The 57671-nt window shown below is 46.8% G+C and carries 60 protein-coding genes and 1 riboswitch (2 of these 61 cut by a window edge); of the genes, 17 read left to right on the top strand and 43 right to left on the bottom strand.

Features of this window, described 5'->3' with window-relative positions:
* The 11 genes from POF51_RS20690 to POF51_RS20740 form a co-directional block, all read right to left on the bottom strand.
* A protein-coding gene (locus tag POF51_RS20690; protein WP_069846405.1) for a tripartite tricarboxylate transporter permease crosses the window boundary here: on the bottom strand, nucleotides 1-201 show its start. 1323 nt of this gene lie to the left of the window's left edge; 201 of the gene's 1524 nt are visible here — the first part of the coding sequence; it begins with the start codon at nucleotides 199-201; the stop codon falls past the left edge of the window.
* Between the two features lie 12 nt (nucleotides 202-213).
* The gene (locus POF51_RS20695) at nucleotides 214-675 is read right to left on the bottom strand and encodes a tripartite tricarboxylate transporter TctB family protein (protein ID WP_017247312.1); all 462 of its coding nucleotides are present in this window, start codon (nucleotides 673-675) and stop codon (nucleotides 214-216) included.
* 81 nt (nucleotides 676-756) lie between these two features.
* Entirely contained in the window at nucleotides 757-1791 is a 1035-nt protein-coding gene (locus tag POF51_RS20700; protein WP_017247311.1) for a Bug family tripartite tricarboxylate transporter substrate binding protein, read from the bottom strand.
* Between the two features lie 202 nt (nucleotides 1792-1993).
* Nucleotides 1994-3061, bottom strand: a complete 1068-nt coding sequence (locus POF51_RS20705) for an AbrB family transcriptional regulator (protein ID WP_069846411.1) — start codon at nucleotides 3059-3061, stop codon at nucleotides 1994-1996.
* 259 nt (nucleotides 3062-3320) lie between these two features.
* On the bottom strand, nucleotides 3321-4193 hold the full coding sequence (locus POF51_RS20710) for a LysR family transcriptional regulator (protein ID WP_069846414.1): 873 nt from the start codon (nucleotides 4191-4193) through the stop codon (nucleotides 3321-3323).
* A 2-nt stretch (nucleotides 4194-4195) separates the two neighbouring features.
* Nucleotides 4196-4897, bottom strand: coding sequence for a TerC family protein (locus POF51_RS20715; RefSeq protein WP_069846416.1), 702 nt, complete (start codon nucleotides 4895-4897; stop codon nucleotides 4196-4198).
* Nucleotides 4898-5000: 103 nt separating this feature from the next.
* Nucleotides 5001-5321, bottom strand: coding sequence for a hypothetical protein (locus tag POF51_RS20720; protein WP_069846419.1), 321 nt, complete (start codon nucleotides 5319-5321; stop codon nucleotides 5001-5003).
* An 11-nt stretch (nucleotides 5322-5332) separates the two neighbouring features.
* The gene (locus POF51_RS20725) at nucleotides 5333-5788 is read right to left on the bottom strand and encodes a hypothetical protein (RefSeq protein WP_139135920.1); all 456 of its coding nucleotides are present in this window, start codon (nucleotides 5786-5788) and stop codon (nucleotides 5333-5335) included.
* Between the two features lie 84 nt (nucleotides 5789-5872).
* Entirely contained in the window at nucleotides 5873-6700 is an 828-nt protein-coding gene (locus tag POF51_RS20730) for a hypothetical protein (RefSeq protein ID WP_069846424.1), read from the bottom strand.
* Nucleotides 6701-6723: 23 nt separating this feature from the next.
* Nucleotides 6724-7254, bottom strand: coding sequence for a hypothetical protein (locus POF51_RS20735; RefSeq protein WP_069846426.1), 531 nt, complete (start codon nucleotides 7252-7254; stop codon nucleotides 6724-6726).
* Between the two features lie 765 nt (nucleotides 7255-8019).
* Nucleotides 8020-8253 (bottom strand): hypothetical protein, encoded by a 234-nt coding sequence (locus POF51_RS20740; protein WP_069846429.1) that lies wholly within the window; start codon nucleotides 8251-8253, stop codon nucleotides 8020-8022.
* A 168-nt stretch (nucleotides 8254-8421) separates the two neighbouring features.
* Between POF51_RS20740 and POF51_RS20745 the strand changes: the two genes are divergently transcribed.
* The gene (locus POF51_RS20745; RefSeq protein WP_069846432.1) at nucleotides 8422-8691 is read left to right on the top strand and encodes a hypothetical protein; all 270 of its coding nucleotides are present in this window, start codon (nucleotides 8422-8424) and stop codon (nucleotides 8689-8691) included.
* A 62-nt stretch (nucleotides 8692-8753) separates the two neighbouring features.
* On the opposite strand, the gene POF51_RS20750 is transcribed toward POF51_RS20745, so the two are convergent.
* The 5 genes from POF51_RS20750 to POF51_RS20770 form a co-directional block, all read right to left on the bottom strand.
* Nucleotides 8754-9095, bottom strand: a complete 342-nt coding sequence (locus POF51_RS20750) for a GRAM domain-containing protein (RefSeq protein ID WP_069846435.1) — start codon at nucleotides 9093-9095, stop codon at nucleotides 8754-8756.
* Nucleotides 9096-9230: 135 nt separating this feature from the next.
* The gene (locus tag POF51_RS20755; RefSeq protein WP_271756006.1) at nucleotides 9231-9770 is read right to left on the bottom strand and encodes a GNAT family N-acetyltransferase; all 540 of its coding nucleotides are present in this window, start codon (nucleotides 9768-9770) and stop codon (nucleotides 9231-9233) included.
* Nucleotides 9771-9888: 118 nt separating this feature from the next.
* Entirely contained in the window at nucleotides 9889-11868 is a 1980-nt protein-coding gene (locus POF51_RS20760) for a methyl-accepting chemotaxis protein (RefSeq protein WP_069846439.1), read from the bottom strand.
* A gap of 216 nt (nucleotides 11869-12084) precedes the next feature.
* Nucleotides 12085-14067, bottom strand: a complete 1983-nt coding sequence (locus POF51_RS20765) for a methyl-accepting chemotaxis protein (RefSeq protein ID WP_334312672.1) — start codon at nucleotides 14065-14067, stop codon at nucleotides 12085-12087.
* 131 nt (nucleotides 14068-14198) lie between these two features.
* Complete coding sequence (locus POF51_RS20770; RefSeq protein ID WP_271756008.1) at nucleotides 14199-15131, bottom strand: 3-hydroxyacyl-CoA dehydrogenase family protein; 933 nt, start codon at nucleotides 15129-15131, stop codon at nucleotides 14199-14201.
* Nucleotides 15132-15331: 200 nt separating this feature from the next.
* Here POF51_RS20770 and POF51_RS20775 point away from each other — a divergent pair, with 200 nt between their 5' ends.
* Together POF51_RS20775 and POF51_RS20780 are read left to right on the top strand one after the other, a co-directional pair.
* The gene (locus POF51_RS20775; RefSeq protein WP_017247299.1) at nucleotides 15332-16033 is read left to right on the top strand and encodes an SDR family oxidoreductase; all 702 of its coding nucleotides are present in this window, start codon (nucleotides 15332-15334) and stop codon (nucleotides 16031-16033) included.
* 28 nt (nucleotides 16034-16061) lie between these two features.
* Nucleotides 16062-16829 (top strand): SDR family NAD(P)-dependent oxidoreductase, encoded by a 768-nt coding sequence (locus POF51_RS20780; RefSeq protein WP_069846446.1) that lies wholly within the window; start codon nucleotides 16062-16064, stop codon nucleotides 16827-16829.
* 64 nt (nucleotides 16830-16893) lie between these two features.
* On the opposite strand, the gene POF51_RS20785 is transcribed toward POF51_RS20780, so the two are convergent.
* Both POF51_RS20785 and POF51_RS20790 read right to left on the bottom strand, forming a co-directional pair.
* Nucleotides 16894-18315: a SpoVR family protein gene (locus POF51_RS20785; protein WP_069846449.1), complete on the bottom strand. Its 1422-nt coding sequence runs from the start codon at nucleotides 18313-18315 to the stop codon at nucleotides 16894-16896.
* A gap of 561 nt (nucleotides 18316-18876) precedes the next feature.
* Entirely contained in the window at nucleotides 18877-19059 is a 183-nt protein-coding gene (locus POF51_RS20790) for a hypothetical protein (RefSeq protein ID WP_069846451.1), read from the bottom strand.
* Nucleotides 19060-19256: 197 nt separating this feature from the next.
* Between POF51_RS20790 and POF51_RS20795 the strand changes: the two genes are divergently transcribed.
* The 3 genes from POF51_RS20795 (at nucleotide 19257) to helD (ending at nucleotide 23040) form a co-directional block, all read left to right on the top strand.
* A complete protein-coding gene (locus POF51_RS20795) occupies nucleotides 19257-19631 on the top strand; it encodes a DUF423 domain-containing protein (RefSeq protein WP_012684886.1) in 375 nt (124 codons plus the stop codon).
* 171 nt (nucleotides 19632-19802) lie between these two features.
* Nucleotides 19803-20426 carry a DUF6143 family protein gene (locus tag POF51_RS20800; protein WP_017252009.1) on the top strand — a complete coding sequence of 208 codons (624 nt, stop codon included), beginning with the start codon at nucleotides 19803-19805 and terminating at the stop codon, nucleotides 20424-20426.
* 253 nt (nucleotides 20427-20679) lie between these two features.
* Nucleotides 20680-23040 carry an RNA polymerase recycling motor HelD gene (helD, locus tag POF51_RS20805; RefSeq protein WP_069846454.1) on the top strand — a complete coding sequence of 787 codons (2361 nt, stop codon included), beginning with the start codon at nucleotides 20680-20682 and terminating at the stop codon, nucleotides 23038-23040.
* A 46-nt stretch (nucleotides 23041-23086) separates the two neighbouring features.
* Here the strand turns inward: helD and POF51_RS20810 are convergent, their stop codons facing one another.
* The 7 genes from POF51_RS20810 to POF51_RS20840 form a co-directional block, all read right to left on the bottom strand.
* Nucleotides 23087-23425: a DoxX family protein gene (locus POF51_RS20810; protein WP_069846457.1), complete on the bottom strand. Its 339-nt coding sequence runs from the start codon at nucleotides 23423-23425 to the stop codon at nucleotides 23087-23089.
* Between the two features lie 53 nt (nucleotides 23426-23478).
* Nucleotides 23479-24651: a bis-aminopropyl spermidine synthase family protein gene (locus POF51_RS20815; RefSeq protein ID WP_069846460.1), complete on the bottom strand. Its 1173-nt coding sequence runs from the start codon at nucleotides 24649-24651 to the stop codon at nucleotides 23479-23481.
* A gap of 370 nt (nucleotides 24652-25021) precedes the next feature.
* On the bottom strand, nucleotides 25022-26260 hold the full coding sequence (locus POF51_RS20820) for an MDR family MFS transporter (RefSeq protein ID WP_069846463.1): 1239 nt from the start codon (nucleotides 26258-26260) through the stop codon (nucleotides 25022-25024).
* A 51-nt stretch (nucleotides 26261-26311) separates the two neighbouring features.
* The gene (locus POF51_RS20825; protein ID WP_271756009.1) at nucleotides 26312-27232 is read right to left on the bottom strand and encodes an ArsR/SmtB family transcription factor; all 921 of its coding nucleotides are present in this window, start codon (nucleotides 27230-27232) and stop codon (nucleotides 26312-26314) included.
* Between the two features lie 124 nt (nucleotides 27233-27356).
* On the bottom strand, nucleotides 27357-28319 hold the full coding sequence (locus POF51_RS20830) for a metal-dependent hydrolase (protein WP_017252003.1): 963 nt from the start codon (nucleotides 28317-28319) through the stop codon (nucleotides 27357-27359).
* Nucleotides 28320-28498: 179 nt separating this feature from the next.
* Nucleotides 28499-30289, bottom strand: a complete 1791-nt coding sequence (locus POF51_RS20835; protein ID WP_271756010.1) for a M3 family oligoendopeptidase — start codon at nucleotides 30287-30289, stop codon at nucleotides 28499-28501.
* A 126-nt stretch (nucleotides 30290-30415) separates the two neighbouring features.
* Nucleotides 30416-31357 (bottom strand): MBL fold metallo-hydrolase, encoded by a 942-nt coding sequence (locus POF51_RS20840; RefSeq protein WP_069846472.1) that lies wholly within the window; start codon nucleotides 31355-31357, stop codon nucleotides 30416-30418.
* A gap of 165 nt (nucleotides 31358-31522) precedes the next feature.
* On the opposite strand from POF51_RS20840, the gene POF51_RS20845 reads away from it, so the two are divergent.
* The gene (locus tag POF51_RS20845) at nucleotides 31523-32032 is read left to right on the top strand and encodes a Crp/Fnr family transcriptional regulator (RefSeq protein WP_271756011.1); all 510 of its coding nucleotides are present in this window, start codon (nucleotides 31523-31525) and stop codon (nucleotides 32030-32032) included.
* A gap of 26 nt (nucleotides 32033-32058) precedes the next feature.
* On the opposite strand, the gene hmpA is transcribed toward POF51_RS20845, so the two are convergent.
* Entirely contained in the window at nucleotides 32059-33276 is a 1218-nt protein-coding gene (hmpA, locus tag POF51_RS20850) for an NO-inducible flavohemoprotein (protein ID WP_069846477.1), read from the bottom strand.
* Nucleotides 33277-33501: 225 nt separating this feature from the next.
* On the opposite strand from hmpA, the gene pdxR reads away from it, so the two are divergent.
* Nucleotides 33502-34938 (top strand): MocR-like pyridoxine biosynthesis transcription factor PdxR, encoded by a 1437-nt coding sequence (pdxR, locus tag POF51_RS20855; RefSeq protein ID WP_271756012.1) that lies wholly within the window; start codon nucleotides 33502-33504, stop codon nucleotides 34936-34938.
* A 53-nt stretch (nucleotides 34939-34991) separates the two neighbouring features.
* Here pdxR and POF51_RS20860 read toward each other — a convergent pair whose 3' ends face one another.
* From POF51_RS20860 to POF51_RS20890, 7 genes are all read right to left on the bottom strand, one after another.
* Nucleotides 34992-35528, bottom strand: a complete 537-nt coding sequence (locus POF51_RS20860) for a pyridoxamine 5'-phosphate oxidase family protein (RefSeq protein ID WP_271756013.1) — start codon at nucleotides 35526-35528, stop codon at nucleotides 34992-34994.
* A gap of 94 nt (nucleotides 35529-35622) precedes the next feature.
* Complete coding sequence (locus tag POF51_RS20865) at nucleotides 35623-36111, bottom strand: DUF2199 domain-containing protein (protein WP_106834534.1); 489 nt, start codon at nucleotides 36109-36111, stop codon at nucleotides 35623-35625.
* Between the two features lie 134 nt (nucleotides 36112-36245).
* A complete protein-coding gene (mobB, locus tag POF51_RS20870; RefSeq protein WP_069846488.1) occupies nucleotides 36246-36761 on the bottom strand; it encodes a molybdopterin-guanine dinucleotide biosynthesis protein B in 516 nt (171 codons plus the stop codon).
* A 3-nt stretch (nucleotides 36762-36764) separates the two neighbouring features.
* A complete protein-coding gene (locus tag POF51_RS20875; RefSeq protein ID WP_069846490.1) occupies nucleotides 36765-38024 on the bottom strand; it encodes a molybdopterin molybdotransferase MoeA in 1260 nt (419 codons plus the stop codon).
* 42 nt (nucleotides 38025-38066) lie between these two features.
* Complete coding sequence (locus POF51_RS20880; protein WP_069846493.1) at nucleotides 38067-40415, bottom strand: FdhF/YdeP family oxidoreductase; 2349 nt, start codon at nucleotides 40413-40415, stop codon at nucleotides 38067-38069.
* 194 nt (nucleotides 40416-40609) lie between these two features.
* Nucleotides 40610-40975 carry a DUF2294 domain-containing protein gene (locus POF51_RS20885; RefSeq protein ID WP_007722503.1) on the bottom strand — a complete coding sequence of 122 codons (366 nt, stop codon included), beginning with the start codon at nucleotides 40973-40975 and terminating at the stop codon, nucleotides 40610-40612.
* A 53-nt stretch (nucleotides 40976-41028) separates the two neighbouring features.
* Nucleotides 41029-42303 (bottom strand): L-lactate MFS transporter, encoded by a 1275-nt coding sequence (locus tag POF51_RS20890; RefSeq protein ID WP_318533226.1) that lies wholly within the window; start codon nucleotides 42301-42303, stop codon nucleotides 41029-41031.
* 401 nt (nucleotides 42304-42704) lie between these two features.
* Here POF51_RS20890 and fdhD point away from each other — a divergent pair, with 401 nt between their 5' ends.
* Nucleotides 42705-43502 carry a formate dehydrogenase accessory sulfurtransferase FdhD gene (gene fdhD / locus POF51_RS20895; RefSeq protein WP_017251989.1) on the top strand — a complete coding sequence of 266 codons (798 nt, stop codon included), beginning with the start codon at nucleotides 42705-42707 and terminating at the stop codon, nucleotides 43500-43502.
* 31 nt (nucleotides 43503-43533) lie between these two features.
* A complete protein-coding gene (locus tag POF51_RS20900; RefSeq protein ID WP_069846499.1) occupies nucleotides 43534-44151 on the top strand; it encodes a hypothetical protein in 618 nt (205 codons plus the stop codon).
* 37 nt (nucleotides 44152-44188) lie between these two features.
* Here POF51_RS20900 and POF51_RS20905 read toward each other — a convergent pair whose 3' ends face one another.
* Complete coding sequence (locus tag POF51_RS20905) at nucleotides 44189-44821, bottom strand: molybdenum cofactor guanylyltransferase (RefSeq protein WP_069846501.1); 633 nt, start codon at nucleotides 44819-44821, stop codon at nucleotides 44189-44191.
* An 87-nt stretch (nucleotides 44822-44908) separates the two neighbouring features.
* Here POF51_RS20905 and POF51_RS20910 point away from each other — a divergent pair, with 87 nt between their 5' ends.
* Nucleotides 44909-45346 carry a Dps family protein gene (locus tag POF51_RS20910; protein WP_069846504.1) on the top strand — a complete coding sequence of 146 codons (438 nt, stop codon included), beginning with the start codon at nucleotides 44909-44911 and terminating at the stop codon, nucleotides 45344-45346.
* A 97-nt stretch (nucleotides 45347-45443) separates the two neighbouring features.
* Here the strand turns inward: POF51_RS20910 and POF51_RS20915 are convergent, their stop codons facing one another.
* The 7 genes from POF51_RS20915 to POF51_RS20945 all read right to left on the bottom strand — a co-directional run bounded on the left by POF51_RS20915 (nucleotide 45444) and on the right by POF51_RS20945 (nucleotide 51062).
* The gene (locus POF51_RS20915; RefSeq protein ID WP_017251985.1) at nucleotides 45444-45905 is read right to left on the bottom strand and encodes a hypothetical protein; all 462 of its coding nucleotides are present in this window, start codon (nucleotides 45903-45905) and stop codon (nucleotides 45444-45446) included.
* A gap of 398 nt (nucleotides 45906-46303) precedes the next feature.
* Nucleotides 46304-46477 carry an acid shock protein gene (locus POF51_RS20920; protein WP_271756014.1) on the bottom strand — a complete coding sequence of 58 codons (174 nt, stop codon included), beginning with the start codon at nucleotides 46475-46477 and terminating at the stop codon, nucleotides 46304-46306.
* Between the two features lie 248 nt (nucleotides 46478-46725).
* Entirely contained in the window at nucleotides 46726-47106 is a 381-nt protein-coding gene (locus tag POF51_RS20925) for a hypothetical protein (RefSeq protein WP_069846510.1), read from the bottom strand.
* 210 nt (nucleotides 47107-47316) lie between these two features.
* Nucleotides 47317-48483 (bottom strand): dicarboxylate/amino acid:cation symporter, encoded by a 1167-nt coding sequence (locus tag POF51_RS20930; RefSeq protein ID WP_069846512.1) that lies wholly within the window; start codon nucleotides 48481-48483, stop codon nucleotides 47317-47319.
* Nucleotides 48484-48672: 189 nt separating this feature from the next.
* Entirely contained in the window at nucleotides 48673-49605 is a 933-nt protein-coding gene (locus POF51_RS20935; protein ID WP_069846515.1) for a hypothetical protein, read from the bottom strand.
* Between the two features lie 94 nt (nucleotides 49606-49699).
* Complete coding sequence (locus POF51_RS20940) at nucleotides 49700-50683, bottom strand: homoserine kinase (protein ID WP_244521720.1); 984 nt, start codon at nucleotides 50681-50683, stop codon at nucleotides 49700-49702.
* A 184-nt stretch (nucleotides 50684-50867) separates the two neighbouring features.
* Complete coding sequence (locus POF51_RS20945) at nucleotides 50868-51062, bottom strand: BhlA/UviB family holin-like peptide (protein WP_017251979.1); 195 nt, start codon at nucleotides 51060-51062, stop codon at nucleotides 50868-50870.
* A gap of 180 nt (nucleotides 51063-51242) precedes the next feature.
* Here POF51_RS20945 and POF51_RS20950 point away from each other — a divergent pair, with 180 nt between their 5' ends.
* The 3 genes from POF51_RS20950 (at nucleotide 51243) to POF51_RS20960 (ending at nucleotide 52718) form a co-directional block, all read left to right on the top strand.
* Nucleotides 51243-51689, top strand: a complete 447-nt coding sequence (locus POF51_RS20950) for a helix-turn-helix domain-containing protein (protein WP_069846519.1) — start codon at nucleotides 51243-51245, stop codon at nucleotides 51687-51689.
* 72 nt (nucleotides 51690-51761) lie between these two features.
* Nucleotides 51762-52286 carry an ImmA/IrrE family metallo-endopeptidase gene (locus tag POF51_RS20955; protein WP_017251978.1) on the top strand — a complete coding sequence of 175 codons (525 nt, stop codon included), beginning with the start codon at nucleotides 51762-51764 and terminating at the stop codon, nucleotides 52284-52286.
* Nucleotides 52287-52319: 33 nt separating this feature from the next.
* Entirely contained in the window at nucleotides 52320-52718 is a 399-nt protein-coding gene (locus POF51_RS20960; RefSeq protein ID WP_017251977.1) for a hypothetical protein, read from the top strand.
* Here the strand turns inward: POF51_RS20960 and POF51_RS20965 are convergent.
* Entirely contained in the window at nucleotides 52696-53448 is a 753-nt protein-coding gene (locus tag POF51_RS20965) for an alpha/beta fold hydrolase (protein WP_017251976.1), read from the bottom strand. The genes POF51_RS20960 and POF51_RS20965 overlap by 23 nt on opposite strands.
* Nucleotides 53449-53554: 106 nt before the next feature.
* A complete protein-coding gene (locus tag POF51_RS20970; protein ID WP_271756015.1) occupies nucleotides 53555-54112 on the bottom strand; it encodes a CGNR zinc finger domain-containing protein in 558 nt (185 codons plus the stop codon).
* 168 nt (nucleotides 54113-54280) lie between these two features.
* On the opposite strand from POF51_RS20970, the gene POF51_RS20975 reads away from it, so the two are divergent.
* The 3 genes from POF51_RS20975 to POF51_RS20985 form a co-directional block, all read left to right on the top strand.
* Nucleotides 54281-54775, top strand: coding sequence for a DinB family protein (locus tag POF51_RS20975; protein ID WP_069846524.1), 495 nt, complete (start codon nucleotides 54281-54283; stop codon nucleotides 54773-54775).
* Nucleotides 54776-54859: 84 nt separating this feature from the next.
* Nucleotides 54860-55045: riboswitch (Lysine riboswitch) on the top strand.
* A 113-nt stretch (nucleotides 55046-55158) separates the two neighbouring features.
* Complete coding sequence (locus tag POF51_RS20980; protein ID WP_069846527.1) at nucleotides 55159-56607, top strand: amino acid permease; 1449 nt, start codon at nucleotides 55159-55161, stop codon at nucleotides 56605-56607.
* A gap of 218 nt (nucleotides 56608-56825) precedes the next feature.
* On the top strand, nucleotides 56826-57671 hold the 5' portion of the coding sequence (locus POF51_RS20985) for a hypothetical protein (protein ID WP_069846530.1). 12 nt of this gene lie beyond the right edge of the window; the window shows 846 of its 858 coding nt (coding positions 1-846); its start codon is at nucleotides 56826-56828; its stop codon lies beyond the right edge, outside the window.

The following is a 57671-nucleotide window of genomic DNA, read 5'->3' on the forward strand; positions in this document are numbered from 1 at the left end:
GCTGGTCGCCGCTGCTTCTGGCGGCAGTCCACTCGTCAACGAAGCTGTTACTGGAATCAACAAGGCCACGCCACTTATTGGCCCAATCCCTGGTAATACCCCGACTACTGTCCCGATCAAGACACCGACAAACGCAAAGATGATATTTTGCCATTGCAGGGCAGTGGCAAATCCGTCCAGCAAATAATCAATCGCACCCATTTCATCCACCTCCTACAAGCCTAACCATGTTGGTAAACCGGGCAACGTGCCATCGAGAACTTCCACGTACAACAAGTAGACACCGAATGAAAACGCACCGGAAATGATCACGCTATTGAGCCATTTTCCTTTTTGCATCGTCTGGAATCCAACCAAAAGAAAAAGGAAGGTACTGATCACGTAGCCGATTTCCTCTAAAAGCAATACGTAGAATAATGCCGCGACAAGAATGATGAGGAACCGTTTGTAATCGAGCTTTTGCTTCTCTTTCTCGCCCTCTTGCTTGTATTTGAACGTTTCATAAAATAATCGCAGGCTGAGCAGGATCAGAAGACTTCCGAGTCCCATCGGAAAAATGTTTGGTCCGACATTGCTGCCGTAAGCGCTCGCCGAGATGTTTTGACTCCCGACCACAAATGCTACGCCTAACACGAGAAAAGCCAGACTGGCGAAGCGGTCAAATGTTTTGCTCACGCATGTTCCCTCCTGTTCGTACAAGAATCCAGAATGAAGGAGGAGAAGAATCGCTCCTTCTCCATCCCCCATCAAACCTTTTTATTTCGCCATTCCGAGCAAGCCCAAGATTTCCTTGAACATTTTTTCTTGCTCACCCAGATAGCTCTTGAAGTCTGCGCCGTTTTTGTAGCCATCGTCCCAGCCGTTTGCTTCCAGCTCTGCTTTCCACTCAGGAGTCTCTGTCATCGCTTTCAATTTTTGCTCCCAGTAAGCAACAGCATCTGGCGTCATGTCTTTTGGTCCAAATACACCGCGCCAGTTGATCAGCTCCGTGTCATAACCGGATTCTTTGTACGTCGGGATGTCCTTGAACATACCTTTCAAACGCTCAGGGGATGAAACACCCAAGATTCTTACTTTGCCGGATTTCAAGTATTCACCGGAACCGGATACATCTGTAGCCAGTACGTCAGCATTGCCACCCAAGAGAGATGCGATCGCTTCTCCGCCGCCATCGTAAGAAATGTATTTCACAGATTTCGGATCAATTCCCGCTTTTACAGCTGGCATCAAAAAGGTCAAGTGATCAAGCGAGCCAGGAGCAGAACCGCCTGCAACCGTTACTTTGGTTGGATCCGCTTTGATTGCATCCATTAACGATTTCAGATCCTTGTATGGAGAATCGGCTGCTACTACGATCGCGCCGTAATCTTTCGTCAATTGTGCCAACGGAGTCATATCATTGTAGGAATGCGGGCTGTTTCCTTCTTTTTTCACATTATTGATGACGATTGGTGTAGAGGGAAGCAGGAGCTTATAGTTGTTCTTCTTGTCCTGCGTCACGAAATCAGCCAAGCCAACTGCCTGTCCGCCACCTGGCTTGTTTTCGACGGAGATCGTCTTGTCTACCAGCTTCGTTGCTGACATCACCTTTGCAAGGGAACGCGCTGTTTTATCCAAGCCGCCGCCTGCCCCCGACGGAGCGATAACCGAGATTGGTTTTTCTGGATAGGTAGAAGCTCCTCCAGTGGATGCCGTCTGCCCACCGCCGCCTCCACAGGCTGCGAGGCTAAGTGCCATTGCCGTAGTGAGGAGTACTCCGGTCCATTTTGTCCATTTGTTTGATTTTTTCATCTTTATAACCCCCTCGATTGATAGCGTTTTCAAATAAGTTAAGGAGATCATAGCATTCGATGAAAACGCTTCCTAGTTTGTTCAGATAATTTGGATAAACACCATATTTATGATTATTTTCATTTTTTTCACGCCAAAAAGACCTGCCGTTTCCGATTAGGGAACGTACAGGCCTTGCCATTGATTCGACTGTAAAACTGCGTCAGGCGCTGGTCTCCTTTGGTTGTTTTATCCTGCTGTGGCGGTTCGTCCATGCACGAGCACCAAAGGAAAACAACGTGAGTACAAGAACCACACGAAACAGATGAAACGCCGTTACTAAGAGCGGATCGGCTCCTGTCGCCAAGGCAGTCAAGCTCATTTCGGCGAGTCCACCTGGCACCGTAGCCAAAATGGCCGTCACGATATCGGTAGCAGTCACGTAAGAAATGCCGATAGCAAGCAGGATCACCATAACGAACAAGAACAGGGAATGCATGAGACCGAACAGAAAGAATCGGCGGTTTTTGGCGATGTCCTCTCGTTTGAAGCCAAGACCGATGCTGACCCCGATGAATATTTGCGCCCCTTGGACCAGGATGTTTGGCAACGCAGGACTCTCTCCCACAAGCGATGTATTCATCGAAATCAAAGCGGTCACGAGCAAGGCACCTAGCAAGAAGGGAGCGGGTATATAACAGCGTGACGCAATCAATGCTCCAATGACACCAACCACAAGAAGCATGACTGTCTGCCCAATCCCCAGCGTGTGTTCTGTAGTAGCCGTCTGTATGGCAGCATGGGTAGGTAGAAATGTCACAAGATAAGGGGTACAAAGCACGACGCTGATCGCACGGATCGAGTGGAAAATCGTGATGACTTGTTGATTTCCTCCCGCCGTTTGCCCCACCGACACCATTTCCGATAATCCGCCGGGAATATTGCTGAAGATCGCCGTTATTCCGTCTACTCGGCAGACCTTATAAAATATCCAAGCGTTCACCAAACTGATCAAGATGGTCAAAATCGTGGTGATGAGCATCAAACCGATGTGCCCTGTCATCGTCTCGACGATTTCAGGTGTCATTCGCAGACCAAGGGTGATCCCAATCACTGTCAATCCTGCTTGACGAAACCAACGGGGAATCCAAAGATTTTTGACCCCAAGCATATTACAGATAACGGTGGTGACTAGCGCTCCGAGCAGCCAAGGAAGTGGGCTGTGGATGGTAGCAAACAGCCAGCCTCCCAGTGATCCGAGCAGCAATGTAAACAGAATACGTAGCAGCATAAGCGTTCCCTCTCCTACTCTCCGACGTTGTATGAAGCTTCTAGGGTGGGGGTACACCTAGTGTAAAACAATTGTGCTCGCAGCAAAAATACAAAATGGTTATCGTTGGCGATTCCTTGTATGAATAACAAAACGGTCATGACCGTTTTGTTTGACCGCAAGCGGTCTTATCTACTTTTATGAAAAACGTCGAGACGTTTTTCACAAAAAAACTGCTGGCTCCCATTCAGAGAGTTCCCAGCAGTTCCTTTTTCCCGGCTTAATCGATGAATGATATCTCACCCTGCTCCATGAAGCGTACAAATGCCTTGACCATTTGCAAGTCCATTGAGTCGGCATGATAAAACATCCAGGTACTTCGCTTGATCGGCTCCCCCTCTGCGCTGGTCAGCTCAATCATGTGCAGATCGTCTTTGCCATTCAGCACGCCTCGTGGAAGGATGGCATACCCCAAACCGTTTGCTACCATTTCACTGCATGTATCCGCCTTGTCGACCTCCATGCCGATCAGCGGTGGTTGGGAAAATCGTTCGGTCCACCAGTCGTCCACTAACGCCCGCAGCATCGGATCGGTCTCATAGTCGATTCGCGGCAGGCTGGGCAGGTCGTCGATATGAATGGGTTCCGTGGAAACGACATAGACCGATTCCTCGAACAGCAAGTACTTTTGGTCGGACCAATTGTAGCTTCCTCTGACGAAGCCTACGTGCACGTCCTGATTATACACGGACTTGTAGACGTCTTTGCTCCATCCTGTCATTACCTTGTACTCGACGTTTGGATAGATCTCCTTGAACTTTTTCAAGATCATCGGGAGCTTGTACCGTGCAAAATAGTTGGAAACCCCCAGCCGAAGCGTACCATTGACCTCGTCTCCCATGTTCAAGACATGCTCCTTGATATTGCGCAGTCTGAGCAGCATTTCATCCGCGCATTTGGCCAAGTATTCGCCTTGCGGAGTGAAATGGACGCCTCTACTCCCCCGTTGCACGATCTGTACGCCAAATTCTTTTTCAATCTGCCGCAGTCGTTTGGTCAGCGCAGGCTGGGACAAATACAAGCTTTCGGCTGTTTTTGTGATGTTTTGTTCCTGGTACAAGGTTTGGAGAATGTACCAATCGCGATATTCCATAGCTATAGTGTCTCCGCATGATTATTTGTCACTTCTTTATTTAACACATTTTTCTCCTTCCGTTTCAAATAGTTTCCAATCACGATCACCAGAAGTGCCAATGCTACCGGCAAAATCATATGCAACGAAGGCATTACCCCATCTAGGAAGCTGCCAACTGCTTTGTCTCCTACAATCATTTCTCCTGCTGTATATCCAAGCAAAGCCGCCCCTAATAATACGATGATCGGAAAACGGTTCATCAACTTCATCAACAACTGGCTTCCCCAAATGATGAGTGGAATGCTGATGGCAAGACCGATGATGACCAAAACCAGGTTCCCGTTCGCTGCTCCCGCTACGGCAATGACATTGTCCAGACTCATAATCAGATCAGCAAAAATAATGGTTTTAAGTGCCTCAACAAAACTCGCTCCGCCACCAATGTGACTGTCCTCATCCTCACCTTTTAACAGCTTGACCGCAATCCAGATGAGCAAAAGTCCTCCGACGACTTGGACAAACGGGATTTTCAACAGCCAGATGGCAATGAAGGTAAGAATGATCCGCAATCCGATTGCACCGAAGCTCCCCCAAAAGGTGGCTTTTTTCTGCAGCTTTGGATTCAGGTTCCGACAGGCAAGAGCAATAACGACTGCATTGTCTCCGCTCAGGACCAGGTTGATCATAATAATTTGTAGTAAGCTAAGTAAGTATTCTGTCATGATGTCTCCCTCCAATGTTGCTGATACTGACAATAATAGACCTATCTTTTCGTTAGCGCAGTATTATTTCTATTATTTGCATATATTTTTTAAAAAAGACAGGCTACTTCTTGTATCCATACACAGAATAATCCGCTCGCACTTTTCGAATCGCTAGCCAAACCGGCAATCCTCTCGCTACCCAGCGCAAGGCAGACATAATATTTTGTTCATTTTCAAACTGCTCGACAATGATGACGGTCTTTTCATTGATGTACGTCTGTAGCTCCTCCCACCCCATTGCCGAATAACGGTCAGTACCGTACGTTTTCAGCGCCAAAAAGTCTTCGCGTTTTGGGTCCTTCAGTTGGAGGAGATGTTGAATGGCTCTCGCGCATTCGGGATGAATGGATGAGTCTGGAAGATTTATGTAGCTGTGTTTCATGATGCGATGCCTCACTTTGGAACCGGATGACCTTTTTCCAGCACCTGATATTTTTTGGTTTCATTCTTCACGATTTCGATTGCGATTTTGTTCTTATCTGGTACGCTTTTTATTGTGTAGTATATACTACCCGGGAGGAAGTAGGGAGTATCCCCCTCTTTGAACTCCTCCCATTCGCCTATTCTACTCACCGTGCCAAGAACTTTATCTATGTTGGTTTCGGTAAGATCCTCTTCAACCGGAAAATAGAAGTATCCATCATGGACAAGATATTCATTTGAATTATCTTCCGATTTTTTGAGCCAATTCGGTTCTTCAGAATCAAATGCTGTATTTTCTATAATGGAACGAGAACTAGTTGAATATTGAGCTGTAATTGAGTCTTCTATTTGAGAGATACCCATATTGGCACTTAATATCCCAAGAGCGCTTAGCATTATGATAACAATAAGCCATTTTCTATTCATTAATCCCTCACCGCCCTGGAAAAAATAAAAAACCTTACTCCATGTTATATGAAAGAAGTAAGGTTTGCTATCCGACATTTTATTCTATTTCTTGTGTTTCTTGTCGGATGGTTTTTTGTCATCTAATTTTAATTCTTTATATCCTTTGGTGTCGTCTGTATCAAACATCCTGCTGGTGGTTTTCGCTAAATTAGTCTCAAAGTTTATATTTAAAACTTCAATACTGTTTTTTACATTCCCACCTTTATCTGTTGTTATTAATTTTAATAGAACCCCTGTTTTTTCATCTACCCACATTTCAAATGATGTGGATTTTAATTTCTTTGACAAATCGTCCGAGAGCTCACCCGATATAACTACTGCATTTCTTTCTAAAAACATTTCTTCACTAGTAATTTTGTAATTTTTGGCCTTGTCATCTAACCAAAAACCATACTCTTGTGGAAATGTTACTGTCTTGGCTATCAATGCCTTTGCGGGGTCTTGTCTGTAAATATATACATTTGCCTCTTTTCCATCAGTATCTTTTTCTTTTTTTACTCGTTCTCCCTTTGGTACTTCTACAGAACTAGAACTTTTCATTTTCAAATAAGTTTTGCTTGTATTATTTAACTGTAAAACAAATTCTTCATCAGCAACTAGTTCTTGGGTGGTTTTTCCAGAAGGATCTTTTAGGACTGTCCTACTTCCTGGATTTTTACCCTGTTGCACCACAAATTCAGCTGTATATTTCTTTCCAGCGACATCATACTTAAATTCACCTTCTACATACTCGTAATAATCAATGGCATTTAACATTTTTTCCCGAATTGAACCTTCGGGACTCTCCGCTTTCACAAATCCAGTCCCTAATTGAGTACTGATTAACACGACAGCAAGAAAAGGAATAACTGAAGTAAATAATCGTTTCAAAATAATCTACCTCCTTGATTAATCTATTCAAATGTTTCCTCTCTAACCTTAACGGCATCAGCACCTAGATTATCATTATCTACGCCCGCAAACGCGTATACATATATAGTAGTAATATTGGAACCAAATCCAAGTTGCTCTCCTTCACCTATATAATTCCACCCCCCTGGTGCAGTATTCTGATCAATAGAACCTACCATTACTGTTCCAAAACGACTGTCGTCATATTTAGCCATATACATAGCATCAGCTCTAAATTTTGTTTCATTAAGGTAGACCCAAACTTCAGGGGACATTAATTGTATTGGTTCGTCCCATGTAAATTCCCACCAGTATACTCCTGCACCATCATAATTAATTCGGTAATCATTCCCCCAAGAATCAGTATCCTTTTCAAGATCAAAGTCTCCAGTAAACCAATCAGCACATTCAGCTTTTGTTGATCCATTATCACAAGTTTCCGTCTTATATCCTGCACTCACAAGATTAGCGTTAGAAAATACAATACCTAGAAAAAGAACGAGATTCGTAAGATAAATCCAACTTTTTTTCATAATTCTCCTCCGCATATAGTAGTAATAACATCAATTAATTTAAGCAAAAAAAATGTTATTCCCACCTCCTAGTTTACTTGAAGTTCAGTCTTACAGATTTGCGAAGGTATCATTTTCCTTTTAATGGAATATATTAGAATAATAACCTTATCACCTACAAATTTCTACAAAATTCACTCGACACTTTTTGATACAACTCATATATCTAATTATCGATCTACTATTATTGACGTATCTTATTCTTTAATTAAGATTTCCTCACATGATTTCTCTCTTATCAAGAAGAGATTAAATGACTTTTCTTCCCCATTTTTCAATTCGTACTTTCTAACGCAGTTATATTTGCAGCACATCAGGTCGCTTCTCTGCTTCAATATACTGTTCCATAAGCTCCACAAATCGAAATTCCCAAGATATCAGCAATCACTTTAATCTTCTCATTCCAATACTCGAATCTGTCGGCTTACTAAGCCAGCCTTCCTTGCTAGCTCTGAAAGTGTTAATCCTACTCGTTCTCGGTGTAATTCTTCTTTATAAGTTCTCACAAAATTGGATGCGATAGTACCTCTTCTTTAACTTTCATACAAAGTTAACCACCATCTTATGTATCTTTTTAAAAATTTTCCATATAAAATAATTTATCACCAAGCTTTGTTTTCGGGAACATTTTCTAAGACAGAGCATTATTCCATTATTATGATTGATGGTTAAAATCATATTCTGCAGTTGAGCTCGGCGTACTAACCATCAGTTAAGATCGCTTACCTAGGATATATGCAGGAAGCTTCTACTAGAAGCTTTCATAAAATAAAAAAGGCCATCATCACTTTGGTAGGATAACGACCTTTTGTGCTTCTGTTGATTCAGTTTTTCTGCTCTGGTCTTCGTCGTCCGCTGTCTCATGTCAGCAAAAGCGAAAATGCTTCTGTTGAGATCCGGATTTCTTTTGCCTTCACGGGCCAGCTTTTCCCGTTGCTTGCGTGCTGCGCTTTTTGCCATTGTCTTTCACTCCTTTTTTACGGCTCTTACAATGGATACCGTCCTTGGTATTATCATAGAACGCTTCCTGTGTTGTTGCAACGAAAATAGTAAAATCGCCTACAACTCTTGTCCATTCCTTTTTCTCCCCCCTGAATAGGATAGATTGACGGGAGGTGTTAAGTCTCGATGAAAAAGAAAAGAATCACTGCGAGACGCGTGGAAAACCAAGTGTATTCCAATCGGGTTCTGCGCTCTGAATTCGATCGCAACTGGCGTACGGTAATCTCCAGAACTGGTTACGTTATTTATATTGCAACAGCGAATCGAGCAAAAATAACTGTACTGCTTTCAAATGGATCTAGGAAATTGCTCATCTTCAGACAAGGTGGAAGAGTATTGGTTGGCGGTGGGGGTACCAGTCATTATAGCAAACCGCACATTGCAAAGGACTTGTAAGATGTGGGAATCGCCTTGCGCAGCATTGCTTGTGGCAGGGCGATTTTCATTGAACGGATAGCTTACCTCGTCTTAATGATCACCGTCATTTTTTGCTTCATTTTTGTATCCTGGATCATTCCGATGATCTCCGCTCGTTTCCATACAACAAATTTATGCTCTTGTCCGTTATGCATCTTGATTTTCATTCCGTTTGGGATCACGAACAGCGTATTCCGCTTTTCAACTGCCGCCATATCCTTCAAGTTTAATTCGAGAGGTTGTGTTTGAATATTGAGACTGTGTGGTTGAAAATAAAGTCTTTCACTCGTAATCGTTAACCTCCCACCTACTCCTTCCATTCCTCTGAATAGGTATGCTGCTATATTCTCTAGCACGATCGATTCGTTTCGCCTGAGTTCCATTTCTTCCTTTTCCCCTCCGACATACGATTCCGTTTTTTCTCGAATTGGTAGGCACTTCATATTACCATAATTAGGAATAAAGAAACAAAATAGATGGCTTCAACAATCTACTGCGTTTCTTTTCATTAACTATCCCTACCTATTCAAAAAAGCACTGGAGTATACAACAACGCCCGAGACTTGAGCCAGTGCATTTTCTTGCAGTTCCAAAGCCATAAATACCTCATCCGGTACGTCGAAAGGTGCTTTTATTCCCCAGTGCGAAGCTTTTTGGAAGCCAAACTTTGGGTAATATTCGGAATGCCCGAGAACAACAACAGATTGGTATCCCCGTTCTTTTGCTTTTTGGAGGGCTTCGAGAATTAATTTCTTTCCGATTCCTTTGCTTTGATAACCAGGCAGGACTGACACTGGGGCAAGTGCAAGTGACTCTATGCTCTGATTGTCATTGCGAATGGATATTTTCGACAAAAGAATATGTCCAACGATTTGTTGATTTTCTTCATCAATCGCAACTAGAGATAACACGGGGATGAATGCATCAGATTTTCTGATGCGAGACACCAATTCATGTTCTTTGTGATCGCTGAACTCCGCATTCGCGAATGCACTTTTTACGACCTTTTCAGTAACGGAATAATCATCTACCTGTTCTATTCTGATCCTCATGTTCATCGTTCCCATCTCCTAAATCCATATCGCTTGTGTTGCCCATATGTTATCACATCTATACAGCGAAGCGCCCTGCTCGTATGACTAGAGACAGGGCGCTTCGTTTGTTTAGGGACACAGATTAATAGGTAAACTTATTGATCAATACTTTCAGCTCTTCCGCCAATGACGACAAGGATTGAGCGGAGGATGAAATCTCTTGCATGGAGGCGAGCTGCTCCTCGGTAGAGGCTGCTACTTCCTCGGCCGTTTCGGCATTGCTTTTCGCAATGGTGACGAGCACATTGGCTGTCGCGGTTACTTCCTGAACAGCAGCCAAGATTTGCTGTGCGATCACGGAGACCTCTGCGATATGTGGATTGGTCAGTCTGGTGCTTTCCATGATGCCTTCAAACTTGTGAATCGTCTCCTCCGAAACGTTCAAGCCTTCTGCAACATCCAGTCTGACTTTTTCCATGTTGTCGACGGATTGCTTAGTTTCCCGCTGAATCTCTGAGATCAATTCAGAAATTTGCTTGGCCGACAATTGTGATTGCTCAGCCAACAGGCGCACCTCTGTAGCAACAACCGCAAAGCCTTTGCCATGCTCACCAGCCCGCGCCGCTTCAATCGCAGCATTCAATGCCAGCAAATTCGTCTGCTGGGCAATTCCGCTGATGACATCCGAGATCGTGCCGATTTCTTTCGAACGATCATAGAGCGATTTGGTCATGCGATCCGACTGCTCTACCGATTCATGAATCGACTTCATCTGACTCATGACCTGAGCGACAAAGTTGCCACCTTCTTCTGCCTGAACCGTTGTTTGCTGAGCAGTATCCGACAACACATTGACACTCTCTACAATCCGTGTGACCCCTTCCGAAATGTCATGCAATGAGCGAACATTTTGGTCGATTCCGCTCGTTTGTTGTTCCGCACTGCCAGCTACCTCCTGAACAGCAGTCGTTACAAGCTCGGTTGCAATGCTCGTCTGCTGCGCACTCGCAGTCAATTGCTCCGAAGACGCTGCTACTTGCTCCGCTCTGGCCTCGACATCGGAAATGAGCGCGCGCAGGTTATCCTGCATCGTGTTAAAAGCATGGCCGAGCTCACCAATTTCGTCGTTTGACCGTACTTTAATCGGGTCAGTTAAAATACCTTGGCTCACTCTGACCGCATGTATCTTCACTTCCTGGATGGACTGGAGAAGGGAACGCAGTACAGCTGCTACAATGAGTCCTCCCAGCACCAAGCAGATCGTAATCGTCCAAAACGTTTGCGCGAAAATCGGCTGTGCAGCATCCTCAACCTCAGACAGGTACATCGACCCGGCAATTTTCCAACCAGTAGCCGGATTCGTCACATAGTAAATCTGTTTCGGGATGCTTTGCTCCTCGTAATTGAATTTACCTGTGTCTGCTTGATACATGTTATCGTAATAACTTTCTTGTGCCAGCGTTCCTGCCTGATTTTCCGGATGGACGACATACTTCTTATTGCTGTCCACTACGATGACATCTCCATCGGAACCGATGCTGACTGAGTTTGCCAGTTGTTTGATCTGTTCAATCCCAACTGTAATGCAGATAACCCCTGCACCATCCTCCGTCGTTCTTGCTACCGCTACTAAAACCTCACCTGATACCGCCGAAATATAGGGCTCTGTCACGACGACAGTCCCTTTGTTTTCCATCGCTCTTTTGTACCAGTCTCTCGTACGCGGATCAAACCCTGCCTGTACTTCTTGCTTGGGAGCGCGGAAGTACTGTCCGTCAACCGTTCCCAGACTGATACTGGACGCTTCCGCATGCATACCCATATACATCTCCAGATGATGCATGATTTCTTCTTGAACATCAGCTGATTTCACGCTAGGTGTGATATCTTTTGCCAAATAGTCAGCATCCTTCTTTTTGCCTTCAAACGTATTGCTGACGATGAAGTTGACCAAATCGACGTTTTCGTTCGCGCTGTCCATGATCTGTCTTTCAATTTCTTGTTTCGCTTGATGGTAAGCCAGGCTTCCCACGACAAGGGAAGGGACTAGCAGAATCAAGAGAAATGTGATGATAAGTTTGGTTCGATAGCTTCTGAACCAATTCCTAAGGTTAACTTTCACTTCATTTCATCTTCTTTCTAAGTTGTATTTGGATAAACGATTCATGTTGGTGAAGTCCTAATTTTTTATATCGGTAACGAAGGAAACTTAATGAAGTAAAAAATATATAGAACTGTAATAGATATAAAAAAAGCGGGGAGTATACGGCCCCCGAGGCCATAGAAAAACCGCCCTGCTTATGTATGATAGACAGGACGGTCGATATTGATTGACTATTTAGTAGCGAAATTTATTAATCATCGCATTTAGCTCTTCTGCCAACGATGACAGAGATTGGGCAGAGGCTGAGACTTCTTGCATCGATGCGAGCTGCTCTTCTGTAGAAGCGGCTACTTCCTCTGCGGTCTCAGCATTGCCTTTTGCAATCATCGCCAACTCGTTCGCTGTTACCTTCACTTCCGCAACAGTTGCCACGATTTGTTGAGCGATCGACGAGACCTCCTCGATACGAGGATTTGTTTGTTTCGTGCTTGTCAAAATTTCCTCGAATTTATCAATCGTACCTTTGGAAATCCGCAAGCCTTCCGAGACATCGCGTCTGACTTTCTCCATAGTCTCAACGGATTCTTGCGTATCGCGTTGAATTTCTACGATAAGGTCGGAAATTTGCTTGGCCGATTCCTGCGATTGCTCCGCCAACAGCCTTACCTCTGTTGCTACAACCGCAAACCCCTTGCCATGCTCGCCAGCCCGCGCCGCTTCGATCGCTGCATTCAGTGCCAGCAGGTTTGTTTGCTGCGAAATTCCACTGATCACTTCGGAGAAGGCAACAATGTCTCTGGAGCGTTCAGAAAGGGAATGGACCATGTGATTGAGCTGTTCCACAGATGCGTGAATCGAGTTCATCTGGCCCATCACCTTCTGAACCGATTCGCCGCCTTCACCAGCGTGAATGGTTGTTTGCTCAGCGATATCCGTCAATCCATGCACACTCTCTACAATTTGCGCTACGCCGGCTGATATATTTTGGAGAGAGTGGACGTTTTGGTCAATTCCATTCGTTTGGTTCTCTACGCTGCCAGCAACTTCTTGCACGGCTGTGGCAACATGCTCAGTGGCGATGCTCGTCTGCTGCGCACTCGCAGTTAATTGCTCAGACGAAGCGGCCACTTGTTCTGCTCTTGTCTCTACATTTGAAATAAGCGTGCGCAGGTTGTCTTGCATCGTATTGAACGCGCGGCCCAGCTCTCCAATCTCGTCATTGGATCGAACCTGGATAGGCTCCGTCAGTATGCCCTCACTCACTTTGACTGCATGTACCTTGACCGCTTGAATCGATCGGATAAGCGAGCGCAGAACAACGGTTACGATCAGTCCTCCTACAATCAAGCAAATGGCGATTGTCGCGTACGTAAAGGTGAAGATAGGCTGTACAGAGTTTTGTATCTCCGAACGATCCAGCTTTCCAGCGATTTTCCAGCCAGTCAACTCATTCGTCGTGTAGTGCACTTCTTGTTCGTTACCTTGCTCGTCATAACGGAAGTCACCTGATGTACCTTCATACATTTTTTCAAAATAGCTCTCTTCAGCCACAGTGCCAGACTCTTTTTCAGGATGAACAACGAACTTCTTGTTGCTGTCCAAAATCATGACGTACCCGTCGCTTCCGATACTGACCATGTCCGCCAGACCTTTGATCTGCTCGACGCCCATCACAATGCCGACTACACCTGATCCATCATCCGTCGTTTTAGAAATGGTAACGATGACTTTGCCTGATGCTGCTGAGACATACGGCTCGGTAATGACAGCCTTCCCCTTATTTTCCATCGCTTTTTTGTACCATTCTCTCGTTCGCGGATCAAAGCCAGCCTTAACTGTTACCTTCGGGGATTGATAATACTGTCCGTCCACTGTGCCCAAACCTACGCCATTCGTGTCCGGAAGCATTCCACTGTAAATATCCAGATGCGGCATGACGAGCGCTGCACTGTCTTTGGTAGGATACATGCTTTTGTTAATGGTTTTTGCTAAAAACTCAATAGTATCCAGCTTGGGTTTAAACGTACTCGTCACAATCGAATTGACCAGCCCGACATTTTCTTTGGCGCTGCTCAAGATCTCCTTTTCCATCTCCTGCTTCGCCTGATTGGAAGCCAGTGTTCCAACGACAATAGTAGGAACAAGCAGAATTAACAGGAAGGATGAGATTAACCTCGTTTTAAAGCTTCTACTCCAATTTATTAAGCGAACTCTCACTCATTCTCAACTACTTTCTAGGTTGTATTGGGGAAATTTTTTCCATGATATAACCCCAATCTAATATCGGCTAGGAATGAATGCGTATGTAGTGAATTTTTTACGAATAAAGTATTTTTCTGTAAGTCACTTCAACCGCGATTCATTTTCCCCAAGCGGATGAACTGTTCGTCACGTACACGAAGCTTTTCTGAGACAGACGTATCCATATACGAGTATATACCTGCTCCGGTCTTGGTACCGAGATTGCCTTCTGCTACTCTTTCTTCAATAATGGCGGGTGCTTTTGTCGAAGCATCCAGCTCTGGCGCTAGGTTATCCATCACACGCTTCCACGTATCGAGTCCACCAAAATCCGCCGTCTCAATAGGCCCGACAAAAGCCCAACGATAGCCAATTCCATCCTTCATCACCGTATCGATCTGGGCTGCATCTGCCACACCCTCTGCAAGCAAGTGAAAAGCTTCTCTCATCAAGGCTGTTTGCAGCCTATTGGCGATAAAGCCCGGTACATCCTTTTTCAGCAAAACTGGGGACTTCCCGATCTCTTCCATCAGCTGCATCGTCTTGTGAACCACTTCCTGCGCCGTGCTCTCGTGCCTGACTACCTCAACCAACGGAACCAATTGGGCTGGATTGAAAAAATGTGTAATGATAAAGCGTTGTGGCGTAGTTGCTTTTTCGATCAATCGTGCAATGGAAAACGTAGACGTATTGGAAGCAATAATCGCATCTGGCCTCGCGTATTGCTCCAGCTTTTCAAACAACTCCCACTTTAGCTCGATGACTTCTGGTACCGCTTCTGTAATGATTTCTGCATCAGATACTGCCGCTCGCAAATCCGTGGTCAGGACGATATGCTCGAGCGCCGTTACTCTAGACTGGTCTGCAATCACTCCCTCTGCAACCAGAAGAGAAAGACTGTGCTCGATGCTAGCTCTCGCTTTCATCAAAAACGCTTCCTGCAAATCATAAAGAGAAACACGAAATCCAGCCAATGCGTATAGCTGCGCGATTCCATGTCCCATAACACCTGATCCGATAACAGCCGCATGCTTTTCCATAGAAAGAGCCTCCCAGGGGTGAAATAGGTTTACTAACAAAGCTTTCCACGATCAAATACCTAGTTCCTGCCCAGCAAATTCCTACTACTTTTACCGAAATTCATCCCTATGGCGCTTGCTGGGGAAGTCAAATTTCTGTACCATTAAACAACATATAAGTATCCAATTATTGGATGGATGTTTCGTATATGGAGGTACACATGAAACTACTGAATAAAATCGTGGTCATCACAGGAGCCAGTCGAGGATTGGGTCTTGAAATGGCAAATGTTCTGGCAAAAGAAGGAGCGATTGTTTGGGCAACCTCTCGATCCGCGCCTCATCCGAACGAGATCGCACACGCTGAACCTGGAAGTGTGACGAATATACAGCTGGACGTGACAGACGAGCAAAGTGTCCTTGCCCTATTTGCGCAAGTACAAAGGTTATACGGACGTCTAGATGTCCTCGTCAACAATGCAGGAGTCGGCGTGTTTAAGCCTGTTGAACAAACAAGCTTAGAAGAATGGGAGAATGTTTTCCGCACCAATGTAACCGGACTCTTTCTTTGCAGCCGTGAAGGATACAAGGTAATGAAAGCTCACGGAGGCCGAATCATCAATATCGCGAGTGTCTCCGGATATATTCCCATTGCGGAAAACGGCGTTTATGGTGCTTCGAAATTTGCCGTCCAAGGCTTTTCTCAAATTTGCAATGAAGAATGGAAAAACGACAATGTGCGGGTCTCTACCATTTTTCCCGGCGCCGTTCATACAAACATGACGGAGGACCGGCATTTTTTTGATCCGAGTGCGATGCTCGTACCAAAAGATGTGGCAGATACCGTGTTAGATATCGCCTCCCGTCCCCTACACGTTCGAATCGATGAAGTCAAAATCCTTCCTCCTAAAGGCATTCTCTAGATGACAGATTAATAAGGAGAGTTTACAAATGCAGCAAGTAGCAATGATCACAGGAGCAGGCAATGGGATCGGGGCCGCAGCAGCAAAGCTTTTGGCTCAGCATGGGGTCCGTGTCGCTGTTCTTGATGTACAAGAAGAAAAGGCACAAATAGTCGCCCAAGAAATTAATCAGGCAGGCGGTCAAGCCTTGTCCATTCGCTGTGATGTCGGTCAACGAGCGCAAGTTGAAGAAGCCATCCAGCTTGTGGAATCGCATTTCGGAGATATCACCATCTTGGTCAACAATGCAGGAGTGGGCGGTCCATTCCACCGGGTGGACGAAGTCTCCGATGAAGAATGGGACTGGATCATGAATACCAATTTGAAGAGTGTATTCCTGTTTTGCAGAAACCTGTTGCCCAAGATGAAAGAAAGGAACTTCGGGCGGATCGTAAACATCGCTTCTATTCAGGGCTTGCTAGGCTCTGCACATTCTTCCACCTACGTCGCTTCCAAACACGGCATGATCGGCTATACAAAAACAATAGCTGCGGAATGGGGAGAGCATGGGATTACTTGCAATGCCATCTGTCCGGGATATGTGGATACCGCGATGGGCGTACGTCCGGAGGATATTTCGGATTACATGAATCGAGTCATCGTCAAAAGCCCGGTGAAACGCGTAGCTCAGCCGTTGGAAATCGCCCAGATGATTTATCATCTCGTCGGACCGCATAGCGGGTACATCAACGGAGCGAGCATCACCATGGACGGCGGGATCAGCAGTCACATCGGAATTACGGATCAGTTGTCCTAGTTCGGACACGTAGAAAAAGCCGCACGCTCGGTCAGCTTCCACCGGGCATGCGGCCTTTTTTCTCCTATAAAAAGCGGCGGTGCACTTTCTTGCCGTCGTACGTAAACAACACTTGTCGATCCTCCACCATCGATTCCAGGTGAACGGATTTCCCCCACAAGGTATAGACGTAAGGCAATGTTTTTTCTACGTATTTGACATCCAGCTCCAGCCCCTCGAAATGATGCTTCAAGTACAGCTCTCCGGAGCGTAAGTAATCCCCATCATGCACGAGTACATAAGGAAATCCCCCGTTAACCCGTGTGCCCGCAAGACCATCGCGTACCTGTTCCCACTGCTTTTCCGCGACAACCCAATCGTTGCCCTGCTTGCCGAACATATACAAGTCTAGATCACTGACGAGGTCCTTGGTCAGGAAGTTGCGAATGAAGCTGATGTCGGACTCCAGCTCACGCACCTCGAAAATTTTCGCGCGTCCCTCTCCTGACTTGCGCCCGAAGCGCTCCTGCTCTTCCTTCGTCGGATTATCCCAGCGTTTTTCAATGTCCTCCAAAATTTTCAGACCCAAATGATACGGATTAATACTCGTCGTCGAAGGCTGAATGACGGAGGAATGCAGCTTGGCAAACTCGATCGTCTCCGCTTCCGTCAGCTCCATTTCCCGCAGGATGCGCATATGCCAGTAGGTGGCCCAGCCTTCGTTCATGATCTTCGTTTCCATCTGCGGCCAGAAATACAGCATCTCATCTCGAATGATCGTCAGCACATCCCGTTGCCAATCGTCTAGGATATTGCTGAATTCCATAATGAATAGCAATAGGTCTTTTTCCGGCTCTGGCGGGAATTTGCGTGGTGCTTTTACTGGCTCGGCTTCCTCTTTTGCTTTGCGGTCCAATCCCCAGAGATCGTCATAAGGAGATTGCCGTTCGTTCCTCGTCTTTTTGTTCGACTCCTCTGGATCTCGTTTCCAACGCAGCTTCGGGCGCAGCAAGCTCGGATCGATGTGTTCCTGAATCGCCAAGCTCGCATCGAGCAAATTCTCGACAGCATCCTTGCCGTACTCGATCTCATACTGGCGAATCCGCTCTCCACTGGCCGCCATGCTTTCGACCATATCCCGATTGGTGTTGGAGAAGCGCACATTGTTTTTGAAAAAGTCGCAGTGAGCAAGCACGTGAGCCACAATGAGCTTGTTTTGGATCAAGGAATTGCCGTCCAAAAGAAACGCGTAACAAGGATTGGAGTTGATGACGAGCTCGTAGATTTTGCTCAGATTCAGGTCATATTGCAATTTCATCCGGTAGAAGGACTTTCCAAAACTCCAATGCGAAAATCGTGTCGGCATTCCATACGCGCCAAATGTATAAATGATGTCAGACGGGCATATCTCGTATCGCATCGGGTAAAAATCGAGATTGAACCCTTTGGCGATCTCAGTAATTTCGTCAATGGATCGCTCCAGTTCTTTTCGCTCGTCGTTGGTCAAATCGTTTCGCCTCCCCCTTTTGCCGTCGGTCTACTTTATGTATATGGAGGACCATGCTAAAAGACGCCAGCATTTAGAAAAGATATTGCTTTTCATTCAAACAAATAATCAACTATCTAAATTGTCGTTCAATCACTTCATCGCAAGATATAAATACAGAATATCCTTTAATTCCTAATTATCGGGTGGTAATCTTGAAGTAGATGTAAGAGAATCTACTATAATAGACCCTTGGTTCTGAGATGAGGTGAGATAATTAAAACTTTTGGGTACTTAATTACTTTCATACTCAACTTAATAGTAGCTTACTTTATTTACGATCAATCCAGCTATGTAAAACCTCTATTGCAGTCTATTTTTATAGTGGCCTTGATCGTTATAATGGATTTAATCTCGAATAAAAAGAGTAATCAAGTAAAGCACAAATAAGATGCATCTAAACAGCCTTAGTCCGGTAGTAGTTCGGACTAAGGCTATTTCTGTAAATTTGCTCTGTTATTCATCCAGAAAAAAAGGCATCCCCGATTGGAGACACCCTTGATTTGTTTTCTATCTTACTTCTTAACCCTTGAACCAGTCGCGTACACCAGAATAAATAAGAGCTCCTGCGAATACGACCACAGCGGTGAGACCAACTCCATCTATTAGCGGGTCCAATCCATTAAGGAAGGAACCAGCTACCGGTGCTTTCAGCAATGCGTAGCCACCGAGGAGACCACCTACGTTGGAAATCCATTTGTTCATCTTACGTCACCTCCCGTCGCAGCAGCCTGTAAGCGTTGCCACTGCGATACTTTACTTTATGACGGAGGTTGACAAGCGGTCTGTACGGTAGTCCAAGGCGTGTTCACCAAATTACAATTGGGCTTTCATGCCTGATTTACGTTAAAATAAAGAACAGACAAGTGTACAGGTTATGCGAAAAAAGGAGTGACGCACTCATGAAGCTGTTTTTGATGCTTGGCAGTATCAGTGGATTTCTTTCGGTTGCGTTAGGAGCATTCGGAGCACATGCACTGAAGGAAAAACTGGACGAGTATTCGCTGGGCATTTTCCATACGGGCGTGACCTATCAGACGACACATGCACTGGCTCTGGTGCTGGTTGCCCTGTTGCTCAAATGGTACCCGGATTCTTCTGGCCTCGTTTGGGCGGGCTGGTGCTTTACAGCTGGTACGTTGATCTTCTCCGGCAGTCTCTACACGCTGGCGATGACCGGAATTAAGGTTCTCGGTGCGATTACGCCGATTGGCGGAGTTTTGTTCCTCGCAGGATGGGCGCTACTTGCCATTCATGCCTGGAAAACCGTATCGTAGACAAAAGCTTGCAAAAGGTTGGGATTTTCATTCCCAGCCTTTTTTCTATCCGTCACGCCATGACTTCAGCGGAACTTTGCCTGCCAATAACGCCAGCTCCTGACACCCTCCATGGACGATTGCCATATGCTGTAGGGTTAGCAGTTACCCCACTCAAAAGGAGAGGAAATCATGACAAAGCCCTCCTATACACGCCCCTCGTACTTTTATGGTGGAATACCGGATGTCTACATGCAGATGGGGTACTATCCGTTTCCCACTCCTTCTGCTACGGAACAGCTGAGTCGGAGTGTTCACATTCCGTATGCGATGTCGATGGCGGATCAATGTAAATACTTCATGGGGCAATCGGAAAAAATGATCGTGAGCGATGGGGCTATCGGGATCGCTGCCTTGTCGAATCCCTTACGCTCCGGTGTTCATTTGTTTGTCCATCACTGGATGGTCACCAATCCATCCCCGCACCCGATAGAAGCACATTTCTTGTTTGGCAAAGGCTCCTCCCTCACTGGTGCAACTCTCTCACGTCAAGTGACTTCTGGTTATATTCAACTCCCCGCTTGTCCCGCCGCTCAAGGGCAAGTTTTGCATGGCGCCGGTATGACGGATACCTTTTCTGATCACATTCAGACCGCCACGCGAATCATTCCGGCGTCCTCCACCGTTGAGGCAACCCCTGGCGGACAGTGGATTCTCGGACCAGGAATGGCGCTCATCGTTCGCGTTCCAAACACTGGTGAGAAGACAGCCTTTTACCTTTCAATAGACTGGTGGGAACAACCCGTATATGGGTAGCTCTCACTGGAACGCTTGACGGACAAGTCTAGTCGCAACAAAAAAGGGAACCCCCAAAGGAGTTCCCTATCATTTCAATTCGTATTTTTCCTACACCATGTTGAAAAGCCAATTTTCACGTGATACAATGAGAATTGGTCTGTTGGTCAATTGTTAATATGTATCTATTTTATCTCCAATATAATAGTACCACATTCACTTTCGATTGTCAAACCATCAGATCAAAAATGGGGAACGAAAAAGGAGCGGTACCATGAGCGTGACTGATCAAGATCGGCAAAACGAACAACAACGTGTTGAACGAGTCATCTCAGAGATAAAGAACCGAATAGATGACCTCAAAGAGCATGTGAATGTCGTGAGCGAGGATATCATCGGAATTCGCAAGCATTTTTGGGACGATGTGACAGTCAACTTCGAAGATGCCATCGAAGCTGTCGAGACTTACGCCAGTATCAAGCAGCAAGCGGAAGTCCTGTCCGAGCGTGAACGCATCCATCGCCATGCCCAAAATCAGTTGCGTACGCTACAGCGATTGTTGCACTCTCCCTATTTTGGCAGGATTGATTTTCAAGAAGAGCTGGAATCGAAGCCAGAAGCCATCTATCTCGGCATTGCTTCCTTGCTGGATAAAAACGACGAGGAGTTTCTCGTCTACGACTGGCGCGCACCTATCTCCAGTCTGTATTACGACTATTCGCCGGGGCCAGCAGAGTACAATACCCCAAGTGGAATCGTAAATGGAGAGATTGCGTGCAAAAGACAATACATCATTCGCGACGGCAAATTGTTGCACCTGTTCGATACGGGCGTGACGATTGGCGACGAGCTGCTTCAGGAGGTACTCGGCAAACAGGCTGACTCGCAGATGAAAAGCATCGTGGCCACGATCCAACGGGATCAAAACCGCATCATCCGCAACGAACGCAGCAGACTCGTCATCGTCTCCGGAGCTGCCGGTAGTGGAAAAACGTCTGCGGCTTTGCAACGAATCGCTTATTTGTTATACCGTTATCGCAAGACATTGACTGCGGAGCAAATCGTCTTGTTTTCGCCCAACTCCTTGTTTAATAGCTACGTATCGACCGTTCTTCCTGAGCTCGGCGAGGAAAATATGCAGCAAACGACTTTTCAGGAATATGCGGAGCATCGTCTCGGTGACAACTTCCGCCTGGAAAACCCGCTTGAACAGATGGAGTATGTACTGACAGCAAGTGATCAATCTGGATACGAGGCGCGTCTGGAAGGAATCCGTTTCAAATCAAGCGCCTTGTTTTTGCAAGCCATGGACGAATACGCGAATAACCTGAAGAAATCTGGTATCATGTTTCGCCCCGTTACATTTAGAAACCAGACACTAATCAGTGCTGCCCACATCCATGAGCTGTTTTATTCTCTCGATACGAGTCTGCCGATCCCCAATCGGATGGTACTCGTTGCCAAATCACTGCTGACAGAGCTGAAAAAAATGGAACAGCGAGAACGCTCTAAACCATGGGTCGAAGATGAAATGGAGCTACTTGACCGAGACGCTTATGTAGCTGCCTATCAATCGCTGCGCCGCAAAAAGCAGTTTCGGGAGGATACGTTCGATGACTTCGAACGCGAGCAGGAGCTCTTAGCCAACTGGATCGTCAAAAAGCAGTTTCATCCTCTGCGCGATTTTATCCGGGAACTTCAATTTATTGATACTCGCGCTATTTACCGTCAGCTTTTCTTGTCACCTGACTTGCTCGGGACGCTTGCGCCAAATACTCTCCACCACGATGTATTGAACAATTGGCCCGCCGTGTGCGAACAGACGGCAGAGCGTTTAGAGCAACAGTATTTGGCATGTGAAGACATCCCTCCTTATTTGTATTTGCAGGAACGATTGGAGGGCAAGCAGACGAACAATCTCGTCCGTCATGTATTTCTCGATGAAGCCCAGGACTACTCCGCCTTTCAGTTCGCTCTCATCAAGAGCTTGTTTCCCCGTGCCAAAATGACCGTGCTGGGAGACTGGAATCAGGCGATTTACGCTCATGCGTATCACCAGAATAGCTTTGAGGCTGTCACATCCCTGTTTGAGCCTGAAGAGACGGAGACCTTTGTCCTGACCAAAAGCTACCGCTCCACCTATCCCATCGTCTTGTTTACACGACAACTTTTGCGAAACGGAGATATGATTGAGCCTTTTATGCGCGACGGTCGCTTGCCAACTCTAACCAAAGTGACATCACCCCAAGCTCATACCGATCAAATCGAAACGCGCATACGTGAGCTCGCCGATCGTGGTCATCAGACGATCGCTGTTATCACAAAAACGCTAGAGGAAGCCCAAGTCGTTCATGACGCTTTACAAGAGAGATTGCCGATTCGCTTGATCAAGCCCGCCACTCTTTCCTTCGAAAAAGGAATCTTGATTATTCCCGCTTACTTGGCAAAAGGGGTCGAGTTCGATGCGGTCATCCTTTATGATGCTTCCGCCGCATGCTATGGCGAAGAAAGCGAACGCAAGCTTTTTTACACAGCATGCACACGAGCCATGCACGAGCTGCATCTTTACTATCCGGGTGAAAAAAGTCCATTTTTAGAGAACGTTTCTCCTGAGTATTACGAGCTGTTTGTTTAAAAAAGAGATCCAGCTGACCGCTTACTGGTTCAGCCGGATCTCTTTTTCACCTTTTTAGACCCACACAAATCGTGACAAGCAACAGGATCAAGTTGAGCTCATAACCGCCCACAAAGCCTTTCGCCCATTTCACCGTCACAATCGCCCCTGCCATGATCGCAGCTAATCCCCAGGCAGCATATCTCGCCCCGATTCCGATGATCAGCGCGAGACCGCCGATCAGTTCTACGATCATAACCAGATACGCCAGCCACCCCGGCAAGCCGAGATCACCAAACGTCGTCACAACAGCAGCCATCCCTTTTTGCAGCTTGGCTATGCCATGGATGAAAAACAAGATTCCCGTCCCGATCCGTAATAAAACAAACGCTTTTTCGTAAGCCATCTTCTCTTATTCTCCCTCCCCTCCACCACTACCATATGCCCACTTGCGTACAATCAGTCTTGTGCTCTCCGGCGGGACAACAGCTCAAAGCTCTGATGCTTGCAACGAGGGCAGCCGCGTTTTTTCAATTGTTCAATCGTCACTATTTTTGCCTGTGCCCCTACCTGGATCGACCTTTTGCAACGCTTGCATTGATACTGACGTTTGGAAGGAGTCTCTTCACCTGTGTATAGCGACTCCAGAAACGAATGCTTGATCGTCTGAGCCGTCATCTCTGTAGTGGTGAGCACGATCATCTGTCCCTTATTGCCAATCATTTGCGCCGCTTCGTATTCATTGAAATGACTGAGCACCTCTCGTACGGTCAAGCCTGCCAGCACGAACTCCCGTTGCATATTCAGCGTGAAATCCGGGGATTTATGCGCAAAGGACAGGAAGATGGACAGTCCCTTTTGCTTTTGCAGCCCACTGATTCCGCGGGATAAAAACAAAGCCATTCCTTGCAGCGTGTAAGGTGGATCAGTAAAAAAGCAATCGTACCCACCCTGTAGCTTCTTCGGCAGCGGCTGCCGCAAATCAGCCTGATGGCAGGCTACGGTCAATGCTTTTTGCTTGGACACATCCGTAATGTACTGGAGAAAGCGTTCATCGATATCGACTACGTCAATTTGCTCTGGTCGTTGTTGATTCCCTGGAAACAAACGCTTGAGTAAAAGCCCCAGCGAGATGCTGACTAAATCATCATCCCCGACGCATAATATTTTTTTGCCCACCAAGCTCTGATACCGCAAGCATAAGATTGCCCTGCGTAAGCTCGTTTCGACTGTGCATTTGGACTGATCAATCTGTACATCGACTTGCGGACGCCCAGCAAAAATCGTCTCCATCTCCGTTTGCAAGTCAACCAGCTCGGTTTTCCAAGCTTCGTCGTCTTTCATCAGCTTTTCGTACAGCTCTCGATCCAGCCCACCAAACCCTAGCTTTTGCTCAATGAACGCTTCCCCTTCTGCGGTGCATCTTACCCCGCTCCCCTGCTGTATGGCACCTGCCTTGATCAGCTCTTTTTTAATGGCAGTCGCCACAGGTATAGGCAAGAGTAGCTTTCTTGCCAGCTCTTTCGTAGGCAAACCCGGATGAAAATAACACGCAAGCAGAAACTGTTCGATCACTCGTTGACCTTCTTGTAAACGCACTTGTTTATAGGTGTCTTCGATATAATTTTTCATGTAGAGAACCTCTTTTCAAAAGGGATGGACCCATCGATGCACACAAAAAGGCAGAGCATGAACATTCGTTCATCTCCGCCTTGAGGGCATACGTTCGCTACGTGCGCGTGGATAGTCACGCAAAAAAACCGTGCGTAAGAGCACGGTTCCCGTAGTCGAGCAAATGGGTAGATGGATGACCGTAAGTTCTTAACCAATCAAGGCCTCCTCTATTCCATAGCAAATAAACTCACATAAAATGAGGTTTTTGCCAAAAAGAATGGGAGTACCCTATCCAATTGCTTAGTTAAGAACACACACCGACATCAAAACGTCCCCTTTTGAAAAGATACTTTCCATTATACGGCACTCGCAATCAATCGGCAAGAAGCTACATGACAGTCTCTACGATCGCATTTCTAGGCTGCTTCCGCTTTTCATGCAGCCTGCGCCCTAGCCAATAAAAGATCAAGCTAACCAGCGCCAATACTGCCATGACCAAAAACATCACGGGACCACCATATGCGGTGAGCACCATACCTCCTGCCCATGGTCCGAGAAAGCTACCCAGCATCGTTGCGCTTTGTGCCCCATAGTAAGTCCCTCTCATATTCGCGGGACTGATCTCGTCGATTTGCGCATACTCCGCAGGTACAATCAGAATTTCCCCTAATGTAAATATGATCATCGCCGTAATAAACCAAGCCCAGTCTGGCGAAAAAGCAAAGCCGATTTCTCCTATGGCCATCAGCACAGCGCCACCTGCTATCCGCGCAAACAAGGAATAACGCTCAACCAGCCTCGTCACTGGAATTTGTAAAAGCAAGACGGTAAATCCGTTGACGCTCATCAATGTTCCAAACAAGGCGACTCCCTCTGAAAAGTTTTCCCGCAAGTATTGGGAGAGCGTAACAGACATCTGACCGTAAACCGTCACTAACAGGACTCCACCTGTGACAAAGGTAAGAAGAACGACATCCTTTCTGAGCACTTGCCAAATCTCAGCCAAACTGGCCCTCTCTACCTCTTTGTTCCCCCCGCCATCATCGGTTACCCCACATCTCCGACATGCCACTACTAAAATGATGGCAAAGCTCACCAAGGATACCGCAGTCAGAAAAAACGCCAAGTTGCTGCCGGAAATTCCCAAAAAAGCACCGAGCATAGGACCAATCGCAAAGCCAAGATTGTTCGCAAGATATCGGTTCGAGAATACACGAAAACGCTTATGCTCGGGAGTCAAGTCTCCCATCAATGCTTTTGAAACCGTCGCAAATATCGAGGCCGACAATCCCATTATCATACTGATCAAAAGCAAACCGATCGGATACGCTACTGTAATGAATCCGATAATCGAGCACGCCATAGCAAGCAAGGAAAAAAACATCAGCTTTTGTCTGCCAAATAAATCCGAGAGAATCCCACCAGCAAATCCCCCGACTGTTCCAGCCAAGGGACCTGCACCGATAATAAGTCCAATATAGGCATGAGAGAGCTTCGTCGTTTCACCGAGATAGATGGCCAAAAACGGAATGCTCATGGATTGCGTGAGCTGAACAAACACCGTCCCTGCCATCAACAAATGAACAATCGGGTGATACGCCTCCCACACTTGCCTCATTTTGCTCATACTGATTCAACCTACCCTCTCAACAGAATCATGCCATTTCCGTAAGCAAATTTACTCTGGTGTATGAAAAAAGGAACGAAGCAAGACGGGAAGACGCTCGACGAACGATTCGCGCAGACTGTAGTAGGAAATCGTCGTACTGCCTGTATAATGAGCTCGAATCAACCCCGCTCTGCGCAACGCCGTTACATGATGATGTACGGTGCTTTTTGCCAGTGATACTTGCTTTTGCAATTCCCCGAGAGTGCAAGTCTTTTTCGCTAGACAACGCAAGATTTGCAGGCGTTTCTCATCCGCCAGGCACTGTGTGATGGGTAACAGCTCCAGGAGCGGCTGTGGTCTGGTCATTGCCGCATCTTTGACAGGATACATGCAAGTGGCAAGCCCCCGATAAAAGTCGAGCACAGAAGAATGGGCGCTATGATATTGCGGGATCAGTACAACCTCTCGCAAATCTGCCATCGGCTCAATCCAGATACCGTTCGTTACTTGATCTACCAAATCGATCGGAGGCATTTCTTTGACGCGGGCCGTCAGCTCATCGGCACTCCTTTGCAAACTCTGTAAAATGCGTGGTTCCAGTTTCGAAAAATAATGTTCATTCCACCGGGTAAGCAGCGACAAGCTGTGATCACGGATTTCCCCCAGGTTCAGCGGGATTGTCTCCACCCATGGCGCGAGACGCTCATAAATTTCACCGGGAGGGATGCTTTCTAGCCACCCAAGAAATTCTTCGACGGATTTGGTCTGGGGCGATTGCGCTACAAGCAGCACCAAACGGTGGAGTACCTCCCAGCGTTCATCTGCGAGTTCATCTGCAAAAGACGCCGGAAGCATTCGTTTTGTCTCCTCTTTCCAAGCCGTACCAAGCAAATAATGCTTGCGCTCCTTTTCGTAAATGTAAGTGTAAAGGCTAATGATACATTCATACGCAGGAGACCATTCTACTCTGATCGAATACATCTGATTCATTCTATCACCATCGAACGTTTAGTTTTTTTCAGTGTATCATTCTTTCCGGAGCTTGCAAAGCTACTTTTGTAAAAAACAGTAAAACCCCGCCAGATTCACTGACGGGGCATTGCTAACAGCCTTTTTATACAAACGGCGGGTCCCACGCTTTTTTTCGCCAACCCAACCGATGATCAACGACATTCAAATCACGGTCCAAGACAACATCTACGCCAAATGGCAGCTTGCGGTTGTACCAAAAACGCACATCACTCCACGTGACTTCATAACCGTCGGCAATCTCCTTCCACGTGACGTGGATTCGTTGAGCGAATCCGAGAAAAGCACGAACTCCGTCCACACCGACAGTAGCCTGAATGATTGCATCACGCTGTTGCTTCGGATACACATCCTCCAGTATCACACGTGCATACTCGATTCTCCCTGTGTAAAACAGTTCCTCCGTCTCTACGACGAATCGCCAGTGAAAAGGATGTATGCTAGGGAAAACATGGGTTATGCCCCTTGTTTCCAATGCCCTTTCTACCCGTCTGACGTTACGGTGATGCTGCCAAGCCCGCACACCAATATACACGAACGTCATGCCATATGCTATCGGAAATAGCACACTGGGATCTCCGTTAAAAGCTATCCACCATATCGCCGCTGCTAGATGAACCGCGAACACCAGTGGCTCAAAAATCGCGAGTACATCCAAATGCACCCAGCGCTTGTTAATAGGGCGAATACACTGGACCCCATAGGCGTTTAGCATATCGAGAAAAACATGCAGCACAACAGCCAGCAACGTCCAACCATACAAAATCCCGAACTGCCCCATGAGACCAAAACCCCAGGCGAGAGCAAGACTGATGATGAGGGGCCACAGAAACAAGGCGGGAATCGAATGAGTAATTCCCCGATGAAAACGAATGTAAAAAGAAATACCGCGAAGTCTGGCCACAGTGTCGAAATCCGGGGCATGAGAGCCCACTACCGTTGCGACCATCAGCGCCTGAGCAAGTGCCGGATCATGTGCCACTGCCGGCGTGATATGAGCTAAGCCCGCCAGTGTAACACCCAACAAAAGATGACTGCCAGTGTCCATTACGATGCCTCCCTTTGCAAGTACTCCCTTCTCTTTTACTGTACGAAAAAATAGCGAGGATTCTATAAACCGCAGGTAAAGGTTATCCGAAGATTTCGTCTGCGATGTTAACAATCTCTCAACGAAAAAGCAGCCTGTCAGAAAAGCGACAGACTGCTTGGAGCTTATTTATTCGTGATTTATGCTTCTTCTGTCAGGCGCAGGAATTCGTCAATGTCTGCCACAGCCAGATCAACAGCTTTTTGCCAGAACTCAACTGTCGTCATATCCTCACCGAGATGCTTCTTCGCCAAGTCCTCTACCATCAGGCGGCCCGTATCTTGGAGCAGTGCATCGTATTTCGGCGCAAAGCTCTCGCCTTCTTCAAGCGCACGTGCATAGACACTCATGCTGAACAAGTACCCGAATGTGTATGGGAAGTTGTAGAACGGATACGACGTGATATAGAAATGCAGTTTGGATGCCCAGAAGTGCGACTCATAATCTGCCAAAGCTCCATTGTACGCTTGCTTTTGCGCCTCTTCCATGATTCGGTCGAGATCAGCCGCGCTAACGAGACCTTCTTTGCGCTTCTCGTAGAAGTTTTTCTCGAAAATAAAGCGAGCGTGGATGTTCATGAAAAACGCGATGATGGATTGCAGCTTATCTTCCAAGAGCACCAGTTTTTCATCTTCATTGGCTGCATTTTTCACAGCAGCGTCAGCGAGGATCATCTCTGCAAAGGTCGATGCTGTCTCCGCTACGTTCATCGCGTAATTTTGGTTAAGTGCTGGCAAATCCCACATGACTTGCTGATGATACGCATGCCCCAGCTCATGTGCCAGTGTGGATACATTGCTTGCGCTTCCCGCATACGTCATGAACACGCGGGACTGCTTGCTGACCGGGAAGCTCGTGCAGAATCCGCCTGGGCGCTTGCCAGGACGATCCTCTGCCTCGATCCAGCCCTCATCGAATGCCTTTTGCGCAAACCCAGCCATGCTCGGATTGAAGCGGTTGAAGTGCTCAACGATCAGGGCAGCTGCTTCATCGTAAGACACTTCTTTATGTACCTTACCGACTGGAGCTCCTACATCGTACCAGCTCAGTTTGTTTACACCGAGCAGCTTTGCCTTGCGCTCCAGGTAGGCAACCAGGCGATCCTTGCGATTGTCGATGGCCTGCCACATCGCGTCGAGTGTTTTTTCCTGCATCCGTCCAATATCCAGCGGTTCACGCAGGACGGAATCCCAGCCGCGATGACGGTACAGAGAGAGACGGAAACCACCCAAGTGATTCAGCGCCTGCGCGCACAACTCCGCTTCCTTGCCCCAAGCTTCTTTCCACTTTTCAAAAACATGGGCACGAACAGCACGATCAGGACTGCTCATCAGGTTAGAAGCTTGCCCGACGGACAACTGCTTCGTCTCTCCATTGACCTCAACCTCAATGGTCATACGTCCCACGACGGTATTGTACAAATCTTGCCAAGCGTGATACCCGTCTACGGCTAAATCGTTTGCCAGCACTTCTTGTTCAGGGGACAGCTTTTCCTGTGCACGGCGGCGGCGCTCATTCAGCACAAAAGCAAGCGGTTGCAATTCTTCGTCTGCTAACAGCTTCTCCCATGCAGCCTCGTCGACAGCCAGCAGCTGTTCTTCCCAGCGCGTCAATACTGCACCAAACGCAGCCGAGATGCTCTTTACACGCCCACCCAGCAGTTTGGCTGGCTCATCCTTTACATTTTGAGCTGTCAGGCAGGAAATGAATGCACCTGCTTGTCTCACCCGCACGGCAATGCTTTGGACATGAGTAATAACTTCCTTAAAAGCCGCTGTTTCACGCAAACCTGCGCCAGATTGCTCCAACCGTGCCTTCAAGTTCGCAATATCCCCTTCCAACGTCCCTAAAAACGCCAGAAAATCCTCCGATTCACTACCACCAGGAAAAATCACATCCATATCCCAGCGTTGTGGCAATGCTTTTGTCATATGTACCCCTCCTCAAAAAACTCCTTCGATAAAATTATTTCTATAATAAGGTAGCTATTCCTTCCCCGTTTATTCATATCAACGTAAAAAGCGACTGCCATGTATGCAGTCGCCAGCTTTTCACACCTATTGTACAGGGATCGAAAACGTCTCCCCTTGTTTTTCAACAACGATCCTGTCCCTCTCGTCCCCCGCTGCTGCCAACAGACGCTCGAACGGCTCATCAACTGGCTCACGCGATAGCACAAACGTATTCCAATGAATAGGCACCAGCCACTTGGCTTGGGTCTCCTTGAACATTTGCCATGCTTGCTCTGGCGTACAATGCGCTGCTTGATACGCGTCTGGCTTGTAGGCGCCAATCGGCATGAACACCAGATCGATCGGCCCGAATTGCTTCGGCAAATTTTCCATGGAGATATAAGCGGTATCCCCTGGATAGAGGATGCGCACGCCATTTTTCTCAATCATATAGCCGTTGTAGCCATACTCATGATTCCATGGAAAGCGGTTGCCCCAATGGCGAACAGGAATCGCAGTAACCGTCATTCCTTCTTTGGTTGTAACGGCTTCTCCCGGCTGTATTTCCTCATACGAACCAAATAGCATATGCTTAAACAACTTGCTCGTCTGGTGCGCCGTAATGACATGTGTAGAGCGATTCGCTATTTTCTGCAAGGTAGGCAGATCGACATGATCCAAATGGGCATGCGATAGCAAGATGATATCTACCTCGCCAATTTCAGCAAAGTCGAGGGCAGGAGGTGTGAAGCGTTTGGGACCAAAATGGACACCTGCAAGCTTAATCCCCAGCTTCTCACCCAAAACCGGATCCGTCAGTATTTTCGTACCAAACATATTCAACAGAATCGTCGAGTGACCGATCCATGTAAATGTAACCTCATCATGACTCCAGTCGGCAGGCATTGGCTTTTTTGTATCCAGATGACGAAACTCCGGCTTCGGAAGCTGCCCCATATGGTACCAGTAGCGGTAAGCCACATAGCCAATCAATCCGATAAGGAGTCCCCCCACTATGAAGCCTACCCATGTAACAAAGTTGAGCATCAGACAACTCCCTTTATCTAGCTGTGATTTCCCTATTATAGCAAAAGGCATCCTTGCTGTAGCAAGCCTAAAAAAGCGGCAAACTGCTTTTTACGCTTGCTTACTTCCTCCTGCCGGGCTTGCTATAATTGCTAGAGAAAAACGTAGAGAATCGAGGAGAAACCCATGATCCTGCACAAGGGAGAAGTCCTGTTTCGACAAGGAGAATCTGGACCGCTCTATCATTTGAAGAGCGGTCTGTTAAAAATCGTTCGGGTACATGCAGACGGAGCATTGACGCTGGTCAACATCATCGTTCCGGATGAGATCATCCCGCATCATTCGTTGATGAGCTCGAATCCATATTATGGGACAGCAATCGCTCTCGTGACCTGTGAGGTCGAAGTGTTGTCTGCCCCGGATTGGTATCGCCATCTGGATGAAAATCCTGAAAAGTGTCGTGATATCGCGCTACAGCTGCAAGGGAAGCTGCGGATGATGCAGCAGCGTATCGACCAACTGACCGAAGTCTCTCCTGCTGAAAAGCTGCGCAAGCTCCAGCTTTGGTTTCAGACATTCATTCCTGTCGCCTCGCTTTCGGAGTTGCTGACTCAGGATGAAATCGGTCAGCTCATCGGGCTTCGCCGCGAGACGGTAAATCGGCTGCTGCGCGCTCAAGCTGCGAAACGCGAGTAAGCTTGCGCTTTTTTTCGTGAGAGACTCTATGCCAAGGTCGCTGCCGGACCAAAAAACTCAAAATGAATATCGTCAGCTGGCACTCCCCATTCCAACAGAGCACCGTTGATCGTCTTCATGAATGGAATTGGACCACAGAAATAATAGCTTGCCTCTTTTGTATCGATGACCTTTTGCAGCCACGGCAAGTCGATATAACCTTCTTTTTGATATGCACCGTTCACTCGATCTTGCTCGGTCGGCTGTGTATAGCACCAGTGAACAGAGAGCTGCGGATGTTTTGCGGCCAGCTCCTCTACTGCCGGCTTCATGGCATGCACATTTCCGTTTTTGACTGCGTGAATGAAGGTGATCGGACGGTCTGTTCCCGATTTGATCAGTGTGTTTAGCATGCTGATCATGGGGGTCAATCCTACACCACCACTGAGCAGCACAACCGGACGGCTGTCCTCTTGCTGTAAGGTAAAATCTCCAGCCGGAGCAGACAGCTGCAGGCTATCTCCTTCCTTCACTTCCTCGGACAAATAAACGGATACTTTTCCTGCTGGCTTATCTTGCATCGCGTCCTCGCGTTTGACAGAAATGCGGTAGTACGCATTCCCTGGCGCATCTGAGAGACTGTACTGGCGAATGTGCGTAAATTGCTCGCCCGGTAATTCTACCTTGACGCTGACATACTGCCCTGGCTCATAGCTGGAAATCGATTGGCCATCCGCCGGAACCAGATAAAAGGAAGTGATCACGTCGCTTTCCTTCACCTTGCGCTGGACAATAAACTCTCTGAAATCTCCCCATCCTCCAGGCTGCCCGCTCGCCTCTTCATACATTTCGTGTTCTACACCAATAAAAGCATCCGCAATGACGCCATACGCTTCCGCCCATGCTTGTAAAATCTCGTCTGTAGCGGCATCGCCAAGTACGTCTTTGATCGCAGCAAGCAGGTTTTCCCCGACGATTGGGTAGTGTTCAGCCTTCACTCCCAGGCTGCGGTGCTTGTGTCCAATCTGCTTCACTACAGGCAAAATCGTTTCCAGCTTATCAATATACAAAGCCGCAGCATACACCGCATTTGCCAGAGCTGTTTGCTGTCTTCCCTGCTTTTGATTGGCGTGGTTGAAAATATTGAGAAGCTCAGGGTGCTTAGCAAACATCATTTGATAAAAACGTTTTGTAATGGCAGTTCCGTGTACCTCTAGCACAGGAACGGTTGATTTTATGATTTCAATGGTTTTTGGGCTTAACATCGTAGAACCTCCTTGAAGTGCTTCGTTCTTTCTATATTTCAAGTGTACGGGAGGTTCAGAATTACACATGTGATTCTGGTCACAGGAAATAGAAACGATTTGTGACAACTGCAAAAGACCATAAGAAAAAGTCGTCCCCCAACTCTCTTGTTGCAAAAGAAACGATTGCCATGATAGCATATCAGCCAAATCTATCATTCCAACAAAAACACTGAAGGTGAATGAATGCTAACAGTAAACCGAGATGACGAGCGTCCAATCTGGCAGCAACTGCTGGACCAAGCGATCCATAATATTACCACTGGAAAATGGCAGCCAGGTGAATTGCTGCTCCCCTCCCGCGAACTCGCTTCTTTAATTGGCGTTTCCCGTTCCACCATACAGATTGTTTATGAGGAGTTATTCAGCCGCGGATACACGGTAACCTCACGTCGCGGCGGGACTAGAGTGAGCGAATGGACGTATGCAACGCGTCCTTCAGAGGATGTTGCGACCGAAGGACCTGTCCCCCCCGAATTGCCTTTATTAAACGCTACAATCGGTCATTTGCACGGTTGGTTCGGGGATAAAGATAGTCGAAAGGTTGAGATCGATTTCAGTCCCCATGAGCCATATTTGGACGAACATTTTCAAAAGAATTGGAGACGTTCGTTTTTACAAGCTTCCACAGAAACGAATCTGGACAGTTGGGCTTATGGCAATGCCTATGGATACCAACCGCTACGTGAACAGATCCAACGATATTTGTCACTTGAACGGGGCGTTCATGTGACTATCGATCAAATCATGTTAACCTCAGGCGCACAACATAGCATTGATTTGATCGCCCAAGCCCTTTTACAAGAAGGAGATACCGTTTCTGTTGAAGATCCTGGCTTCCCTGCTGCCTGGATGGCAATGAAGTATCGGCGTATGCAAGTTGTCTCCGTTCCAGTTGACGAGTACGGGTTATGCGTAGACCATATTCATCCGGGGTCCAAGCTTGTCTATGTTACGCCATCGCACCAGTGTGCGGTTGGAGTCATTATGTCGGAACCTCGCAGGCAACAATTGTTACACATGGCTGCCGAGCAGCAGTTTTGGATTGTTGAGGATGATTACGACAGCGAATTTCGCTATCGCGGCGACCCACTTCCAACCTTGTTCAGTCAGCGACCTCAGAACACGCTGTATATGATGAGTTTTTCCAAAATGATTGCTCCTGGTATTCGAATATCGGCAATCATTGGTCCCAAAGAAGCCATTCGTCAGCTCGTCCAAGTCCATGAATTAACCTATCGTCATCTTCCGATTATGGAGCAATTAACGCTTACTCATTTTATTGAGCATGGTCATTTCATGCGCCATATGAGACGAGTTCGAAATGTATATCGGCGCAGACATGAAGCCATGACAAAGGCAATCATCACGACAGGTCTCGGCGAACATTTCACACTAAGCGGCGTAGAAACGGGGTTGCATATCCTTCTTGAAGCTGATAAATCGTTTCTCGAAGAAGCTGAGACGAACCTAGCACTCGAAAAAGGAATCCGTGTATATCCACTTAGCAAGTATTGTTTGAAAAGCGATCGAAAAGGATGGGTGCTGGGTTTTGCTAAAGTAGATGAATCAACCATTGAAGAAGGCATTCTTCGTCTTGCGGAGATTACACGGCGTTCATAATGGAAAATGCTGCCGCATAAATAACGGCAGCATTCATGTTTTTACAAAAGCATTTACACAGTTTTACCCGGTTTGAACATTTTTTCTTCTTCCATTGGATTTTCTTTCGCAGTGATATGATCTGGATCTATTCGATACACCTGAACCGGACCACCGAATACTGCTGAACGGTATTTGTCTACGTGCTGCTTGGGTAAAGGCCGATTGAAGTAGCCAGGTACATACTTATTCATCATTTCTTGCAACATGTGTGTAGCTTCATCCAGATCGACTATAGGCTGTGCCTTGCCAAAAATCATTACACTCATATACGCTGTGTCCGTCTTAGCTGGCACCGGATCAGTAATCGTTCCATATTCTTCACAAACCGTAAAACAGACCTCTGGATTCGCATCCATAACCTGATTTCTTCTCCCGCCGGTGGCCCCATGGAAATATAGCTTCCCGTTTGTCCAGACAAAATTGAGCGGAACAACATACGGCAAATGACCATCGACCATTCCAAGATGTCCGATTCTAGCTTGCTGCAAAAATGTCTCAATCTTGCTCTTATCCAATACTTCTCTAATTTTGTAACGCACTCCATCCATTGTTATCACTCCTATTATTTTGAAATATGCTGCAAGTTTATCAGCCATTGGAGTGAATATATACGTCCAAAACTACCAGATTGAAGCAATCCATTTACTCAGTATGATGGATTAAATGAGCAATTTCTTTCACTCTATCCATTGTAATTCCTTCTCTTTGTTCAACTGCAAGTGGATGACTCGTTTGTTCTACTTCTATTAATGGAACCGCACCAACTTCTTGTGTATGTACCAATGTCTTTAAGGATAGGGTAGTTTCTGGATAGATGGAAAGTTCAGTCGATAACCAACCAAAATAAGGTTTTTCATTCTCCCTTCCTTCTACGTGCAGCAATTCATTCGATTTCAAAAAGTTTTCTTCACTAAGAGAAACCCAAACACTCCATATAAATTTCTCATCTGTATCCATTATTGGTATTTCAATGTGTCCTCTAATAAAGAAATGCTGTTCATCTATTACACAAAAGTCTCTGATTAATTCTGTTCTTTTCTCTTCTGGTACCATGTAAAAATAATGTGGTGCTTCCATTCCGTAACAGAAAGGAAGTTCATTTAATTCTTCGTTACAGTGAGGGCATTTCATGTTCTTTGCTCCTTATCATTTCTTGCCGATTTTTTATTTACATTACCACATCTTTCATTACATGGATAATCTGCCAGCAAGTTCTACAAAAAAAGATCATCCCAACCAAGCTGGAATGATCTCAATTATTCTAATCAGTTTTGACAATACCAAACGGATACCCGTTCCCTTACAAACGTGGCCAAGTTGTCTATGTCATTAATATCGAAAAATGGCAACCCCGGCTGACGATTGTCTGACCAACCTACGATCCCTACCAGATGAGTAACGGTCGATAAAAGCTCCTGATCTTCAGGCCTGCGAAGCAGGACGAGCTTGGGATAACCTTCACGCTTGAAGCCTTCTACCAAAACGAGCTGGGCCCCGGCGTCTGCTAAGCGCTGGATAAGGACGGACAACTCCTGCGGCTTTTGCTCCACGATGGCTGTCTTCGTTTTCGAAGTGATAGCAACAAGCGATGCCCCGGCTTCACGATAACGCCAGGTGTCCTTCCCTGGCTGATCCCACTCAAAATCATGTCCCCCGTCATGCTTGATGACCCCGACTCTTATCCCTGCCTTTTCGAGGATCGGAATGAGCTTGGTGAGCAGCGTCGTCTTGCCACTGTTCGAATAACCGACAATCTGCAAAACACAAGGTGGCTTAACCATTCTCTATCCCTCTCTTCTCCAGGTTGGGGCGGTATGCGTGAGAACATCAACCAGCTCTCCTGCTTTTTGCCCGCTTCCCCCGGCTGGTATGATCATAAAGCATTCGCTGTCCTTCAATGTCCCCAGATTCCCTGCCTTTTCATTGAAATCAGGGATCGCGTGCAAAACCCCGTCTTTTTCAAGGAGCTTCCCTCGCAGGTAACGCGGGTATGGACAAGGCTTCGTATAATCGACGCCAAGTCTCGCCTTAATCACCTGTTGCACTACATGGGCTTCTCCCGAGATGCGCCGAATCGCTGTTCGCGCAAATAACTCAAATCCGAGAAAACAGGCACCCGGATTACCTGATAGGGCAATAAAAGGCTTGCCTTCCATGATCATCGCTGTTGTCGGACTTCCCGGACGTATCGCGATCCGGTTGAACAGAAGCTCCACCTCAGGCTCATCCACTAATGCCGCGATCACATCAAAATCCCCAACGGACACACCGCCGCTTGAAATGACCAGATCCACGCCCTGCAAGCATTCATTGATTTTCGTCTTTGCCACCGACAAATCATCCGGCAGCCTTGAAAACGAAACAGGGATGCCCCCTGCCTCGGCAATCAAGGCAGTCAGCATCACCGTATTACTGTTGCGAATTTTGCCTGGAGCAAGCGGCTGATCAATCTCCAGCAGCTCGCTTCCAGTCGAAATCAGACCGACACGCGGCTTGCAGAACACCTCAACCTGCGAATAGCCAAACGTAGCCAAACTGGCGAGAGTACCTGCGTTAATCCGCTCGCCCGCCTTGGCAATGATCGTTCCTGCGGCCATCTCTTCACCGCGACGCGATACATTTTCCCCAGGCTTCATCTCACGCTTGAGCCGTACAGTATCCGCCTCTTCGGCTGGGTTGTACGTTTGCTCAAACATGATGACCGCATCCGCACCCGCAGGCATCATCGCTCCTGTCATGATCCGCGTAGCGTAGCCCTTTTTCAATTCTCTAGTAGGTACTTGCCCGGCCGCAACCGTCTCTAGCACTGTTAGCGTAATTGGGTGGTCAACGGAGGCCCCAACCGTATCCGCAGCTCTCACGGCAAACCCATCCAGCGGCGATCGGTCAAAGTGCGGCAAATCATATGTTGCACATAGATCAGAGGCCAGTATCCGCCCGTATGCCTCCCCGATCTGCACTTGTTCCGTTCTCCCTGTCAGCAATTTTGCCAACAGCTTGCTCATCGCTTCTTCAACCGAGAGTGTTTGTCGCGAAAAACGCATGGCTTGTTCCTCCTAATCTTGACCACCCATTGCTACAGCTCGTCAGCCGACGTTTACTTCCAAATCTTCTACTTCTCTCTCCACGTATTTCAAATCTTTGTTGGCGTGGAAAGTGTCCGCTTTTTCAACCTTCACGGCTGTATTGTATTCGGGAATACCTGCGTATGTCTCGTATACACCCTTCGGAATGAGTACGTTCCCTTCCGGCCAGTGTACTTGAATGTTTCCGCGTCTGGTGTCCTCGAATTTGGCCCGTCCTTGGAACGTTCCATATTTATTGTAAACGACGATATTTTCGCCTTCTGCAATGCGCAGTTCTTTTGCATCCTCTGCATTGATCAGGATATCATAACGGTCCGCATTGTTGAACGGGTCTTTCTTGCTATAGACCATCGAGTTGAACTGCTTGCCCCGACGAGTCGTTACATAGAAGTGGCCTTCTGGCTTGTTCAAATCCGGAATCTCAATCGGGATCAGATTCGCACGTCCGTCTGGTGTCGGGCATACGCCATCTTCACACAACCATGCGCCACCCCATTGGAAGACATCTCCACGGTTTTTCAAATGCTGGATGCCGTCGTAGTTCGGATTCGCTAGGGCGATCTCTGCGCGAATTTCAGCCGCATTGGAGAAGTGCATCAGATGCTTTTTCTCTGGATTTACCCGTGCCGCCAAGTCTACGTAAATCTCCCATTCCGAACGGGCTTCTTCAATACGTGGCCCTTCGACTTCTGCACTGAAATAGACCATACGCTCCGTACTAGTCGAAGTTCCGCCACCCGGCTGCTCGTAACGAGTCATTGCCGGCAGAACGATCACTTCTTCCTTCGCGTCCACCAACGTAGATGTATTGAAAATGATGTCCTGATGTACACGTAGCTCTACGCTTTCCAAGCATTTTTCCATGAAGTCCGGATCTGGCATCGTCTCCAGGAAGTTACCACCGCTCGTGTAGAACAGTCTGGTCTTGCGCTCGTGTCCATCTGGCAACACTGCATTTTCCAAAGTAATACCCACGATATCCCCTTGCCATTTCGGGATCGGGAAATTCCAGATCTTTTCAATGCGGTCCCACGATTTTTCTTCGAAGTCGCCGCCAGGCAAGCTGAATGGATCGGCACCCATTTCACCGGAGCCTTGTACGCCGGAGTGACCGCGAATCGGCATGAGACCTGTGTGCTTACGACCGAAGAATCCACGCAGGATAGCCAGATTGGCTACTTGAGAAATATTGTCCGTACCGAATTTGTGCTGAGTCAGTCCCATACTCCATACGAATACGCCATTTTTGGAGTTGGCGAGCAGTTGCGCGAATTCTTTGATACGCTCACGGCTGAGACCGGAGGATTCAATGATTTTGTCCCACGATTCATTCATCACATGCTTGCGCAGCTCTTCGATTCCGTTCGCGTGCTCCTTGATGAATTCATGATTGATCGCAGAACCTGGCTTGGCTTCCTCCATCTCGAACCAAATCTTCATCACGCCGTTCATGAATGCAATGTCGCCGCCAATGTTCACTTGGTAGAAATCGTCTGCAATCTTCGTTCCAAACAAAGCACTATCCGGTACAGATGGAATCCAGTACTTCTCCATCGCTGGCTCTCTGTACGGGTTGATCAGGATGATTTTCGTTCCTGCTTTTTTCGCAGCATACATGTATTTCGTCGATACAGGCTGGTTGTTACCTGGTACAGAGCCCCAGAATACGAGCACATCGGTACCGATCCAATCCTGATAGTTACAGCTCGATGCACCAATTCCAACCGAACGCTTTAGTGCTGTCTTACTCGGCGAGTGACAAATACGTGATGCGTTGTCGATGTTGTTGGTTCCGAGGAAACGAGCCATTTTAGCTGCCGTGTAGTATACCTCGTTGGTAATCCCACGAGCGGTCAAGAAAAAGGCCAGCTGTTTCGGGCTGATGTTTTTAATTTTTGTGGCGATGCGGTTTAACGCTTCATCCCAGCTAATGCGGGTGAACTTGTTTTCGCCTGGCTTTCTTGAAAGTGGATATGGAATTCTTCCCAGCTTGCGCAATTCTTCGCTAGATAGCTTGCGCAGCGCATTCACGTCTTCAAACCATTTGGCATCCATGGCAGACATAGTATTGAGACGCAGTACATTCAGTCGCGTGGTGCACAAATGAGGACCAGTCAACGTCTGATCGTAGAGACCGGATACGCCGAGAGCACAACCATCACATACCCCTTGTGTCAAAATACGATACGCATAGCCCAAATTATCGCGATTGTCATAGGCCACCTTCATCGTATCGCGAATGTGATGCGGCTTGATTTTTCCGAGTCCCATCGGCATCAGTGAAGCCCATAAGGAAGGCTTCCACGAAGTATCCAGCTTAATTGGTCCTCCATGCTTGGTCTTGCCCATTTCTTTTGTCTCCCCTCTAATAAACTCCATTGAAACGAAAAAACCACCATGAAACCGTCCCTTGTCCTATAGGAAAAGAGCGTGTTCACGGTGGTTGTCTACGGCAGGTTCGCTACCTAGTCTCAACTTCGTGTTTGCTTTCGCGAATTCCGTTACGTCTAAGCCGGTGAACAGGAACGCTGCTTCGTTTAGACTTACGGTTCGTTTTTCATTCTTTTTTCGATGTCTTGATCAAAAACAAAGATCGACATTCCAAAATCCCGTTCAATGTCAATATCGACGAAAAGATCAACGAGTTTTGCTCCAAGAAACGCTTCCATGTCAACTGGCTGGTGTTTCCGATAGATCTCTTTGACCATTTCGGTTCGGGCAGCTCGTAATGTCTGCTTTCCGTCTTCCGAAGTGGCGATGAACTTTTCCACCGGAGAAAGGTTGCCTTCCATCTCGCAGATCGCCCAGTTCTTGCAGAACGTGGTGCTGATCTTGCTAGGTCCCTTTCCCATATGGCGCTTTCGGAAAGCCCTGACCAAATTACTGAATTCTGCTTCGAACTTATTCATCGAGGAAAATCACCTTTACTTCAAATCATTCTCTACTTAAACTTTACCATTGATTAACTAGCCAATTCAACAGACTTTTCTCTTTGTTTGGCTTCTTCCTTCAGTTTTTTGATATCCAGACGGACTATTAGCGAGATCACCAGAGCGACAACGAACATTCCCGCGAAAACACTCATGGTTCCTGTATAGCTTTCTGTCGTCTTGCGAACCCATGCTGCAAAGATCGGTCCTGCCAAGCCGGCAGCAGCCCATGCCGTCAGAATATAGCCGTGAATCGCGCCCAATTGCTTTGTTCCAAACAAGTCACCAATGTATGCCGGAATGGATGCAAAGCCACCACCGTAACAGGTCATAATGATAAACATCGCAACCATGAACAGGATTGGATTGGTCAAATTCGGCAACAGGAAGAACAATATCATTTGGATGGCAAAGAAAGCTGTGTACGTATTTGGTCGTCCAATGAAATCAGACAGAGACGCCCAGCCGATTCGTCCACCACCGTTGAACAAACCGTTTAGCCCTACCATCAGAGCTGCTGTTCCGACAGACATGCCCACCATTTCTTGCGCCATCGGCGATGCTACCGAAATAACCGCGATTCCACAAGTCACATTGATGAACAACATCAGCCACAGCCAGTAAAAACGGCGTGTCTTGATCGCTTCATTGGCAGTCAATTGACACAAATCTTTTTTGATTTGCTTGCTGCCAGCTCTTCCCTCAGCGGAAAATCCAGCCGGTACCCAGCCTTTTGGAGGTGGAGCCAAATATTGAGCCGAAGCCAACATTACAACGAAATAAATAATGCCCAAAATATAAAAGGTGTTCGCGATACCTACATTTGCAATCAAAGCGTTCATAATCGGACTGGCAATCATGGAAGCAAAGCCGAAGCCCATAATCGCAAGACCTGTTGCTAAACCACGGCGATCCGGAAACCATTTGACCAACGTCGATACTGGCGTAATATAGCCTACCCCAAGTCCGATACCGCCCAGCACGCCATAACATAAGTACAACAGAGGCAAACTGCTTAATTGAATCGCCAAGCCAGCCCCAACAGTTCCTACTCCAAAAAAGATAGATGCGAGAATGCCAGCTTTGCGCGGGCCGTGCTTTTCTACATAATGACCGAGAAAGGCAGCAGACAGCCCCAAGAACAAGATCGCAATACTAAACGTAAATTGAACGTCTGGCAAGTCCCAGCCGAACTGCTCGGTAATTGGCTTGGTGAATACACTCCATGCGTATACCGATCCAATCGAGATGTGGATGCCTACCGCAGCCAACGCGATGAGCCAGCGGTTTTTCACTTTTTGTTCCAAATCATTCATCTCCTTCGCAATGGTCTTTCGCATGCTGTGGATCCATCAGCAGCCTTCTCGAAAAAAAGAAAAACTGCTGATTTCACCGACTCACCCAGGTCTCCACAAATGGAAACGAGGGCTACGATGAAACACAGCAGTTAATCATCAGCAGGAACGCTACATCAGCATCAACAAGCATTGTGTTCACTATGTAATTCGCTGCAAGGCTACAAAATAATCGGTGGCAGGGTCGCTGCTCCGTGTCAATCTGTCCTTACGCTGTGCATACATGGAAAGACGAAAATTTTATGACACTTTTCATCTCACATAGTATACTACCATGTAAGCGTTCACTCGACAATATTTTCCTCACAAATTAGCCATAAAAACTTCATATTTTCGACAAAAAGGAGGCCCGTATGTCCGAACTAACCATCACCACCCGATTGCCTGTGTTGAAAATTTCAGCTGACCAACATGGCTGGGAAGACGACGAAATCGTTACCGAGTACCCCCTCACCATTTTCCTCAATGATGAGGAATTCGCTACAATCGTATGTACTCCGGCCGACCTGGAAGAAATGGTCATCGGTTTTCTCGCAGCCGAGGGCGTTATCAAGAGCTACTCGGAAATCAAACAGCTTACGATTAATGAGGCCCAAGGGTTTGCTTACGTTGATTTGCATAAAGAAACAATTTTGTCGCAGAGCTTTTACTCCAAACGCAGAATTACTTCCTGCTGCGGAAAAAGCAGACAATCCTTTTACTTTTTTAGCGATGCGCGCACAGCAAAGCCCGTTGAAAGCACAACAACTGTCACCCCTGCTCAGTGCATGCGCCTGATGAAAGAATTGCAAGCGTCGTCTGAGATCCACCGCCAAACAGGTGGCGTCCACAATGCAGCTCTCTGTACACCGGATGAAGTTTTGCTTCAGTTCTCCGACATCGGACGTCACAATGCTCTCGACAAAATCTATGGGAAATGCTTGCGAGATGACATTTCGACCACGGACAAAATTCTTGTCTTCAGTGGACGCATCTCGTCTGAGGTGCTGCTCAAGGCTGCCAAGATTGGTGCTGGCATCATATTGTCCAAGTCCGCTCCAACTGATCTCGCCCTACAATTGGCAGATGAGCTGAAGCTCACCGCTGTCGGATTTATCCGCAATGACAAAATGAACGTGTATACACAAGCCCAGAGAATCCTCCTACCTTAAAGGAGGAATCAATCAAAAGCGGGACAAGCTGTTGGTAATCTCAAAGCCCGAGTTATCTCTCGGGCTTTTGTTCTTTGTACGTGGGAATTTTTTATTTGCAGCAGCAATGTTTCTTTTTGTGATGCTTGCAATGGTTGTCGTCATCATCTTCGTCTTCGTCGTCGTCCTCTTCTTCATCTTCATCATCGATTCCATACTTCTTGCAACAGTGATGGTCATGTTTTTCAAAGCATTTGCAATCATGGCATTTGCAGCAACAGCAGTGATCGTGGCAATGTTCATGCTTTTTGCAGCAGCAATGCGGCTCATCGTGTTTTTTGTAGTAGCAGTGAAGCTCGTAGTAATCGTCATGTTTCTTGCAACTACAGTGGTGGTCGTGATGCTTGTCGTGTTTCTTGCAGCAGCAGTGGTGGTCGTGATGCTTATCGTGTTTTTTGCAGCAGCAATGGTGGTCGTGATGCTTATCGTGTTTTTTGCAGCAACAGTGGTGGTCGTGATGCTTGTCGTGTTTTTTGCCGCAACAGTGGTGGTCGTGGTGTTTGCCTTGTTTTTTGCACTTTCTTATCATTGCGATTCCCTCCTTTCATTAGCAATCACTACTATTTATACGGTTTGTCCAGAGAAACGCTTGTATGATAGCCCTCTATGAAAAGCCTCTTTTTTCCAAACAAAAAACAGGACATACATCAAGCATGTCCTGTCTTTCTGCGTTCTTCTTCAATTTTGGCCTGTTCGTACTCTTCAGGCGTGTTGACATTAAAAACAGCCCAAGGGTCCAACCATTCATCAGGCAAGGGCACCACGCGCAGTTCATCTAAAGTCCGCATCAGTTTTCGCTGTCCATACAACAGCGCCTGCTCCCAATTAGTCTGTGTTCTCCGATGGTACACTGCACATAATGGGTGGATTCGTCCCTCTGATTGGGCGACAATCACATCCCAATCGTTTCTCTCCCTCGCAAATTCAATAAGTTTGGCGATTTGCCCACGATCCATAAAAGGTAGGTCACAGGACAATACCAGCAAAGCATCCTCGGAACTTACGCGAAAGGCAGTAACCAGTCCACTGACAGGGCCACAGGATGGTACCAGATCAGGTGTAATTGTGACAGGCTGTTCATCAATTTGTTCCTTTTGTGTCACTTGAGTGTCCGAAAAATCGTTCGCTACAATGAAACAAGACAAACCAACCGCCTGTACTTCCTTTACCAGCTCTGTTAAAAAGGTTCCGTCCCTCCACGGTAATTTTTGCTTGGGCGAGCCCATTCTGCTGCTTTTTCCGCCCGCTAAAATAACCACACCGATACGCAGCTGCTGCATAAATTTCCTCCTGGGTGTTGACAATAATCCTTTTTAGTTTATAATAAGTTTAAACAAATAATTATTATAAATAAGGAGAGATTCTCGATGGAAAACACACTCTACAGCGTTCTAAATAAACAAGTAGCGAACTGGACAGTCCTCTATACGAAACTACACAATTTTCACTGGAATGTAAAAGGACCTCACTTCTTTACGCTCCACTCAAAATTTGAGGAATTGTACAACGAAGCAGCAGCGAATCTTGATTCCCTCGCTGAACGTGTCCTCTCCATCGGTGGAAAACCTGTAGCGACTTTGGCTGCATGTCTGAACACAGCGAGCATCACCGAAGCAGAAGGAAGCGAAACAGCTGAGCAAATGGTAGAAACGATCGCAAGAGACTTCTCCATTCTCGTAGACGAGCTGAAGCTGGCTATGGAAACGGCAGACCAAGCTGACGATGAAGCGACAGCCGATATGCTGCTGGGAATCCGCAGTGGCCTAGAAAAACACATTTGGATGCTCAAGTCCTTCTTGCAATAAGCAAGTAAATCAATAGACACCAAAAGGCGATTGTGCATAGACACATCGCCTTTTTTGGGTTTTGCCTCCCGTGAAACTGCTTATCCACCCTGGTTGCCTAAAGTGAAAATATCAGTTTCCGCCCGTCCTTTTCTACTTTTACTTGGGGTAGATACTTTAATGACTTCTGTACACCAATGTAGGGACTCGCAAACTCTACCTGGTGCCGTGCTTTCAACACGGAACAGAGATCAGCCAATGACATCGGAGACATCGCTTCCTGTAACAGGTTTTCGATGTGCTTTGCAACTTCCAAATAATCGTGACGGATGTGCGCCTTTCTCACCTTCATTCGCTTCATCAGATCATCGGAAAATTCCTCTGTCGACATAGCTGTATCTTCTGAGCTTTCATCGTCTCCGATCCCGGCTTCGTTATCCAACTCACGAATGCGGCTCAAAAGCTGCTTGATGTCAGCTCCCAACTGCTTGTCCTGATCGACATACTGTCGACGCAGTGCCATACGCTGTTCTAGCATGGCCTGCAATGTCATTTGTAACGCTTTCCGTTCGTTAAACATTGCGTTATGTATTCCCCTTTTCGCAAAAAGTAGAATGATGGAATTATACCCAATGATAATATAATTCTCACTAGTTGAAAATGGGAATTTGAAGCACCCAATCATAGCCACAGGTTACAAAATAAAAAGATAGCTTTTTACAAAGCCATAATCTGCTTTCGTAAAAAGCTATCTGTATTTTTTCAAGAATATTTACAGATTGTTCAATGAGAGCGTGTAATCGGATTTTCCAATAGACCAGAGTCTTATATAGTATGTTTCACCAGCAACTACATCAAATTCTGCTTCACCAGAACTCATTGCAAGAGTGGTATTTGTGTCTGAAGTCATTACAACGTATGGAACAGCTGATGCTTCCTTATTCGTAAGGCTCGTACTCATTTTTCCGGTTTGGTTTGCTACAAAAACAAAATGATCAAAATCACCGTTCCCGCTTGCCCTGAGATAGAGGAGTTAACCTCTAAAATATCCGCTGTTGCAATAGTATCGTTAGGCTCTGTTTCCGTATTTGCAGCAAATGCAGATGAGGATAGTCCAAATACTAGTGTCAATGCGAGTAAGATTTTTTTCACGATGATTTCCTCCTATATTATGGAATAATTGGAATATACCATTTTATTCAATAATTGTCAAAACATAATGCTTTTTGTCTATATTTGTAGTTTTGTGTAGACTCTCATAAAAATTTTGTCGAGGTATAGCCACTTAGTGCTTTAAGAAGCTTCCAAGTTGTCCCCATGCGTTCCAAAATAAAAAGATAGCTTTTTACAAAGCTGTAACCTGCTTTCGTAAAAAGCTATCTGCGTTTTTTAAAGGCTAATTACAGATTGTTCAATGAGAGAGTGTAATCAGACTTTCCAATAGACCAGAGTCTTATATAGTATGTTTCACCAGCAACTACATCAAATTCTGCTTCACCAGAAGTCTCTGCAAGGCTGGTAGTTTTATCTGAAGCCAATACAACGTATGGAACTACTGATTGGTTCTTATTGGTAAGGTTCGTTTTCATTTTTCCGGTTTGATTTGCTACAAAAACAAACGTATCCCAATCACCGCTCTCCCCTTGACCTAAGATAGAGGAGTTAATCTCCAAAGTATTCGCCATTTCAAAGGTATCGTTTGGTTCTGTTTCCGTATTCGCAGCAAATGCGGAAGAGGATAGTGCAAATACTAGTGTCAATGCGAGTAAGATTTTTTTCACAATGAGTTCCTCCTATATTATGGGATAATTGGAATATACCATTTCATTCAAAAATTGTCAAAACATAATGTTTTTTGCCTTTATTTGTTGTTTTGTGTAATTTCTCTCAAAAATTTTGTCGAGTTATAACATAAGCACTCAGAATCCTACAAAAAAAGACCTATCCAAAAATGGACAGGTCTTTTTCCCCTACTTCTTTCTATTACATCATCAAGCTACTTTCTCTTCACTCAATCGATCTGTAATCACAGCAATCGCTCCATCACCCGTTACGTTACAAGCGGTACCAAAGCTATCTTGCGCAATGTACAAAGCAATCATCAACGAAGTCAACGTGGTAGTAAATCCGAGCATAGACTCCATCAATCCCAGTGCCGCCATGACTGCTCCGCCCGGCACACCTGGTGCGGCAATCATCGTTACACCAAGCATCAAAATGAATGGAAACATCACGTCGAATGATGTCGTCATGCCGTTTAGCATCATGACTGCCATGGAACAGCTGACAAGCGTAATCGTGCTTCCAGAAAGATGGATCGTCGCACAGAGTGGAACGACGAAATCTGCGATCTTGTCACTCACACCGTTTTTCTTGGTCTGGTTCAGTGTCACAGGAATGGTGGCCGCAGAGGATTGTGTTCCAATCGCTGTGAAGTAAGCGGGAAGCATATTTTTCATCAGCGTGAATGGGTTTTTGCGCCCCATCTGACCCGCTACCAAGTACTGTACGAACAGATAGAATAGATGCAAGGCAATAATCATAACGAAAACTTTAACGAACACGGACAAAATCATGGTGACTTGTCCACCATAGGTCAGGTTGGAAAATACAGACAGGATATGTAATGGAAGCAACGGGATAATGACGGAAGCAATGAGCTTCTCTACGATATCTCTCAAGTCTACCATCACATTTTGCAGGGCGTTCCCTTTGATGACAGTCGCCCCTAGACCAAGGGTGAAGGCGAGCAGTAATGCTGTCATCACACCTACAATCGGCGGCATGTCCACCGTAAAGAACGGCTTCACCAGTGCTTTCTCTGGGTTGGCATACTGATTCGCCAGTCCACCTACCTCAAGAATGTGTGGAAAAATACTCGTACTGACCAAATAAGCAAGCGCTCCTGCAAGGATCGTAGATAAGTAAGCCACCCCTGTGGTTACCCCAAGCAAGCGCCCTGCCCCTTTGCCCAGCTCACCGATGCCTGGCGCGATAAATCCAATGATAATCAACGGAATCGCAAATCCGAGGAAATTTCCAAATAGGCCACTAAATGTAGCCAATCCTTTCACAACCCAAATCGGCGAAATGGAGCCAATCCCGATCCCAAGGACAATGGCGATCAGGATTTTGGGTAGTAAGCCTAGCTGTTTCATGAATTGAACCCCCGTTACGTGTTGGTAAAAAATGTCCACGTGGAATGGACTGTGTCTCCTTTACATGGACTAATGAATAACAAGGTAACACATCCGGGATGAGATTGTCATGAATCATAAAAAAGTAATAATATTTAAATTAAAGAAAAACCCCCAATGAGCGTTGCTTACTCACTTGGGGGAACGATATTATTTGGCGCAAATCACTTGGCGAAATTCTTCTTCAATATGTGCCAGCATGCGCATGGCATCCGCGAGTTCTTTCTCCTTCTTTTCTACGGTCAGTGTGTGACAACGTCCGAATTGCTTCGCTTGCTTTTCTTTGATCGCCGCCAGCTCTGGCTCATACTTCGAGAAAAATATAGCGAAATCCATCGCTCGCCTCGCCCCTAGCTGGAAAGCAAAATAGGATAAGTGGCCCATTTCCGCTGGCGAAAGTCCACCTTCCTCTTCCATCCGCTTCACTACACGCAAGATTGCTTCCTTTCCGTATAGGATCGAAGGGTTTGGTTCAACCGCTGCGCTTTCCTGATAGATTCCTTGGTATAAACGAAGCGCATTTGCAACCAGCTCCTCCTCTGTCGGATTGCCTACACGCTTTGGTGCTGTCCAATAATGGTAGGAAAAGAGGCCATCAAAGATTTTCTCAGCCTTCCACGCCAGGACAAACTGAGACAACGGCAGGCTGACAAAAGGAAAACCTGCGGGATCATGCACGTAGATCGCTTGATCATCCATCTCGTAAGCAAGAACAAAATGATCAGCGCCACCCAAGTACTGAGCATTTGGGTTATACGTCAGGTAGCCCATATCAAGCGGTCCGAGCAACACGGGCCCCTTTTCCAAATCGCGCCGTAATTCCTCCAACGGTGGCTCGCCCTCCGCATCTCCTGACTTTTCCGTCCAACGAAAACCAAGCAGTTCTAGCGCATGACTGACACCACGGTCAGGAATCACTTGTCCGAAATAAATGACCTTCTGCTCCTCATACCAGATGGCTCCAACTCCTACGCCGGAGAGTACCTCGAGTACGGCAGGCGATACCTTCTCCCCAATTGTCTCCAAAAGCATTGATGATGAATTTGCGTAGCAGTAGTGGCCACTTCCGATGTACGGTAACATGCGTTTCTCCCTCTTTCTCGTCAATGTATGGCTTACCTATCATTGACTTCGGGTCGCATGTTTTTCTGACAACGCTTTGCAAAACATTTCTCGTTTACGCGAAATATTTGCTGAAAAATTCTATCTTCTCACTCACGAAAGCATCATCTGATTCGCTGCTACCCATGATATGAGGATCATGCATGCAAAGCCCCATTAGCCACAATTGGCGAATACCTGTCATGAGAGACACCGCAGCCTGATCGTTTTCAGATAGGGGACGAACCTCCGTATATCCTTTTAGGAAAGCACGCCATAGCAATTCCACCAGTTCGTCATCTTCTTCGATCAATATTCGGCTCAGCTTGAAAGCAGCCAGATCATACGCACGCCAACCATATCCGCACAGGTCGAAATCAAAGTGGGTATAGGTGTTGTCCTCGCAAAAATTCGTATTAAAATTCCCTTGAAGGTCTCCGTGGCAAATCCCCCAGTCAAGTCCCGCACGGATATGCTCGTTCAGCTTGGATTCCAGCTCAATCGCCAGCTTTTGGAGAATTTGAAAATCTTCCTTCCGATGCTGCAGACGTGGCTCGATGATGGCTAACGGGCGATGAATCAACGTCTTGACGTCCCACACCTCGCGAGCTTGTTGGGTGGAAAAACCTTCTGCTTTGACATGCAGCTCAGCAACGGCTCTGCCAAACCGTGCGCTCAGTTCCTCGCTATCGATCTCCTGCTCCTTGCCACAGGCATAAGTGAACAGCGCACCAAAGCGATTGCCCTCTGCTGCTTGCAGTCTCAAGACATGCTTTCCTGAGCCGGCCGCAATTGGCACAGAAACAGATACTCCTTGTCTGTTCAAATGGAGCAACAGCTCCATCTCGAAAGCGACTGCTGCTTCCTCTGTTCGCCAATCACTGCGATACAGCCTGAATATTCGTTTTTGATCAATCGTCTCCACGAGGTACGTATCGTTCATGCCTCGAAGCATGTAGTGAACCGATTGTATTTGTTCAGTTGGATATGCTTCCTGAAGTACTTTTTGTAATGCTTTTTCACAGATGGTTGAGTAGACGACGGGTAGATGCATAGTCATGCTGCTCCTTTTTGCTAAGTATTGGTCATTTATTAGGAAAGACGTGTGAATGTAGAAAAGGACACAGCAAGTAAAAAAGGACCTTGAATGGCTAAAGGCCGATCAAGGTCTAGTACAGGCTGCAACGATTTGTCCCCTTTGCTGAATAAGCTCTTCAAGGAATCGGGCAACATAAGTAAAAGGGTTATTTCTTTACTTTTCCCTTGATCTCGCGCAATTCCTCGAGGATCAGATCGTATTTGTCGCTGTATTTGTCCAGCAAGTCTTGTAAACGCCCCTCGCGCTCGCGATTTGCTTTCATAATATAAAACAACAACCAGACAAACAAAGCAGCAAATGGCCCTTGCTGAAGTAATACGGTTGTTACTTGATCTTCCATGTTTGATCTCCCCTTTTGTCACTGTACAGAACGAGTGTTCCTGCATCGTCCTTATCTGTATTTTGTACAAAAGGCTTGTACATAATTCGTTAAAAACAAAATTAATATCCATACTTTTCTTTTTCGCTCTCATTTAGTACAATAAGTTTGTACATCCTCACAGGAAGGACTGGCTCGCTCATGCTATCTCAGCGCTTACGCACAGCTCGTAAGACAAAAGGTCTGACCCAGGAAGAGTTGGCAGAGCATGTCTGCACGACCAAGGGGACGATCAGTAACTACGAGAACAACCACAGCACACCACCGAATGACATGCTGCGGCAATTGGCTGATGTGCTGGACGTCACGACCGATTGGTTGTTGGGTCGCACAGATGAAGTCACGGCCTATATTCTCCCAACAACAGAGCAGACAAATCAACGTTCGTTGGACGAGCTCTTGCAGGAAAAGATCGATGACCCGGACGACTACTATTTCCTAGACGGGTATCTGGACGCTTCAGAAGAGGAGAAAAAAGAAATTCGCCGCTACTGGTACGACTTGAAGAAACAGTGGAAAGTCAGTAAAGTACGCGAAGAAAGACCTCCGTCTTTGTTTGACATCACGGAAGACATCAAAAAAAAATAACCCCAGTACGGGGTTTTCTTTTCAACGAAAAGCAGAACGTACGTTCCTCACCATTCATTTAGGAGGTTCTTGATGCTTCACTCCCTTTTGAAAGAAATCTGCGAACCGCAAACATGGCTCGAGAGTCGCGTGTACTTGCTGCTTCAGCATCACGGCATCGATTCGCCCGAACAAATCGATCTGCATCTGCTGTGTGAGACGTACGGCATCGAGATCCATCGTATTTGCGGCAGGAGTCGTGCACACGCGCATCCTTTTTTGCCGGGACGTTATGTCATTGCGGTGGACGAGCGACTCGATCTGGCTACCCAACGGGTTAAAATCGCGCATGAACTCGGCCATTTGCTCCTTCATGAAGGCATTCAGCCCCAGAGCAGCGAATGGATGATTGACTGGCAAGAATCGCAGGCGAATCATTTTGCCGAGCATTTGCTGCTTCCCATTTACATGATGAGCCCCTTGCTTGCTGATTGTTCTCGATACAACGCTCCAGCTATGTTGGCTCAGCGCTTTCAGGTACCGATGCCTCTAGCTCGTGCCCGTTTTGAGCGCATACTGAGCCGTATGTATGCCAAAGGCTTTCCCGTCTATGGGTAAATTACGACGCTATTATGTAGGAGGCGAAACCTGATGAAACGAGTCTTTATTGCCGGAGATGCATACACGACTCATTTTTTTGATCTCGCCTTGGACCAAGACGAGGAGCTGTCGCTGTTACCCTCCTTGCAGGTAGCCAGCTATCACGTGGCCCGCTTTGCTCTCATCATGCGAGATGACGGCCTTCGTGGTCTCGGTATTTTTCCCGGAGACGCCCTCTTGATCTCAGACTTTTCGATGGAACCTGTAAAAGACAGACCTGTATTGATCCGACAGGAGGGGCAGTTCCTTGTGCGTATCGCAGCAGACGTCAATCCATTGGAATGTCTGTTTACAACCACACGCGAGCAAGACACCCCCATGCTACTCCCCTCGGAAAACATTCGCATTACAGGTGTTGTATCCGGTATTATTCCACGTTCATCATCGTAACCTCATTAAGCAGCCAATCCTTGATCGCTGCCACCGTTTGCTGCCACTGCTCCTGCGGAGTAATGGCAGCGGGCTGGTCGCCTTCCTGAGATCCATAGCTTCCGAACTGGGAGTGGTTCCCCCCTTCTATGGACATGTACACGGTACGCTCCGGCAAGTATTGCTTGCTCTCCTCAAACTTTTCTATATGGATCACACCGTCGCGAGATCCGAGTAAAGACAGCACAGGCAAATTCACCTTCTTCAAGTTCCCCTGACTATTCGGATACGCTCCCAGCAAAAATACTCCACTGATTCGGTCCGGATGGTTTGCTGCGAATTGAGCTGCCATAGTACCACCGAGCGAATGTCCTCCGATGACAAACGTTTTATTCGGGTACGCCTTTAATACTTGTGTGGCTCTCGTCATATCACTTACAGCCAAATTCAGCGGCATTCGTGCGAGAAAAACATGGTAGCCGTAGCCTGCCAAAGCACGGGCAATCGGTGCATAACTCTCCGGTTTGACCAGTGCTCCTGGATATAAGATGAGTCCCGGCTCGCGTGACTCCCCGCCTTGGAAAATAATCCAGTCATTCGTATCCATGACCGTAATCCCTTCACCACCTTGCATGGCCGTTAATGCTGCCTGATCGGGTTGATAGGGTTGCAAATACCATATCGCCAGACAAATCGCTCCAAGTGTCACCAATACGAGTGCCTGAAACCATTTTTTGCGTGCTTGACTCATCCTACCCACCTCGTTTCCGTTCCCATGTATAGTTCTATATATTATGTCTCAAACCTAGAAAAAAACCGTCAGAGACAAAATCCCGACGGTGTTGGTAATGGCTCCATCAGCCTTTTTCCTTCTGTCGCTCCCGAAAACGGCGCACCTTCATCAGGTTTCCGCACATTTTGTCATCACACCAGCGGCGCACCCGATTGCGGCTTTCATCATAAAACACCCAGCGGCAATCCTCGTTGTCACATATTTTGATTCGCTCCAGATGCTGCGGGGCAAGCAGCTCCGCGAAAGAAGCCGCAATTTGTGCCATGACGAGGGGCCAGCCCTCTGTTGAGCTGGATTGCTTTTGCCCGTAGACGCCCTCCTCCTCTACATACAACACCTGTATATGAAAAGGGGCCTGAGCCAAAACTCTGTTCAATTCCGCAAGGTCGTCCTCTTGGATTCGGTCTCCACGGACAACAGCTTCCAGCATACATCTCAAACGTTCGCGCAGCCGCAAAAGGGAAGCGGCACACTCCTCATTTATCGGAAGCGGAGCGGTTAGCTTGTATGTTTGTAAAAAGGATGACAGCCATTCCTGGTTCTCCAAACGATTTTCCGCACGACCAGAACCACGCCAATCCCGCCAATCACTATTTAAAAAATCGATACAAAACCAGTCCATGTTATTATCTCTCCTGACGAAACCCTACATTTTTCTCTCTTGTATGACTATACAGAATATGGTAATATCTTTTTGTAACTATCGTAATTAAGTTAACTGGTTACACTTTCATTTCTTACTGCTATTATAGCGTTTCATCAATCTGTTTCACAGACGAGGAGGAAGCGTATGAATCGGAAGGATTTGCTTTTGCATGGATGGGAATGTACGTATGACAAGGAAGACTGGTATCCACCCTTAAAAGAAGCGCTTTCCGGAGTATCAGCAGCCGAGGCCAGCTGGCGCCCTGTAGGAGAAGCAGCCAACACGATCTGGGAAAACATCAGCCACCTTCTTTATTACAAAGAACGCCTGTTGCATCGTCTATTGGGCACTGAATTTCCTGGCTCGGCTGAGACGAACGATGATACCTTCATCCCGTCCGGCGGTCCGGATGACGAAGACGCTTGGCAAGCTACCCTCTTGCGCATGGAAAGCGTCCATCGCCACATTCATGAAAAGCTTTCCTTGCTGACGGATGAGGATTTAAACCAGACGGCTACTTATACGCCCATTTACCAAACCGTGATGAGTCTGGTCCTGCATGATGCGTTTCATACGGGACAAATTGTCCAAATTCGCAAGTTACAAGGCTCTTGGCCTGCCAGACGCTCATTTGAATAACAAAATTTCACATTGATTAATCATAAACAATCCTTTATAGTTGATAAATCACATAATTTCATACATGTTATCCTCATCTTTCACGGTGAGGATAGAGGTCGCGGCTTTTATATCATCCTGTACGAGATTCAGAGAAAATCAATGACTCCAGGTAAGGAAAATCCGCCGAAGCTCATATCGCGTCTCTGTGCGATTGGGTTGGGGCTGTACTCGAAAGGGGCAGAACTGTCACGTTTGCATGCCAAGCAAGCGTGGTGAGCTATCTTCAGTGAAGGCTTGGTGGGGATTGGATGATACCGCCCTATGCCATTTTTTTGGCTATGGCGGTTTTTTCGTTTCCGACCTTCCTTCTCAAAAATCAAGAAAGGTCGTGCAAGTAGCTTATGTCACAAAATCAATTGCAACGTGGTTTAAAAGCCCGACACCTGACGATGATCGCCATCGGCGGCTCGATTGGGACGGGATTGTTTCTCGCGAGCGGAGGCTCGATTCATTCCGCCGGACCTGGTGGAGCTTTAGTTGCCTATCTCGCCATTAGTATCATGGTTTACTTTTTAATGACCAGCTTGGGGGAAATGGCGGCCTTCATGCCTGTTTCTGGTTCGTTTTCGACGTATGCCACACGGTTCGTCGATCCATCTCTCGGCTTTGCTCTCGGCTGGAACTACTGGTACAACTGGGCCATTACCATTGCCGTCGAGCTGTCAGCTTCCGCACTCATTATGAAATATTGGTTCCCGGATACCCCAGCGATATTGTGGAGCGCTTTGTTCCTCGGATTGCTGTTTGCCTTGAATCTCCTGTCTGTGAAAGCCTATGGAGAATCTGAATATTGGTTCGCCTTGATTAAAGTAGTAACGGTAATCGTCTTTATTATTGTTGGTGTGTTGATGATTTTTGGCATTATGGGCGGCCAAGCAGTCGGCCTCCAAAATTTCACCAAAGGCGACGCGCCATTCAATGGCGGCTTCATGGCCCTGCTCGGTGTCTTTATGATTGCCGGATTCTCTTTCCAAGGGACAGAGCTGGTTGGTGTCGCAGCTGGGGAGAGCGAAGACCCTGCCCGCAACATTCCGAAGGCCATCCGTCAAATTTTTTGGCGCATCCTGCTCTTCTACATCCTCGCTATTATGATCATCGGGTTGTTGGTTCCATACGATAATCCAAATCTGATCAGTGGCGACATTACGGATATTGCGATCAGTCCGTTTACGATTGTTTTTGAAAATGCCGGATTTGCTTTTGCAGCATCCGTCATGAATGCCGTTATTCTTACGTCTGTATTGTCTGCTGGAAACTCTGGCATGTACGCCTCTACACGCATGCTGTGGAACTTGGCGAAAGAAGGAAACGCACCAAAATGGTTCGCAAAAGTAACAAGTAACGGCGTACCGATCAATGCCTTGATCTTGACTGCGCTCATCGGCGCCCTTGCTTTTCTGTCCTCTCTGTTTGGGGAAGGCGAAGTGTACGTCTGGCTTCTGAATGCTTCCGGTATGTCAGGCTTCATCGCTTGGCTGGGAATTGCCATTAGTCACTACCGTTTCCGTAAAGCGTTTATCGCTCAGGGTCGTGACTTAAGCGAATTGCCTTATCGGGCAAAGTGGTTCCCGTTTGGACCGATTTTTGCCTTCATCATTTGCTGTATCGTTATTATTGGGCAAAACTACTCTGCATTCATGGGTGGAACGGTTGACTGGTATGGCGTCCTGGTCTCTTACATTGGCCTGCCACTCTTCTTAATCGTTTGGCTCGCTTATAAAATTACCAAAAAGACCGAGCTCGTCCCTCTTGAACAAGTAGACTTCAGCATGGATGAGCACACGAAATAATCGAAGAAATAAGTACGGACTTCCGTTATCTAAACGGGAGTCCTTTTTCATGTTTGCCGGCATATTAAAAACTGCCCAAAAATTGCCGATAGTATAGACAAGAAGCCATTGAGATCCGTTTCCTTCCGTTCTCACAACTCATACCAGTCATCTGATATAAGGTAACCAGATCTCCTACCATCACGACTGAACATGAATCCATGTGAGGAGAGTAGAACATGCACATCCAATCGAATACCCGCTACCTAACCCCCCAGCTTTCAACTAACCAACTTGCACCCAAAATGGTGACAGGAACTCGTCTAGGATTGCCCGAGCACGATACAGTAGACCTTCGTTCTCACAAGGCACGCGAGCTCCCTGCTGGTGTCATCGAGCATCATAGTGTCCAATTTTTCTTTAACACAGAGATTAATGAGCGTTTGGATAAAATTTTTGCAGATAAACCACCCGAGGCTCGCAAAGCCTTTGACCACATCCTGGAGCAAAACTTTTTCAACTCCCCATCCACCTACACCGATGAAGAAAGAGCTGCTTTGGTAGAAGTCGGTCTAACCCAAGGCAAATATTTGGCAGACCAATACATGGCTGATGAAAATGCTGCTGAATTTTTGGATACCCTCCATTTGCTCGCTGGCGTTGCCAAAACACGAAAGGTTGACCCTGCAACCGGCAGTGTCAGCTACTTAGAGCTTCCGCAAAAACCACATGGGGCGCCGAGCGACTATGTTAACCCGTCCAAGCTGATGGAGCGGTATGACCCGGAAGCCTACAAAAAAATGCATGCGGCTACCAATCAAACAGAGAAAGTAAGCATGCTGATTCAATTCGTCAAAAAGCTACAACATCGACCAGACTGGATCTCTCAATACCGGAACGAACAAGCTACGCTTCTTTCCGATTTAAAAAATACGAAAATCACTAACCGCTTTGAGATTGTAAATACAAAGGACGCCACTGAATTTGTTCGTCAAATGAATACGCTCGCTGAAAATGCTTCCTTTTCTACCTTCACACCATTGCTTCAAACGAATCTTGCCTCTTTTATGAAGATCTTGACCAAG

This window comes from Brevibacillus sp. AG (assembly GCF_028369215.1).
Classification (GTDB): Bacteria; Bacillota; Bacilli; order Brevibacillales; family Brevibacillaceae; genus Brevibacillus; species Brevibacillus porteri.

Coding starts and splice junctions, on each gene's coding strand:
- POF51_RS20720 (WP_069846419.1), bottom strand. CDS start 5,321: ATGAAACACAGCTACATAAATCTTCCAGACTCATCCATTCATCCCGAA.
- POF51_RS20800 (WP_017252009.1), top strand. CDS start 19,803: ATGACAAAGCCCTCCTATACACGCCCCTCGTACTTTTATGGTGGAATA.
- POF51_RS20725 (WP_139135920.1), bottom strand. CDS start 5,788: ATGAATAGAAAATGGCTTATTGTTATCATAATGCTAAGCGCTCTTGGG.
- POF51_RS20960 (WP_017251977.1), top strand. CDS start 52,320: ATGAAACGAGTCTTTATTGCCGGAGATGCATACACGACTCATTTTTTT.
- POF51_RS20865 (WP_106834534.1), bottom strand. CDS start 36,111: ATGAAATGCCCTCACTGTAACGAAGAATTAAATGAACTTCCTTTCTGT.
- POF51_RS20790 (WP_069846451.1), bottom strand. CDS start 19,059: ATGAACAAATGGATTTCCAACGTAGGTGGTCTCCTCGGTGGCTACGCA.
- POF51_RS20825 (WP_271756009.1), bottom strand. CDS start 27,232: ATGAATCAGATGTATTCGATCAGAGTAGAATGGTCTCCTGCGTATGAA.
- POF51_RS20955 (WP_017251978.1), top strand. CDS start 51,762: ATGCTTCACTCCCTTTTGAAAGAAATCTGCGAACCGCAAACATGGCTC.
- POF51_RS20935 (WP_069846515.1), bottom strand. CDS start 49,605: ATGTTACCGTACATCGGAAGTGGCCACTACTGCTACGCAAATTCATCA.
- POF51_RS20910 (WP_069846504.1), top strand. CDS start 44,909: ATGGAAAACACACTCTACAGCGTTCTAAATAAACAAGTAGCGAACTGG.
- POF51_RS20880 (WP_069846493.1), bottom strand. CDS start 40,415: ATGGGCAAGACCAAGCATGGAGGACCAATTAAGCTGGATACTTCGTGG.
- POF51_RS20755 (WP_271756006.1), bottom strand. CDS start 9,770: ATGAACATGAGGATCAGAATAGAACAGGTAGATGATTATTCCGTTACT.
- POF51_RS20780 (WP_069846446.1), top strand. CDS start 16,062: ATGCAGCAAGTAGCAATGATCACAGGAGCAGGCAATGGGATCGGGGCC.
- POF51_RS20905 (WP_069846501.1), bottom strand. CDS start 44,821: ATGCAGCAGCTGCGTATCGGTGTGGTTATTTTAGCGGGCGGAAAAAGC.
- POF51_RS20980 (WP_069846527.1), top strand. CDS start 55,159: ATGTCACAAAATCAATTGCAACGTGGTTTAAAAGCCCGACACCTGACG.
- POF51_RS20830 (WP_017252003.1), bottom strand. CDS start 28,319: ATGGACACTGGCAGTCATCTTTTGTTGGGTGTTACACTGGCGGGCTTA.
- POF51_RS20970 (WP_271756015.1), bottom strand. CDS start 54,112: ATGGACTGGTTTTGTATCGATTTTTTAAATAGTGATTGGCGGGATTGG.
- POF51_RS20915 (WP_017251985.1), bottom strand. CDS start 45,905: ATGTTTAACGAACGGAAAGCGTTACAAATGACATTGCAGGCCATGCTA.
- POF51_RS20975 (WP_069846524.1), top strand. CDS start 54,281: ATGAATCGGAAGGATTTGCTTTTGCATGGATGGGAATGTACGTATGAC.
- POF51_RS20845 (WP_271756011.1), top strand. CDS start 31,523: ATGATCCTGCACAAGGGAGAAGTCCTGTTTCGACAAGGAGAATCTGGA.
- POF51_RS20930 (WP_069846512.1), bottom strand. CDS start 48,483: ATGAAACAGCTAGGCTTACTACCCAAAATCCTGATCGCCATTGTCCTT.
- POF51_RS20810 (WP_069846457.1), bottom strand. CDS start 23,425: ATGGCTTACGAAAAAGCGTTTGTTTTATTACGGATCGGGACGGGAATC.
- mobB (WP_069846488.1), bottom strand. CDS start 36,761: ATGGTTAAGCCACCTTGTGTTTTGCAGATTGTCGGTTATTCGAACAGT.
- POF51_RS20940 (WP_244521720.1), bottom strand. CDS start 50,683: ATGACTATGCATCTACCCGTCGTCTACTCAACCATCTGTGAAAAAGCA.
- POF51_RS20840 (WP_069846472.1), bottom strand. CDS start 31,357: ATGCTCAACTTTGTTACATGGGTAGGCTTCATAGTGGGGGGACTCCTT.
- POF51_RS20835 (WP_271756010.1), bottom strand. CDS start 30,289: ATGACAAAAGCATTGCCACAACGCTGGGATATGGATGTGATTTTTCCT.
- POF51_RS20740 (WP_069846429.1), bottom strand. CDS start 8,253: ATGGCAAAAAGCGCAGCACGCAAGCAACGGGAAAAGCTGGCCCGTGAA.
- POF51_RS20950 (WP_069846519.1), top strand. CDS start 51,243: ATGCTATCTCAGCGCTTACGCACAGCTCGTAAGACAAAAGGTCTGACC.
- POF51_RS20875 (WP_069846490.1), bottom strand. CDS start 38,024: ATGCGTTTTTCGCGACAAACACTCTCGGTTGAAGAAGCGATGAGCAAG.
- POF51_RS20815 (WP_069846460.1), bottom strand. CDS start 24,651: ATGAAAAATTATATCGAAGACACCTATAAACAAGTGCGTTTACAAGAA.
- POF51_RS20745 (WP_069846432.1), top strand. CDS start 8,422: ATGAAAAAGAAAAGAATCACTGCGAGACGCGTGGAAAACCAAGTGTAT.
- POF51_RS20700 (WP_017247311.1), bottom strand. CDS start 1,791: ATGAAAAAATCAAACAAATGGACAAAATGGACCGGAGTACTCCTCACT.
- POF51_RS20715 (WP_069846416.1), bottom strand. CDS start 4,897: ATGACAGAATACTTACTTAGCTTACTACAAATTATTATGATCAACCTG.
- POF51_RS20795 (WP_012684886.1), top strand. CDS start 19,257: ATGAAGCTGTTTTTGATGCTTGGCAGTATCAGTGGATTTCTTTCGGTT.
- POF51_RS20735 (WP_069846426.1), bottom strand. CDS start 7,254: ATGAAAAAAAGTTGGATTTATCTTACGAATCTCGTTCTTTTTCTAGGT.
- POF51_RS20945 (WP_017251979.1), bottom strand. CDS start 51,062: ATGGAAGATCAAGTAACAACCGTATTACTTCAGCAAGGGCCATTTGCT.
- POF51_RS20705 (WP_069846411.1), bottom strand. CDS start 3,061: ATGCTGCTACGTATTCTGTTTACATTGCTGCTCGGATCACTGGGAGGC.
- POF51_RS20750 (WP_069846435.1), bottom strand. CDS start 9,095: ATGGAACTCAGGCGAAACGAATCGATCGTGCTAGAGAATATAGCAGCA.
- POF51_RS20710 (WP_069846414.1), bottom strand. CDS start 4,193: ATGGAATATCGCGATTGGTACATTCTCCAAACCTTGTACCAGGAACAA.
- POF51_RS20885 (WP_007722503.1), bottom strand. CDS start 40,975: ATGAATAAGTTCGAAGCAGAATTCAGTAATTTGGTCAGGGCTTTCCGA.
- pdxR (WP_271756012.1), top strand. CDS start 33,502: ATGCTAACAGTAAACCGAGATGACGAGCGTCCAATCTGGCAGCAACTG.
- POF51_RS20860 (WP_271756013.1), bottom strand. CDS start 35,528: ATGGATGGAGTGCGTTACAAAATTAGAGAAGTATTGGATAAGAGCAAG.
- fdhD (WP_017251989.1), top strand. CDS start 42,705: ATGTCCGAACTAACCATCACCACCCGATTGCCTGTGTTGAAAATTTCA.
- POF51_RS20770 (WP_271756008.1), bottom strand. CDS start 15,131: ATGGAAAAGCATGCGGCTGTTATCGGATCAGGTGTTATGGGACATGGA.
- POF51_RS20820 (WP_069846463.1), bottom strand. CDS start 26,260: ATGAGCAAAATGAGGCAAGTGTGGGAGGCGTATCACCCGATTGTTCAT.
- helD (WP_069846454.1), top strand. CDS start 20,680: ATGAGCGTGACTGATCAAGATCGGCAAAACGAACAACAACGTGTTGAA.
- POF51_RS20965 (WP_017251976.1), bottom strand. CDS start 53,448: ATGAGTCAAGCACGCAAAAAATGGTTTCAGGCACTCGTATTGGTGACA.
- hmpA (WP_069846477.1), bottom strand. CDS start 33,276: ATGTTAAGCCCAAAAACCATTGAAATCATAAAATCAACCGTTCCTGTG.
- POF51_RS20775 (WP_017247299.1), top strand. CDS start 15,332: ATGAAACTACTGAATAAAATCGTGGTCATCACAGGAGCCAGTCGAGGA.